This window comes from Nonomuraea sp. NPDC050394 (genome assembly GCF_044459065.1).
In the GTDB taxonomy this organism is placed as follows: Bacteria; Actinomycetota; Actinomycetes; order Streptosporangiales; family Streptosporangiaceae; genus Nonomuraea.
On sequence record NZ_JBITIO010000008.1, the window covers coordinates 42,708 to 95,474 of the forward strand.

General features: G+C 71.7%; 47 protein-coding genes and 1 riboswitch. Of the genes, 36 read left to right on the forward strand and 11 right to left on the reverse strand.

Annotated elements, in window-relative coordinates:
• On the reverse strand, window positions 1-273 hold a 273-nt coding region (locus ACIBKY_RS29175; RefSeq protein ID WP_397101410.1), incomplete at its 3' end, for a hypothetical protein.
• A 289-nt stretch (window positions 274-562) separates the two neighbouring features.
• Between ACIBKY_RS29175 and ACIBKY_RS29180 the strand changes: the two genes are divergently transcribed.
• Together ACIBKY_RS29180 and ACIBKY_RS29185 are read left to right on the forward strand one after the other, a co-directional pair.
• Window positions 563-1,009 carry an SAV_6107 family HEPN domain-containing protein gene (locus ACIBKY_RS29180; RefSeq protein ID WP_397101412.1) on the forward strand — a complete coding sequence of 149 codons (447 nt, stop codon included), beginning with the start codon at window positions 563-565 and terminating at the stop codon, window positions 1,007-1,009.
• Window positions 1,010-1,758: 749 nt separating this feature from the next.
• Entirely contained in the window at window positions 1,759-2,199 is a 441-nt protein-coding gene (locus tag ACIBKY_RS29185) for a protein-tyrosine phosphatase family protein (RefSeq protein ID WP_397101414.1), read from the forward strand.
• Window positions 2,200-2,783: 584 nt separating this feature from the next.
• Here the strand turns inward: ACIBKY_RS29185 and ACIBKY_RS29190 are convergent.
• The 9 genes from ACIBKY_RS29190 to ACIBKY_RS29230 all read right to left on the reverse strand — a co-directional run bounded on the left by ACIBKY_RS29190 (window position 2,784) and on the right by ACIBKY_RS29230 (window position 11,857).
• The gene (locus ACIBKY_RS29190) at window positions 2,784-3,278 is read right to left on the reverse strand and encodes a transcriptional regulator (RefSeq protein WP_026214021.1); all 495 of its coding nucleotides are present in this window, start codon (window positions 3,276-3,278) and stop codon (window positions 2,784-2,786) included.
• A 300-nt stretch (window positions 3,279-3,578) separates the two neighbouring features.
• Entirely contained in the window at window positions 3,579-4,445 is an 867-nt protein-coding gene (locus tag ACIBKY_RS29195; protein WP_397101416.1) for a universal stress protein, read from the reverse strand.
• Window positions 4,442-5,863, reverse strand: a complete 1,422-nt coding sequence (locus ACIBKY_RS29200) for an amino acid permease (protein WP_379621379.1) — start codon at window positions 5,861-5,863, stop codon at window positions 4,442-4,444. Before ACIBKY_RS29200 ends, ACIBKY_RS29195 begins: the two co-directional genes overlap by 4 nt.
• 40 nt (window positions 5,864-5,903) lie before the next feature.
• Complete coding sequence (arcC, locus tag ACIBKY_RS29205; protein ID WP_397101418.1) at window positions 5,904-6,839, reverse strand: carbamate kinase; 936 nt, start codon at window positions 6,837-6,839, stop codon at window positions 5,904-5,906.
• A 5-nt stretch (window positions 6,840-6,844) separates the two neighbouring features.
• On the reverse strand, window positions 6,845-7,849 hold the full coding sequence (argF, locus tag ACIBKY_RS29210) for an ornithine carbamoyltransferase (RefSeq protein ID WP_397101420.1): 1,005 nt from the start codon (window positions 7,847-7,849) through the stop codon (window positions 6,845-6,847).
• A 26-nt stretch (window positions 7,850-7,875) separates the two neighbouring features.
• Window positions 7,876-9,120, reverse strand: coding sequence for an arginine deiminase (locus ACIBKY_RS29215; protein WP_397101422.1), 1,245 nt, complete (start codon window positions 9,118-9,120; stop codon window positions 7,876-7,878).
• A gap of 15 nt (window positions 9,121-9,135) precedes the next feature.
• On the reverse strand, window positions 9,136-10,533 hold the full coding sequence (locus ACIBKY_RS29220) for an amino acid permease (RefSeq protein ID WP_397101424.1): 1,398 nt from the start codon (window positions 10,531-10,533) through the stop codon (window positions 9,136-9,138).
• A gap of 108 nt (window positions 10,534-10,641) precedes the next feature.
• The gene (locus ACIBKY_RS29225) at window positions 10,642-10,884 is read right to left on the reverse strand and encodes a DUF3040 domain-containing protein (RefSeq protein WP_397101426.1); all 243 of its coding nucleotides are present in this window, start codon (window positions 10,882-10,884) and stop codon (window positions 10,642-10,644) included.
• 67 nt (window positions 10,885-10,951) lie between these two features.
• A complete protein-coding gene (locus ACIBKY_RS29230) occupies window positions 10,952-11,857 on the reverse strand; it encodes a F0F1 ATP synthase subunit gamma (protein WP_397101428.1) in 906 nt (301 codons plus the stop codon).
• 149 nt (window positions 11,858-12,006) lie between these two features.
• Between ACIBKY_RS29230 and pyrR the strand changes: the two genes are divergently transcribed.
• The 8 genes from pyrR (at window position 12,007) to pyrF (ending at window position 21,767) form a co-directional block, all read left to right on the forward strand.
• Window positions 12,007-12,540, forward strand: a complete 534-nt coding sequence (gene pyrR / locus ACIBKY_RS29235) for a bifunctional pyr operon transcriptional regulator/uracil phosphoribosyltransferase PyrR (RefSeq protein ID WP_184960632.1) — start codon at window positions 12,007-12,009, stop codon at window positions 12,538-12,540.
• Window positions 12,537-13,454, forward strand: coding sequence for an aspartate carbamoyltransferase catalytic subunit (locus ACIBKY_RS29240; RefSeq protein WP_379616470.1), 918 nt, complete (start codon window positions 12,537-12,539; stop codon window positions 13,452-13,454). Before pyrR ends, ACIBKY_RS29240 begins: the two co-directional genes overlap by 4 nt.
• A complete protein-coding gene (locus ACIBKY_RS29245) occupies window positions 13,451-14,740 on the forward strand; it encodes a dihydroorotase (RefSeq protein WP_397101431.1) in 1,290 nt (429 codons plus the stop codon). Before ACIBKY_RS29240 ends, ACIBKY_RS29245 begins: the two co-directional genes overlap by 4 nt.
• 73 nt (window positions 14,741-14,813) lie before the next feature.
• Entirely contained in the window at window positions 14,814-15,911 is a 1,098-nt protein-coding gene (gene carA, locus ACIBKY_RS29250) for a glutamine-hydrolyzing carbamoyl-phosphate synthase small subunit (RefSeq protein ID WP_397101433.1), read from the forward strand.
• A complete protein-coding gene (gene carB, locus ACIBKY_RS29255; protein WP_397101435.1) occupies window positions 15,904-19,191 on the forward strand; it encodes a carbamoyl-phosphate synthase large subunit in 3,288 nt (1,095 codons plus the stop codon). The genes carA and carB overlap by 8 nt, the downstream gene beginning before the upstream one ends.
• A 23-nt stretch (window positions 19,192-19,214) precedes the next feature.
• On the forward strand, window positions 19,215-20,087 hold the full coding sequence (locus ACIBKY_RS29260; RefSeq protein WP_397102146.1) for a dihydroorotate dehydrogenase electron transfer subunit: 873 nt from the start codon (window positions 19,215-19,217) through the stop codon (window positions 20,085-20,087).
• Window positions 20,077-21,045 carry a dihydroorotate dehydrogenase gene (locus ACIBKY_RS29265; RefSeq protein WP_397101437.1) on the forward strand — a complete coding sequence of 323 codons (969 nt, stop codon included), beginning with the start codon at window positions 20,077-20,079 and terminating at the stop codon, window positions 21,043-21,045. Before ACIBKY_RS29260 ends, ACIBKY_RS29265 begins: the two co-directional genes overlap by 11 nt.
• A gap of 29 nt (window positions 21,046-21,074) precedes the next feature.
• Window positions 21,075-21,767 (forward strand): orotidine-5'-phosphate decarboxylase, encoded by a 693-nt coding sequence (pyrF, locus tag ACIBKY_RS29270; protein ID WP_397101439.1) that lies wholly within the window; start codon window positions 21,075-21,077, stop codon window positions 21,765-21,767.
• An 895-nt stretch (window positions 21,768-22,662) separates the two neighbouring features.
• Here pyrF and ACIBKY_RS29275 read toward each other — a convergent pair.
• Window positions 22,663-23,046 carry a VOC family protein gene (locus tag ACIBKY_RS29275; protein WP_397101441.1) on the reverse strand — a complete coding sequence of 128 codons (384 nt, stop codon included), beginning with the start codon at window positions 23,044-23,046 and terminating at the stop codon, window positions 22,663-22,665.
• Window positions 23,047-23,135: 89 nt separating this feature from the next.
• Between ACIBKY_RS29275 and ACIBKY_RS29280 the strand changes: the two genes are divergently transcribed.
• The 26 genes from ACIBKY_RS29280 to ribH all read left to right on the forward strand — a co-directional run bounded on the left by ACIBKY_RS29280 (window position 23,136) and on the right by ribH (window position 52,677).
• Complete coding sequence (locus ACIBKY_RS29280) at window positions 23,136-23,525, forward strand: PadR family transcriptional regulator (RefSeq protein ID WP_397101443.1); 390 nt, start codon at window positions 23,136-23,138, stop codon at window positions 23,523-23,525.
• A 71-nt stretch (window positions 23,526-23,596) separates the two neighbouring features.
• A complete protein-coding gene (locus ACIBKY_RS29285; protein WP_397101445.1) occupies window positions 23,597-24,448 on the forward strand; it encodes a hypothetical protein in 852 nt (283 codons plus the stop codon).
• A 559-nt stretch (window positions 24,449-25,007) separates the two neighbouring features.
• Window positions 25,008-25,331, forward strand: coding sequence for an integration host factor, actinobacterial type (gene mihF, locus ACIBKY_RS29290; RefSeq protein WP_157244637.1), 324 nt, complete (start codon window positions 25,008-25,010; stop codon window positions 25,329-25,331).
• Between the two features lie 52 nt (window positions 25,332-25,383).
• Window positions 25,384-26,019, forward strand: a complete 636-nt coding sequence (gmk, locus tag ACIBKY_RS29295) for a guanylate kinase (RefSeq protein ID WP_397101447.1) — start codon at window positions 25,384-25,386, stop codon at window positions 26,017-26,019.
• A gap of 5 nt (window positions 26,020-26,024) precedes the next feature.
• Window positions 26,025-26,294 carry a DNA-directed RNA polymerase subunit omega gene (rpoZ, locus tag ACIBKY_RS29300; RefSeq protein ID WP_184960643.1) on the forward strand — a complete coding sequence of 90 codons (270 nt, stop codon included), beginning with the start codon at window positions 26,025-26,027 and terminating at the stop codon, window positions 26,292-26,294.
• Between the two features lie 138 nt (window positions 26,295-26,432).
• Complete coding sequence (gene coaBC, locus ACIBKY_RS29305) at window positions 26,433-27,635, forward strand: bifunctional phosphopantothenoylcysteine decarboxylase/phosphopantothenate--cysteine ligase CoaBC (RefSeq protein ID WP_397101450.1); 1,203 nt, start codon at window positions 26,433-26,435, stop codon at window positions 27,633-27,635.
• 152 nt (window positions 27,636-27,787) lie between these two features.
• On the forward strand, window positions 27,788-29,749 hold the full coding sequence (locus ACIBKY_RS29310; protein WP_397101452.1) for a TPM domain-containing protein: 1,962 nt from the start codon (window positions 27,788-27,790) through the stop codon (window positions 29,747-29,749).
• A gap of 33 nt (window positions 29,750-29,782) precedes the next feature.
• A complete protein-coding gene (locus ACIBKY_RS29315; protein ID WP_397101454.1) occupies window positions 29,783-30,526 on the forward strand; it encodes a PspA/IM30 family protein in 744 nt (247 codons plus the stop codon).
• Window positions 30,527-30,934: 408 nt separating this feature from the next.
• Window positions 30,935-31,297, forward strand: coding sequence for a hypothetical protein (locus ACIBKY_RS29320; RefSeq protein WP_397101456.1), 363 nt, complete (start codon window positions 30,935-30,937; stop codon window positions 31,295-31,297).
• A 120-nt stretch (window positions 31,298-31,417) separates the two neighbouring features.
• The gene (gene metK / locus ACIBKY_RS29325) at window positions 31,418-32,605 is read left to right on the forward strand and encodes a methionine adenosyltransferase (protein WP_397101458.1); all 1,188 of its coding nucleotides are present in this window, start codon (window positions 31,418-31,420) and stop codon (window positions 32,603-32,605) included.
• 411 nt (window positions 32,606-33,016) lie between these two features.
• Complete coding sequence (locus ACIBKY_RS29330) at window positions 33,017-35,290, forward strand: ATP-binding protein (protein WP_397101460.1); 2,274 nt, start codon at window positions 33,017-33,019, stop codon at window positions 35,288-35,290.
• A 153-nt stretch (window positions 35,291-35,443) separates the two neighbouring features.
• A complete protein-coding gene (locus ACIBKY_RS29335; RefSeq protein ID WP_397101462.1) occupies window positions 35,444-36,706 on the forward strand; it encodes a LuxR C-terminal-related transcriptional regulator in 1,263 nt (420 codons plus the stop codon).
• A gap of 319 nt (window positions 36,707-37,025) precedes the next feature.
• Complete coding sequence (locus tag ACIBKY_RS29340; protein ID WP_397101464.1) at window positions 37,026-39,104, forward strand: primosomal protein N'; 2,079 nt, start codon at window positions 37,026-37,028, stop codon at window positions 39,102-39,104.
• 49 nt (window positions 39,105-39,153) lie between these two features.
• The gene (locus tag ACIBKY_RS29345) at window positions 39,154-40,743 is read left to right on the forward strand and encodes a hypothetical protein (protein WP_397101466.1); all 1,590 of its coding nucleotides are present in this window, start codon (window positions 39,154-39,156) and stop codon (window positions 40,741-40,743) included.
• A 38-nt stretch (window positions 40,744-40,781) separates the two neighbouring features.
• Complete coding sequence (locus tag ACIBKY_RS29350) at window positions 40,782-42,113, forward strand: hypothetical protein (RefSeq protein WP_397101468.1); 1,332 nt, start codon at window positions 40,782-40,784, stop codon at window positions 42,111-42,113.
• Window positions 42,114-42,147: 34 nt separating this feature from the next.
• The gene (gene def / locus ACIBKY_RS29355) at window positions 42,148-42,696 is read left to right on the forward strand and encodes a peptide deformylase (RefSeq protein WP_184960653.1); all 549 of its coding nucleotides are present in this window, start codon (window positions 42,148-42,150) and stop codon (window positions 42,694-42,696) included.
• A gap of 2 nt (window positions 42,697-42,698) precedes the next feature.
• Entirely contained in the window at window positions 42,699-43,628 is a 930-nt protein-coding gene (gene fmt / locus ACIBKY_RS29360; protein WP_397101470.1) for a methionyl-tRNA formyltransferase, read from the forward strand.
• Entirely contained in the window at window positions 43,625-45,058 is a 1,434-nt protein-coding gene (locus tag ACIBKY_RS29365) for an RsmB/NOP family class I SAM-dependent RNA methyltransferase (RefSeq protein WP_397101472.1), read from the forward strand. Before fmt ends, ACIBKY_RS29365 begins: the two co-directional genes overlap by 4 nt.
• 73 nt (window positions 45,059-45,131) lie before the next feature.
• Window positions 45,132-46,103, forward strand: coding sequence for a phosphatase PAP2 family protein (locus ACIBKY_RS29370; RefSeq protein WP_397101474.1), 972 nt, complete (start codon window positions 45,132-45,134; stop codon window positions 46,101-46,103).
• Window positions 46,104-46,247: 144 nt separating this feature from the next.
• On the forward strand, window positions 46,248-46,919 hold the full coding sequence (gene rpe, locus ACIBKY_RS29375; RefSeq protein WP_397101476.1) for a ribulose-phosphate 3-epimerase: 672 nt from the start codon (window positions 46,248-46,250) through the stop codon (window positions 46,917-46,919).
• 318 nt (window positions 46,920-47,237) lie between these two features.
• Window positions 47,238-48,047: an oxygenase MpaB family protein gene (locus tag ACIBKY_RS29380; RefSeq protein ID WP_397101478.1), complete on the forward strand. Its 810-nt coding sequence runs from the start codon at window positions 47,238-47,240 to the stop codon at window positions 48,045-48,047.
• An 82-nt stretch (window positions 48,048-48,129) separates the two neighbouring features.
• Window positions 48,130-48,260, forward strand: a riboswitch (FMN riboswitch).
• A 101-nt stretch (window positions 48,261-48,361) separates the two neighbouring features.
• Window positions 48,362-49,729, forward strand: a complete 1,368-nt coding sequence (gene ribD / locus ACIBKY_RS29385) for a bifunctional diaminohydroxyphosphoribosylaminopyrimidine deaminase/5-amino-6-(5-phosphoribosylamino)uracil reductase RibD (protein WP_397101480.1) — start codon at window positions 48,362-48,364, stop codon at window positions 49,727-49,729.
• Window positions 49,729-50,319: a riboflavin synthase gene (locus tag ACIBKY_RS29390; protein WP_397101482.1), complete on the forward strand. Its 591-nt coding sequence runs from the start codon at window positions 49,729-49,731 to the stop codon at window positions 50,317-50,319. Before ribD ends, ACIBKY_RS29390 begins: the two co-directional genes overlap by 1 nt.
• Window positions 50,316-51,002, forward strand: coding sequence for a nicotinamide riboside transporter PnuC (locus tag ACIBKY_RS29395; protein WP_397101484.1), 687 nt, complete (start codon window positions 50,316-50,318; stop codon window positions 51,000-51,002). The genes ACIBKY_RS29390 and ACIBKY_RS29395 overlap by 4 nt, the downstream gene beginning before the upstream one ends.
• Window positions 50,999-52,210, forward strand: a complete 1,212-nt coding sequence (locus ACIBKY_RS29400; protein ID WP_397101486.1) for a bifunctional 3,4-dihydroxy-2-butanone-4-phosphate synthase/GTP cyclohydrolase II — start codon at window positions 50,999-51,001, stop codon at window positions 52,208-52,210. Before ACIBKY_RS29395 ends, ACIBKY_RS29400 begins: the two co-directional genes overlap by 4 nt.
• Entirely contained in the window at window positions 52,207-52,677 is a 471-nt protein-coding gene (gene ribH / locus ACIBKY_RS29405; protein WP_397101488.1) for a 6,7-dimethyl-8-ribityllumazine synthase, read from the forward strand. The genes ACIBKY_RS29400 and ribH overlap by 4 nt, the downstream gene beginning before the upstream one ends.
• The last annotated feature ends 90 nt before the right edge of the window (window positions 52,678-52,767 follow it).

Consider the following 52,767-nt stretch of genomic DNA (forward strand, 5'->3'; position numbering starts at 1 on the left):
TTCGCCTTCGCCTTCGCCTTCGCCTTCGCCTTCGCCTTCGCCTTCGCCTTCGCCTTCGCCTTCGCCTTCGCCTTCGCCTTCGCCTTCGCCTTCGCCTTCGCCTTGAGCGCTCTGGTGCCGGGGGCGGGGAGCGGCTTCGCGGGGTTTGTGGGTGGGGCGACGGAGTGCCGCCTGGGGGTCGGGGGTGTATCGGGCGGCGTTGGTGGGGTTCGGTGTGCCGGAGCTGGGAACCGTGTCGCTGATCGAACCCGTGTTCGCAGAATCGGTTGACATCCAACGTGATCGAAATTATGTTCGATGCTGGACGCGGGGCTCGCGGCTCGCGTCTGCAGGTCCTGGTCGCGGGCGAACCGCCTCCCCCATGGCGGGGTCCGCGATCAGGGTCCACGGGCGAAGGGCGTGTCCTCGTCGTCGGCGGAGACGAGTGGGCGCGTCCCGGCCGGACGGGGTGAGGGGAAGCTCCTCGTCCGGCCGCCCGGCGGAAATGTCGGTGGGCTCTGAAATTGTTAGCACCACCGGTGGAAGCGCCGGCAGCCCCCATAACCCCAAGGAGGCGCGCAAGATGTCCCGACGGCAGACAGACAACACCGGCCCCCGGCTGTCGCCCGCGGTGCGGGCACACCTGGCGGATTCACGTGCCTGCCTGGCCGAGGCGATGACGGCCCGCACCCCGGCGACACGATATGTGGCGGCCCACATGGCGGCGCTGAGAGCGTCCGCCGCGATCCTGGCCGCCCACCCGAGGCCGATGGAGGGCCGCAGACGCCGCCTGCGCAGCGCCTGGGAGCTCCTGCCAGAAGCCGAACCCGACCTTGCCCCGTGGGCCGCCTACTTCGCGCAGAGCGCCGCCAAGCGCGCCGCTGCCGAGGCGGGCGTGGTCCGCGGCATCACCTCGGCCGACGCCGACGAACTCCTGGCCGAGGCCGAGACGTTCGTCACGACGGCCGAGTCCCTCCTGGGCGTCCCCGCCCAGCCCCAGCTCCCCATGGACATCCCCCTCGCCGGCTAGCACGAGCACCACGGCATGGCCTTCCCCCATGCCTGCTCCCGCTACCGGCGAGGGGGCACCCCAACACCACCCCAGCGCGCCCCGGTCCGCCCCGGGCTCCCGCACATAGCCCAGGCAGCAAGGGCGGCCCGGCAAACCGGATCGCCTGACGACGACCCACCCACCGCCCACCGAAGCCACCCAGGACAACAGCGCCCCACCCAAGACAACAGGGCCCACCCGGGGCAGGCAGCCGCACGCCCCGGGGCACCAGCGACCAACCCCCGCCAACCGCAGCACCGCCCAGCGCCCATCCGGCACCCGCGAGCCTGCCGGCGACGGTTCCCCATCAGAGACGAGCCGCCCGCCGGCGGCAGCACGCTATCCGGCACCTGGCGCCGACAGTTCGCCATCAGGCACGCACCCCCTGCCCAGCGGCAGCACACCATCCGGCACCTGGCGGCGGCGGCACGCCATCAGGCATCCGCGGGCTCGGCGCCGACAGTTCGCCGGCAGGGACGCGTCGCCTGCCCGGGGACAGCGCGCCGTCGGGTGGGAGCCCCCATGCCCAGGCAGCATGTGTGTTGACAGTTGGCGGATGTGGCCGAAGCCCGGTGTGCCGGGCAGGGCTCGGTGGTTTCGCTAAGGGCCGATCTGGCCCGGGGCGGGCGCCTTCATGCCTGGTCGGTGCGGTCACCGATGGCGTTGACCGCGCCGGCCGTAGCGTCCGGGCCGGGCCGAAGGGGGGCGGGCGGGTCTATCGTCGCCGGATGAACGATCGACTCACCGGCGCGATCCAGTTGCCGGACGGCGGCTGGGTGCGCGGGCGCGGGCTGCGCAACCCCGTACCGGAGGGGCCGGACCCCGACTACGGCCTGTACCTCGGCACCTCCAAGCTACGACGCAAGCACGAACACACCTGGCCACACGACTGGATCGACTGGCCGGACTTCCTGCTGCCACGCGACACGGGCGAAGCGGTCCGCCTGATCCGGGCCCTGCACGAACGGCTCCAGACGGGCGAACGCGCCGAGGTCGCCTGCGGAGGCGGAGTGGGTCGCACGGGCACGGTCGTGTCGTGCCTCGCCGTGCTGTCCGGCCTCGCCCCCGCCGACGCGATCGCCTGGACCCGCGCCCACCACCACCCCCGCGCCGTCGAAACCCCCTGGCAGCGCCGGTGGATCTCCAGGTTTCCCTCCCTTGTGACCTAGCTGCGCCTGGCCGCGGACGTGGCTTCGAGGTGTCCCATCCGTTACGGCACCGCCGCCCCCACGCCACCCGCCGACGTGAGCGGGCGCCGATCGTGGGGATCGCTTCTCACGCCGGACGTGGTGCCCGCCGCGACGGCGCCCCATTGACCGGCCAAGCCCACAACCAGCCCCACCACCTGGCACCCTCACGCCCCAAGGGCTCCCGCGGATGCCGGCAAGCCCGTAGACCGACGTCGTCCTCAAGCCCCGTGGGCGAGGCCGAGCGGCACGTCGCCGAGCCTGTGCCCTTCGCCCGAGGCCTGGCCTCAAGGGGCTTTGCGCCCCGAGGCCTGGCCTCAAGGGGGCTCCATGTGCCCCCGAGGCCTGGGCCCAGGGGCTCCATGTGCCCCCGAGCTCAAGTGGTGGCGGGCTGGCTGGCGCGTGTGCCGGGAGCACGCAGGGGGTGCGGCGACCCAAGGTCCGGCGGGTCTCCAAGCCCCTGAGAGCCCGCATGACCACACCCCGGCCCACGGCCGCCACAAAGGGCCCGGGGAAGCGCGAAGGGCGCGCCTGAGAGGTTCAGGCGCGCCCTTTCACGAACCAGGTCAGAACGACTCGACCGCCCGCCGGGCCTCGGCGTCGAGTACGCCCCAGCTGATCAGTTCCTCGGTCAGCTCACTCGGCGACTTGTCATAGATCACGGCAAGGGAGCGCAGGTCCTCCTGCCGGATCGAGAGCACCTTGCCGTTGTAGTCACCGCGCTGCGACTGGATCGTCGCCGCGTACCGGGCGAGTGCCCCGGCCTTCTCCTTCGGCAGCGTGGCCAGACGCTCGAGGTCGATCACAAGCTTGGGTGTCGGGCCGAGCGGGCTGGGGGCGGCGCCGCCCGGCAGCAGCTCGGACACCGGTACCCCGTAGAAGTCGGCAAGCTCGGCAAGCTTCTGCACCGTGACGGCCCGGTCGCCGCGCTCATAGGAGCCCACGACCACGGCTTTCCAGCGTCCGCGCGACTTCTCCTCGACCCCGTGCAGGGAAAGCCCCTGCTGGGTGCGGATCGCGCGGAGTCGTGCACCCAGCGACTTTGCGTACTCAGACGGCATCGTTGTGGCCCCCCGGCTCGTGTTATGTACTGCTCTCAGTAGATTGTGCGCCTTTGCGACGATTGCCGCGGCCACCGGGGGGTCTGGTGCCAAGCTCGGCACCATCGGTAGCCATGGCCCCGGGTTTACCCCAGAACGCCGCGCAAAGTGGTTACGCACAGTGACGGTAAAGGGGGTTAAGCCGAAGGTCAAGCTGATTGGAAAAAAGATGCCGAATCCGGTCCGGTATGGATCGCCTCAAACGCCCCTCTTGTCCCGTTGATAACAGTACTTCGTCATAGTTTGACGAGGGATATCCAGCTATGGCTCTCGAGTCAGGATCATCACGGGGCATGTTGCCGCCTTGACGATTTTGATGGAGGTGTCGCCCAGAAAGACCCGGCGCAGCGGCCCGGAACTACTCGACGCGCAGATGATCAGCTCGCCGTCCAGCCACGTGGCCGCGCCCAGGGCCTGGGCCACGTTCCTGCCCTCCAGGATCTCCACGTCCACCTGCAGCTTGCGGCGCTGCCCGCGCGCGGCCGCCTTCAGGTCCGCCGCCGCCTGCTCGCGCAGCCGTTCGGACATCTCCTGCTCGATCTTCGCCTTCTTGGCACTGCTCACGACCAGCGTGACCAGCCGCAGCGGGACGTCCAGGCTCACCGCCGCCCGCGCCGCCTCGGCGACCGCGTGGTCGCAGCCGGGGCCGCGCCGGTAGGCGACGGTGAGGCGCTGGAACTCGGCCGGCGGGTCCTCCGACCAGCCCTTGGGCGCCAGCAGTACCGGAACCGACGAGGAGTGCAGCAGCTGGTCGGCGGTGCTGCCCAGCGAGATGCGGCCCTTGGCGCCCGAGGGCGCGGAGCCGATCACGACGACGTCCGCCTCGCGCTTGCGGGCCAGCTCCACCAGGCCGCGCCCGCTGCCCTTGTTGGTGTGGACGACGTAGTCCGCGTCGTCGCCGGCCAGCTCGCGCGCCTGCTCCAGCGTCGCGTCCGACTGCTCGCGCAGGTAGGCGCGCCAGGCGCTCTCGTCGGCCTTGGCGGGTCCGGGCGTGTTCCAGGCGGGCGGCTGCACGGTCGCGACCGTCAGCTTCGCCCTCGCCTGCCTGGCCAGGAGTACGGCGAGCGCCAGCCCGTCACGTCCACGGGGTTCGGCGATGAAGCCGGTCAGCACGTTCTCGATCTTCATCGGGGCACCTCCGTGCGGAGCCTGGAGTGGCGGTAGCCGTACAGGAAATAGCAGATGAAACCGACGGCCATCCACAGCGCGAACGCCAGCCACGTGACGCCCTGCAGGCCCGCCATCACGACCACGCACATGATCACGCCGAGGATCGGCGTGATCGGGAACAGCGGCGTCTTGAAGTTGCGCGGCAGGTCGGGCCGGGTACGGCGGAGCACGATCACGCCGACGTTGACGATGGCGAAGGCGAACAGGGTGCCGATGCTGGTGGCCTCGGCCAGTTGCCCGAGCGGGATGAGCCCGGCCAGGACGCTGATGAACAACGTGACGATCAGCGTGTTGGCGACCGGGACCTGGCGGCGCGGGTTGACCTTCTGGAACACCTTCGGGATCAGCCCGTCGCGCGACATCGCGAACAGGATGCGGGTCTGGCCGTACATGACGGTGAGCACGACGCTGGCGATGGCGATGACCGCGCCGAAGGAGACGACCAGGCCGGGCCAGGTGGCGCCGGTGGCCATGTCGACGATGACGGCGAGGCTGGCCTCGGTGTTCTCGGGGTCGAAGTCGGTCCACGGCATGGCGCCGATGGCGGCGACCGCCACCAGGACGTAGATCGCCGTCACGATCACCAGGGAGAAGATGATCGCCAGCGGCAGGTCGCGCTTGGGGTTCTTGGCCTCCTCACCGGCGGTGGAGGCGGCGTCGAAGCCGATATAGGAGAAGAAGACCTGTGAGGCGGCGGCGGTGATGCCCAGGACGCCCAGCGGGGCGAACGGGGTGAAGTTCTTCGACTGGAAGGCGGTGAACGCCACCACGCAGAAGAACGCCAGCACCGCGACCTTGATGAGCACGAAGACCACGTTGGCGGTGGCCGACTCGGAGGAGCCGCCGAGCAGCAGCCAGGTGGCCAGCAGCACGATGAGGATGGCGGTCACGTTGACGACGCCGCCCTTGTCGCCGGGGGAGTGGGTGATCGCGGCGGGCAGCTGCCAGCCGAACAGCCCCTGCAGGAACGTGTTGAGGTACTCGCCCCAGCCGACGGCCACGGCCGCGACCGACACGGCGTACTCCAGCATGAGACACCAGCCGCAGACCCAGGCCACGATCTCGCCGAGCGTGGCGTAGGCGTAGGAGTAGGACGAGCCGGACACCGGGATGGTCCCGGCCAGCTCGGCGTAGCTCAGCGCGGAGAACAGGGCCGTGATGGCGGCCAGCACGAACGCCAGCACCACCGCCGGGCCCGCCTTCGGCACGGCCTGGCCGAGGATGACGAAGATGCCCGTGCCGAGCGTGGCGCCGACGCTGAAGAGGGTCAGCTGCCACAGGCCCATCGTGCGCCGTAGCTCGCCGCCCTCGCCCCTGCCGGCCTCCGAGACGATCTCGTCCGTCGGCTTGATGCGGAACAACTGTGTCAGTGCCACCGGCACCTCCCCAAAGAAGGGGCCAGCGGCCCCGATGCGACTAAAGCGTGCTCGTCAACGGCCAGGTGGCGCTCGGCGTGATGATCGTGCCCGCCTTCCCCTTGAGGATCTCGACGGCCTGGTCGAGTTTGCCGATCGCGGCCATGTCACCCGTGGTCTCCACGAACCTGCACACGGCTTCCACCTTCGGCCCCATCGAGCCGGCGGGGAAGTCGATGGAGCGCAGTTCGTACGGAGTGGTGTGCCCGATCTCGCTCTGCTGTGGCGTGCCGAAGTCCTTCATGACCCTCGGCACGTCGGTGAGGATCAGGAACGCATCGCAGTCCAGCGCCTCGGCCAGCATCGACGCGGTCAGGTCCTTGTCGATGACGGCCTCGACCCCGGACAGCCGGCCCTGGGCGTCGCGGACGACCGGGATGCCGCCGCCGCCCGCGCAGACCACCACGACGCCGTCGCGTACGGCCTTGCGGATCAGCCGGGTCTCCACCACGCGCTGCGGCGCGGGAGAAGGCACCACGCGGCGCCAGTACGGGCCGTCCTGCCTGACCACCCAGCCGTTCTCCCTGGCCAGCTTCTCGGCCTCGGCCTGCTCGTAGACCTGGCCGACGAACTTGGTCGGGTTGTCGAAGGCCGGGTCGACCGCCGAGACGAGCGTCTGGGTGACCAGCGCCATGACCTGCCGGCCCGGCAGGGCGTTCTGCAGGGCCTGCAGCATCCAGTAGCCGATCATGCCCTGGGTCTCGGCGCCGAGCGTGTCGAAGGAGTAGGCCCGGGTCAGATTGGTGTCGGCGGCGCTCTCCAGCGCCAGCATCCCGACCTGGGGGCCGTTGCCGTGGGTGATGATCAGCTCATGCTCTTCCGCCAGCTTGGCCAGCGTCTTCACCGCGATGTTGACGTTGGCGATCTGGGTGTCGGCGTCCGGCCGGTCCCCGCGCTTGAGCAGCGCGTTGCCCCCGAGGGCGACGATGACGCGCATCGCGGTCAGTCCCCGAGGGTGGCCACCATGATGGCCTTGATCGTGTGCAGGCGGTTCTCCGCCTCGTCGAAGACGATCGAGCGCGGCGACTCGAAGACGCTCTCGGTCACCTCCAGGGCGTCCAGGCCGGTCTTCTCGTAGATGTCCTCGCCGACCTTCGTCTCCCGGTTGTGGAAGGCCGGCAGGCAGTGCATGAACTTCACCTTGGAGTTGCCGGTGGCCTTCACCACCTTGTCGTTGATCTGGTACGGCTTCAGCAGCTTGATCCGCTCGTCCCAGACCTCCTTGGGCTCGCCCATCGACACCCACACGTCGGTGTAGAGGTAGTCGACGCCCTTGACGCCCTTGGCCACGTCGTCGGTGATGGTGACCGTGGCCCCGGTCTGCTTGGCGAGGTCCTTGGCCGGCTTGACGACCATCTGCCTGTCGGGCTGCAGCGCCTTGGGGGCGACCAGCCGTACGTCCATGCCGAACATCGCACCGGTGACCAGCAGCGAGTTGCCCATGTTGTTGCGGGCGTCGCCGAGGTAGGCGAAGGAGATGTCGTGCAGCGGCTTGTCGCTGTGCTCCTTCATGGTGAGCATGTCGGCGAGCATCTGCGTGGGATGCCACTCGTCGGTGAGCCCGTTCCACACCGGTACGCCCGAGTACAGGGCGAGCTCTTCCACGTTGGACTGGGCGCTGCCCCGGTACTCGATGCCGTCGAACATCCGGCCGAGCACCCGGGCGGTGTCCTTGACCGACTCCTTGTGGCCCATCTGTGAGCCGGACGGGTCCAGGTAGGTGACGTGCGCGCCCTGGTCGTGGGCGGCCACCTCGAACGCGCACCGGGTGCGGGTCGAGGACTTCTCGAAGATCAGGGCGATGTTCTTGCCCTTGAGCCGCTGCTGTTCGACGCCGGCGTACTTGGCCGCCTTCAGGTCGGCCGCCAGGCGCAGCAGGAACCCGAACTCCTCTGGCGTGAAGTCCAGTTCCTTGAGAAAGCTGCGCCCGCGCAGGTTGAATGCCATGAAGTTCCCCCCGAGAACCTGAAAGGTCAGATGCCGTCGCGTTCCAGCGGGCAGCTCATGCAGCGCGGGCCGCCGCGCCCCCTGCCGAGCTCGCTGCCCCTGATGGTGATCACTTCGATGCCCTCCGAGCGGAGGAAGTTGTTGGTGGTGGTGTTGCGCTCGTAGGCGACGACCACGCCGGGCTCGATGGCCAGCACGTTGCAGCCGTCGTCCCACTGCTCCCGCTCGGCGGCGTAGACGTCCTGGTGGGCGGTCAGGACCTTGATGTCGTCCAGATCCAGGGCGCGCGCGATCGCCTTGTGCATGTCCTCGGGGCGGTGGTCGGTGACCTTGAGTTCCTTGTCGTTGTCGCCGGGCTCGATCGTGTAGGAGGGCAGCATGCCGAGGCCGGCGTACTTGGTGAACACGCCGACGTCCACGTTGGTCATCACCGTGTCGAGGTGCATGAAGGCGCGGGCCTTCGGCATGTTGAGCGCCACGATCTTCTTGGCGCCGTTGTGCTTGAAGAGGTTGCGCGCGAGCATCTCCACCGCCTGCGGCTGGGTGCGCTCGCTCATGCCGATGAGTACGGCCCCGCGCCCGATGACCAGCACGTCCCCGCCCTCCATCGTGGCCGGGGCGACCGCCGTGCCGGGCATCCACACGTTGAAGCCGCCCGCCTCGGGACGGCGGAACCCGGCGGCGAAGACCGGGTGGTAGCGGTAGACGGCCTCCAGGTTGATCGTCTCGGCCTGGCGGGCCTTCTTCTTCATGGCGTTGATCGAGACGCCGTTGTAGATCCAGCAGGAGGTGTCGCGGGTGAACAGGTGGTTGGGCAGCGGCGGCAGGACGAAGTCGGACACCTCCAGCACGTGGTAGGCGACGCTCTTGGGGTCGACCCCGCGCTCCATCAGCTCGCCCTTGGTGATGCCGCCGGTCAGGTACTGCTGGAGTTCGGCCGACGGCATGGCGTCCAGGACGTTGCGCACGGCGTCCACGGCCAGCGGGCCGATCCAGCGCTCGTCGACCACGTGCTCCAGCACGTGCTTGCGCGCCTCCGGGATGTCGAGGGTCTCGCGCAGGAGGTCGGCCAGCATGTAGACCTTGATGCCGCGGTCGCGCAGGACCTGCTGCCACTCCTCGTGCTCCTCAAGCGCCCGTTGCACCCACAGGACGTCGTCGAAGAGGAACTCGTCCTTGTTGGTGGGTGTGAGGCGCTTCAGGGCCAGCTCGGGCTTGTGCAGCATCACCTGGTGGAGCTTGCCCACCTCGGAATCGACGTGAAAGGTCATTTCTTCTCTATCCCCTCAGGAAACGCGGGCGTCACGCGGGCCGTACTCGCCCCTCTTGGACTTGACCCAGATGTAGACCGGAACACCCACGAGGAGCATGAGCGTCCCGCCGAGTACCGCCTCGGCGCCGGAGCCGAAGGCCATCCAGAACGCGAACAGCAGCGCGACCACCGCGATGACCATGTCCCTGGCCAGGCGGCGCCTGTCGACCAGGCGTCCGCCGGTGGCCAGCCAGAAGATCTGGGCGGCGGCGGAGAAGAAGTACGGGATGACCGTGGTGAAGGAGGCCAGCAGCACGATGGTGTTGAAGGCGTTCTCCGAGGCGTAGCCGACCAGCAGCATCACCGAGGTCAGGATGGTGCCGGCCAGGATGCCCGCTGCCGGTACGCCCCGGCGCGAGACCCTGCCGAAGACCGGCGGGAACATGCCGTCCTTGGCCGCGGCCAGCGGCATCTCGGCCACCAGCATGGTCCAGCCGTTCAGCGCGCCGATGCCGGAGACGATCGCGCAGGCGGCCATGAGGATGCCGCCGGCCGAGCCGCCGAACATGTTGTTGAGCGCGTCGGCGAACGGCGCCGTGGAGTTGACCAGGCGATCGTGCGGCACGGTGCCCATGACGGCGACGGTGCTCAGGATGTACAGCACGGCGCAGGCGAGCACGCCGATGACGCTGGCCCTGCCGATGTTGCGCTCGGGGTTCCTGATCTTCTCGGCGGCGATGGACACGCTCTCGACGCCGGAGTAGATGAACAGGGCGACCGCGCCCGCCATCGAGATGGCGCCGACCCAGTTGCCGTCGGTGGCGTTGAACGCGCCGAAGTTGGCGCCCTGGATGAAGAAGAGCCCGATGATGCCGACGAACAGCAGCGGGGCGAACTTCAGGATCGTGGTGACGAGCTGGAAGGCGGCCATGTTCCTGGCGCCCATCAGGTTGACGACCGCCGGGATCCACAGGCCGACCAGCCCGATGACGATGGCGGCGGGCACGCTGTTCCAGTCGAGGCCGAAGACCTGCCCGGCGAAGTACTGGACGTAGCCGACCCAGGCGACGGCGATCGCGGCGTTGCCGATCCACGCCGTCAGCCAGAACGACCAGGCGTTCCAGAACCCGGCGAACTCGCCGAAGGCGCTGCGCGCGTAGGCGTAGGGGCCGCCGCCGGCGGGGATGCGCTCGCCGAGCTTGCCGAAGACCATGGCCATGGCGATGGCGCCGATCGTGACCACGACCATGGCGACGAGGCTGACGGTGCCGAAGGCGGCCAGGGAGGCCGGCAGCAGGAAGATTCCGGTGCCGACGACGTTGCCGATGATGAGCGCGATGGCCGAGCCGAGCCCGAGCCCGCCGGAGCCGGGAGCGGTCTCGGTGGGAACCGCGGTCGTGACACCGCCCTCGGGCGGTCGTGGTTCCCCCATGCGGTGCCCCCGTGCACGTCGTCCCGCGGAAAGCCGCAGGCGGAACGCGTGCGACTCACGGTGACGTGCCCGGCACTCAGAGTGCTGACACGGGGCCTTGTCCGGAAATTACCTGATCACGGGATGCGGCAGATCGGACGGTGAACCGCTCAGCAGCAGCACGACCGTGAAGACCGCGAGGCACAGCGCGATCAGCGCCACGGGCCAGGCGTCCCAGGTCTGGGGGATGCGCTCGGCGGTCACGACCCCGCTGCCGTGCTCGGAGAGGTCCTTGACCAGCGCCGGGTCCTCCACCGCGATCTGGCGGGCGATCGCGTCCAGGACCGTTTGCTCGCGCGCGGACAGCGCCATGATGAAACCTCCCCCAAAAGACTTTGAAGGAGGTTTTATAATGTTTTGTCCGATTATGCCAAATCCGTCAGGAGTGCTTGAGCGCCTCCGCGCCGCCGACGATCTCGGTGATCTCCGTCGTGATCTCCGCCTGCCGCGCCTCGTTGGCCTCGCGCGTGAGCTTCTCGACGAGCTCGTGCGCGTTCTCGGTCGCCGCCATCATCGCGGTACGGCGGGCCGCGTGCTCGGCCGCCGCCGACGACAGCAGCATGTACCAGATCCGCGAGCGCACGTACTTCTGCAGCATCTCGTCCAGCACCGCCTCCGGCGAGGGATCGAACTCGTAGGGCGCCTTGGGCGGCCCCGAGTCCGTACCCGCCTCACCCTCGACCTCCTCCACCTGCAGCGGCAGGATCCTGGTGACGCGCGGCGCCTGCGTCAGCATCGAGACGAACTCCGTGTAGACCACGTGCACCTCGCCCACGCCGCCGTCCCTGGTCGGCAGGTCGAAGGCCGAGATGAGCGTCTTGCCGATCTCGGCGGCGGTGTCGTAGCCCGGCCGGCCGCTCATCCCCGCCCAGTGCCCGGCCATCTCCCGGCCGCGGAAGCGGAACCAGTCGACCCCCTTGCGGCCCACCACGTAGAAGAGCGGCTCCTTGCCCTGCGCCTCGAACATGGCGTGCAGGGCCTGGCCGTTCTTGATGACGTTGTGGTTGTAGCCGCCGGCGAACCCCCGGTCGCTGGTCAGCACCAGCACCGCCACGCGCGAGGTGTCCGGCCGCTCGTTGAGCAGCGCGTGGTTCATCTTCATGTGGTGGCTGACGAGCGCCGAGACCGCCGCGGAGATCTCCCGCGCGTACGGCTGCGCCGCGTCGGCGCGGTCGCGGGCCTTGCCCACCCGCGACGAGGCGATCAGCTCCTGAGCTCGTGTGATCTTCGCTGTCGACTTCACGGACTTGATCCGCTGCCTGATCAGGCGTAGCTGAGCACCCAATGTGACCCCCCGACTACATGGTGTGCGTGATCAGGCTAACGCGCCGAGGGGGCGCCGCATCGTGGCTGGTGGCGCCTGGTACTGTGTGTCCCGACCGACACCCTTTTAAGTCCCGTCCCGTGAGGCGGGGAAGGTGGTGATGATTTCCCATGTCCGAATCAAGGGCCGTTCTCGAAGGCCCGGACATCCACCGGGCGCTGACCCGGATCGCGCACGAGATCCTCGAGCGCACCAAGGGCGCCGACGGCGTCGTCCTCCTCGGCATCCCGACCCGCGGCGTGACCCTGGCCCGCCGCCTCGGTGAGCGGATCGAGCAGTTCGAAGGCGTGAAGATCCCCGTCGGCTCGATCGACATCACGATGTACCGCGACGATCTGCGGCTCAAGCCCGCCCGCCCCCTCGGCCACACGGAGCTTCCGCCGGACGGCGTCGACGGCAGGACCGTCGTGCTCGTCGACGACGTGCTCTACTCCGGCCGCACCGTCCGCGCCGCGCTCGACGCGCTCAACGACCTGGGCCGCCCGACGGCCGTGCAGCTCGCCACGCTGGTCGACAGGGGACACCGCGAGCTCCCCATCCGCGCCGACTACGTCGGGAAGAACCTGCCGACCGCCAAGAGCGAGAAGGTCAAGGTCTTCCTCGACGAAATCGACGGGCGCGACGCAGTGGAGTTGATCAAGTGAACAAGCACCTCATTTCCGCCGCGGACCTGTCCAAGGACGACGCGCTGCTCATCCTCGACACCGCCGAGGAACTGGCGGCCGTCTCGGAACGGTCCATCAAGAAGCTGCCGACGCTGCGCGGCCGTACGGTGGTCAACCTGTTCTTCGAGGACTCCACCCGCACCCGCATCAGCTTCGAGGCCGCGGCCAAGCGCCTGTCGGCCGACGTCATCAACTTCTCCGCCAAGGGCTCCAGCGTCTCCAAGGGCGAGTCGCTCAAGGACACCGCGCTGACCCTGGAGGCCATGGGCGCCGACGCGGTCGTCATCCGCCACGGCGCCTCCGGCGCGCCGCACCGCCTGGCCAACTGGGTGCGCGGCAGCGTCGTCAACGCCGGCGACGGCACCCACGAGCACCCCACGCAGGCCCTGCTCGACGCCTTCTCCATGCGCCGCCGCCTCGGCTCGCTGGAAGGCCGCAAGATCACCATCGTGGGTGACGTGCTCCACTCGCGCGTGGCCCGCTCGAACGTGCTGCTTCTGGCCACGCTCGGCGCCGACGTGACGCTGGTCGCCCCGCCCACGCTGCTGCCGGTCTCGGTCGGCACCTGGCCCTGCGAGGTCTCCTACGACCTCGACGCGGTGCTGCCCAAGTCGGACGTGGTCATGATGCTCCGCGTGCAGAAGGAGCGCATGAACGCCGCCTACTTCCCCAGCGAGCGCGAGTACTCCAGGCGCTACGGCCTTGACCGCGACCGCTTCGCCAAGATGCCGGACGACGCCATCGTGATGCACCCCGGCCCGATGAACCGGGGCATGGAGATCGCCGCCGACGTGGCCGACTCCCCGCGCTCGACCATCGTCGAGCAGGTCGCCAACGGCGTGACCACCCGCATGGCCGTCCTGTACCTGCTCCTCGGGGGAGAGTCCGCATGATCATTCGCAACGTCCGCGTCCTCGGCGGCGAGCCCGCCGACATCCGCGTCTCCGGCGGAACCATCACCGAGGTCGGCACGGGGCTCCAGGGCACCGAGGAGATCGTCGACGGCCGCGGCGCGATCGCGCTGCCCGGCCTGGTCGACCTGCACACCCACCTGCGCGAGCCCGGCCGCGAGGACGCCGAGACCGTCCTGACCGGCACCCAGTCGGCCGCCCGCGGCGGCTACACCGCCGTGCACGCCATGGCCAACACCTCGCCCGTCGCCGACACCGCCGGCGTCGTCGAGCAGGTCTACCGGCTCGGCCAGGAGGGCGGCTACTGCGACGTGCAGCCCGTCGGCGCCGTCACCGTCGGCCTGGAGGGCAGGCAGCTGGCCGAGCTCGGCGCCATGGCCGACTCCGCCGCCCGCGTGCGCGTCTTCTCCGACGACGGCCACTGCGTCGACGACGCCGTGCTCATGCGCCGCGCGCTGGAGTATGTCAAGGCCTTCGACGGCGTCGTCGCCCAGCACGCCCAGGAGCCCCGCCTCACCTCCGGCGCCCAGATGAACGAGGGCGTCATCTCCGGCCGGCTCGGCCTGGCCGGATGGCCCGCCGTGGCCGAGGAGGCGATCATCGCCCGTGACTGCCTGCTGGCCGCGCACGTCGGCTCCCGCCTGCACATCTGCCACGTCTCCACCGCGGGCTCGGTGGAGATCCTGCGCTGGGCCAAGTCCAAGGGCTGGAACGTCACCGCCGAGGTCACTCCGCACCACCTGCTGCTGACCGACGAACTGGTCGAGGAGTCGCCCAACGGCTCCTACAACCCGATCTACAAGGTCAACCCGCCGCTGCGTACCCGCGCCGACGTCGAGGCGCTGCGCGCGGCCCTGGCCGACGGGACCATCGACGTGGTCGCCACCGACCACGCGCCGCACCCGGTCGAGGACAAGGAGACCGAGTGGGCGGCGGCCGCCATGGGCATGATCGGCCTGGAGACCGCGCTCAGCGTCGTCCAGGAGGCCATGGTCGACACCGGCCTGCTCGACTGGGCGGGCGTGGCCGAGCGCATGTCGCTCAAGCCCGCCGAGATCGGCCGCCTGTCCGGCCACGGCAACCCGATCGAGGCCGGCGCCCCGGCCAACATCACCCTGTACGACCCGGGCGCCCGCACCGAGGTCGACCCGCGCGCCTTCGCCTCCAAGAGCCGCAACACCCCGTACGAAGGGATGACCCTCCCGGGCCGGGTCGTCGCCACCTTCCTCCGGGGCAGGCCCACCGTTCTGGAAGGGAAGCTGGTGTGACACAGGACGTGGGCGCGGGGAACCGCGGCGAAGCGAGGACGTTTCCGCCTGTGCGCGACCAGAGGGAGCAAATGTGAACGCGGTGCTTGTCCTGGAAGACGGTCGTGTCTTCCATGGAACCCCCTACGGCGCCGAGGGTGAGACGTTCGGCGAGATGGTCTTCAACACCGGCATGACCGGCTACCAGGAGACCCTCACCGACCCCTCCTACCACCGCCAGATCGTCGCGATGACCGCCCCGCACGTCGGCAACACCGGCGTCAACGACGAGGACCCCGAGTCGTCGAAGGTCTGGGTCGCCGGATATGTCGTGCGCGAGCCGTCCCGCGTGGTCTCCAACTGGCGCGCCGACCGCTCCCTCGACACCTACCTCAAGGAGCAGGGCGTGGTCGGCATCGCCCTGCGCGGCACCCGCGCCCTCACCCGCCACCTGCGCGAGCGCGGCGCGATGCGGGCGGGCGTCTTCAGCGCGCCCACCGTCCCGGTCGAGGAACTCGTCCAGCGGGTACGGCAGGCCCCGCAGATGACCGGAGCCTCCCTGGCCGAGCAGGTCTCCACCGGCAAGACCTACGTGATCCCCGCCCAGGGCGAGAAGCGGTTCACCGTGGCCGCCGTCGACCTGGGCATCAAGGGCATGACGCCGCACCGCATGGCGGAGCGCGGCTGCGAGGTCCACGTGCTGCCCGCGGCCGCCACCTTCGAGCAGATCATGGCCGTGGAGCCGGACGGCGTCTTCTTCTCCAACGGGCCGGGCGACCCGGCCACCGCCGACGTCGGCGCGCTGAAGCGGGTGCTGGAGGCGAGGGTGCCGTTCTTCGGCATCTGCTTCGGCAACCAGCTGTTCGGCCGCGCGCTCGGGCTCGGCACCTACAAGCTCGCCTACGGTCACCGCGGGGTGAACCAGCCGGTCCAGGACGTGCGTACCGGGAAGGTGGAGATCTCCGCGCACAACCACGGCTTCGCGGTGGAGGCGCCGCTCGACGGCTCCTTCGACACCCCGTACGGCCCGGCCGAGGTCAGTCACATCAATCTCAACGACCGTTGCGTGGAAGGACTGCGCCTGCTCGACGGGCGCGCCTTCAGCGTGCAGTACCACCCGGAAGCCGCGGCGGGCCCGCATGACGCCGCGTACCTCTTCGACGAGTTCTGCGAGGTCATGCAGCGTGCCTAAGAGAACAGACATCCAATCGGTCCTGGTCATCGGCTCGGGGCCGATCGTGATCGGGCAGGCGTGCGAGTTCGACTACTCCGGCACCCAGGCCTGCCGCGTGCTGCGGGCCGAGGGGTTCCGGGTGATCCTGGTCAACTCCAACCCCGCGACGATCATGACGGACCCGGAGTTCGCCGACGCCACCTACGTCGAGCCGATCACCCCCGAGTTCGTCGAGAAGATCATCGCCAAGGAGCGGCCCGACGCGCTGCTGCCGACGCTCGGCGGGCAGACCGCGCTCAACACCGCGGTCGCCCTGCACGAGGCGGGCGTGCTGGAGCGCTACGAGGTCGAGCTGATCGGCGCCGACTTCGACGCGATCCAGGCGGGGGAGAACCGCGAGCGGTTCAAGGAGATCGTCGCCAAGGTCGCCCGGGAGCAGGGGCTCAACGCCTCCAGCGCCGAGTCGGTGATCTGCCACACCATGGACGAGTGCCTGGCCGCCGCCGGGACGCTCGGCTACCCGCTGGTCGTGCGGCCCTCCTTCACCATGGGCGGCGTCGGCTCCGGCTTCGCCTACGACGAGACCGACCTGCGCCGCATCGCCGGAGCCGGGCTCGACGCCTCGCCGACCACCGAGGTGCTCCTGGAGGAGTCCATCATCGGCTGGAAGGAGTACGAGCTCGAAGTCATGCGCGACAAGCACGACAACGTGGTCATCGTCTGCTCCATCGAGAACATCGACCCGATGGGCGTCCACACCGGCGACAGCGTCACCGTCGCGCCCGCGCTGACCCTCACCGACCGCGAGTACCAGAACATGCGCGACGTGGCCATCGCGGTCATCCGCGAGGTCGGCGTCGACACCGGCGGCTGCAACATCCAGTTCGCCGTCGACCCGGCCACCGGCCGCATGATCGTCATCGAGATGAACCCGCGCGTGTCCCGGTCGAGCGCCCTGGCCTCCAAGGCCACCGGCTTCCCGATCGCGAAGATCGCCGCGAAGCTGGCCATCGGCTACACGCTCGACGAGATCCCCAACGACATCACCCGGGTCACCCCGGCCTCCTTCGAGCCGACGCTCGACTACATCGTGGTCAAGGTGCCGCGCTTCGCCTTCGAGAAGTTCCGCGGGGCCGACCAGACGCTCACCACGCACATGAAGTCCGTGGGCGAGGCCATGGCCATCGGCCGCTCCTTCACCGAGGCACTGCAGAAGGCGCTGCGATCGCTGGAGAAGAAGGGCTCGTCGTTCTCCTGGGCCGGGGAGTTCACCGGCAAGGCGGACCTGCTGGACGCGTGCCGTACCCCCCATGACGGACGGCTGCGCACGATGCAGCAGGCCATCAGGGCGGGCGCCACGGCGGAGGAGCTGTTCGAGGCCACCCGCGTCGACCCGTGGTTCGTCGACCAGCTCTTCCTCCTGCACGAGGAGGCGATGGCGCTGGCCGCCGCGCCCGAGCTCACCCGCGAGACGCTGGAGCGGGCCAAGGGGCACGGCTTCTCCGACGTCCAGATCGGCGAGATCCGCGGCCTCGACGAGACCCGCGTGCGCGACCTGCGCCACGCGCTCGGCCTGCGCCCGGTCTACAACACCGTCGACACCTGCGCGGCCGAGTTCGCCGCGACCACGCCCTACCTCTACTCGACCTACGACGAGGAGAACGAGGTCCCCTACGGCGAGCGGTCCAAGGTCCTCATCCTCGGCTCCGGGCCCAACCGCATCGGCCAGGGCATCGAGTTCGACTACGCCTGCGTGCACGCCAGCTTCGAGCTGTCCAGGGCCGGGTTCGAGACCGTCATGGTCAACTGCAACCCGGAGACCGTCTCGACCGACTACGACACCTCCGACCGGCTCTACTTCGAGCCGCTGACGCTGGAGGACGTCCTGGAGGTCGTCCACGCCGAGCAGCAGACCGGCCCGGTCGCCGGCGTCATCGTGCAGCTCGGCGGGCAGACGCCGCTGGGCCTCGCGCAGGCGCTCAAGGACGCGGGCGTGCCCGTCGTCGGCACCTCTCCCGAGTCGATCCACCTGGCGGAGGAACGCGGCGCGTTCGGGCGCGTGCTGGCCGAGGCGAACCTGCCCGCGCCCAAGCACGGCACCGCCACCACCGTGGCGGAGGCGCTGGCGGTGGCCGAGGAGATCGGTTACCCGGTGCTGGTGCGGCCCTCGTACGTGCTGGGCGGGGCCGGCATGGCGATCGTCTACGACGACGAGACCCTCACCACCTACATGTCGGCCCAGGAGGGCGGGCACCCGGTGCTGGTCGACAAGTTCCTGGACGAGGCCATCGAGATCGACGTGGACGCGCTCTTCGACGGCCACGAGCTCTACCTCGGCGGCGTCATGGAGCACATCGAGGAGGCCGGCATCCATTCCGGCGACTCGGCGTGCGCGCTGCCGCCGATCACGCTCGGCGGCGCCGACATCAAGCGCATCCGCGCCGCCACCGAGGGCATCGCCCGCGGCGTCGGGGTGCGCGGGCTGCTCAACGTCCAGTACGCGATGTCGGCCGGGGTGCTCTATGTCCTGGAGGCCAACCCGCGGGCCAGCCGTACCGTGCCGTTCGTCTCCAAGGCGACGGCGGTGCCGCTGGCGAAGGCGGCGGCCCGCGTCATGCTCGGCGCCACGCTGAAGGAACTGCGCGACGAGGGCATGCTGCCGGCCGAGGGCGACGGGGGCACGCTGCCGCTGGACGCCTCGATCGCGGTCAAGGAGGCGGTGCTGCCGTTCAACCGGTTCAGGGGCGTCGACACGGTGCTCGGCCCGGAGATGCGCTCGACCGGCGAGGTCATGGGCATCGACGAGTTCTTCGGCATCGCCTTCGCCAAGTCGCAGGCCGCCGCATACGGCGAGCTGCCCGTCAAGGGCCGCGCGTTCGTCTCGGTGGCCAACCGCGACAAGCGGGCGATGATCTTCCCGGTGCGGGCGCTGGCCGACCTCGGATTCGAGATCCTCGCCACGGAGGGCACCGCCGAGGTGCTGCGCCGTAACGGTGTCCATGCCAAGATCGTGCGCAAGCAGAGCGACGGCACGGGACCCGGAGGTGAGCCCACGATCGTCCAGCGCATCCTGGACGGTGAGGTCGACCTGATCGTCAACACCCCGTTCGGCAGCCCCGGCCAGTCCGGGCCGCGCCTGGACGGCTACGACATCCGCACCGCCGCGGTGCTGCGCGGCATCCCGTGCATCACCACGGTCCAGGGACTCGCCGCGGCCGCCGCGGGCATCCAGGCCAAGGTGCGGGGCGATGTTGGCGTACGGTCCCTCCAGGAGCACGCACGAGCGCTTCGGGGGTGAGCCCCCGCGGGAGGTGAGCGACACTGGCCGGCACTCCGGTGCAGGTGACGGGCACGGTGCTGACGACGCGCCGGGTCGACGCCTACCATGCGCTGACCGTGGTGGCGCCCGGCATCGCCGAGCGCTTCCGCCCCGGCCACTTCGTGTCCGTGTCGATCGGCGGCGCCGGCACCGCGATGGTGACGCGCCGCGCCTTCTACGTGCACGACGTCAAGCCGGAGTACGGCGGCACCGTCGAACTGGTCTTCAGCGCCGGCGGGCCGGGCACCGCGTGGCTCGCCGAGCGGCGCGCCCGCGACACGATCGACCTCGTGGGGCCGCTCGGGCGGCCGTTCCCGCTGCCGCGCGACCCCGTCCACTGCGTGCTCGTCGGTTCCGAGTACGGCTCCGCCGTGCTGTTCCCGCTGGCCGACGCGCTGGCCGAGCGGGGCTGCCGGGTCGACTTCGTGCTCGGGGCGGCCTCGGCCGACCGGGTGTTCGGCGCGATGCGGGCCAGGCGGATGGCCGAGCGGGCCACGGTCACGCTCACCACCGAGGACGGCTCGCTGGGCGTGCGCGGCACGGTCAGCGACGCGCTGCCGGCGGTCGTGGCCGGCACCCGCGCCGACGTCGTCTACGCCTGCGGCCCGATGCGGACGCTGCGCGCGGTCACCGCCGTCGCCATGGAGGCCGACATCCCGGTGCAGGTGGCGGTGGAGGAGTCGATGGCCTGCGGGATCGGCATCTGCATGACCTGCGTGCTGCCGGTCATCGGCGACGACGGGGTGACGAGGATGACGCGGGCGTGCGCGGAGGGGCCGGTGTTCAGGGGGGAGCGCGTGCGCTTCGAGGACGTGGGAACGATCCCGTTCGACGCGTTGGGCGCGCCCGGAGGTGGAGCCCGACATGTCAGTTGATATGCGGACTTTTCTTGGACATGTCGAGCTAGCGAACCCCATCACCACCGCGGCCGGCTGCGCCGCCTCCGGCCGCGAACTCGCCCAGTTCTTCGACCTCCACCGGCTCGGCGCGCTCGTCACCCGCTCCATCACCATGGCGCCGCGCGCCGGCCGCCCCACGCCACGCATGGCCGAGACGCCCGCCGGCCTGCTCAACGCCGTCGGCCTCCAGGGCCCCGGCGTCGACGCCTTCCTGGAGCGCGAACTGCCCTGGCTGGCCCAGCGCGGCATCAAGACCATCGTCTCCATCGGCGGCGGCACCGTCGCCGAGTACGCCGCCCTGGCCCGCAGGCTCGCCGACGCGCCCGGCGTCACCGCCGTCGAGGTCAACCTGTCCTGCCCCAACATCGAGGACCGCGGCCGCGTCTTCGCCCGCGAAGGCGGCGCGGCGGCCGAGGTCATCGGCTCCGTGCGCTCGGTGATGCGCTACGACGTGCCCGTCATCGCCAAGCTGGCGCCCGACGTGGCCGACATCGCCGCCGTCGCCCGCGCCTGCGTGGACGCCGGGGCCGACGCGCTGTCCATGATCAACAACCCGCTCGGGATGAGCATCGACACCGTCACGCTCAAGCCCGCCCTCGCCGCCGTGACCGGCGGCTTGTCGGGACCGGCCATCCTGCCGCTGGCCGTACGGTGCGTGTGGCAGGTCCACTCCGCCCTGCCCGGCACGCCCATCATCGGCGTCGGCGGCGTCATGACCGGCGCCGACGCCTTCCAGCTCATCCTCGCCGGAGCCTGCGCCGTCGGCGTGGGCACCGCGCTGTTCCACGACCCGTACGCGTGCCTGCGCATCGAGCGCGAACTCGAGGACCTGCTGCGCGCACGCGGCTTCCAGCGGCTGGCCGACGCCGTCGGCCTCGCCCACCGCCCCCCGGGCAGCGCCGCCCGGCACCTGCACGAAGAGAGTTCCCTTTGACGTTCGCACCCGCACGAGGAGAGACCACCGTGACGCCCGCCCCGATCGCCGTCGCCCTGGACGCGCCGGACCTCGAGACCGCGGCCCGCTGGGCCGCGATGGTCACCCCTCACGTCAGCACGGTGAAGGTCGGGCTCGAACTCTACCTCCGCTACGGGCCCGACGTGATCGACTCCGTCCGCGGTGGCAGCGGGGTGCGGGTCTTCCTGGACCTCAAACTGCACGACATCCCCAATACCGTCGCGGGGGCCGCAAAGGCCGTTTCCCGGCTTCGGCCCGCCATCCTGACCGTGCATGCCGCCGGAGGGCCGGCGATGATCCAGGCGGCCGTACAGGCCGCTCCACACACCAAGATCGCCGCGGTGACCGTGCTGACGTCGCTGTCGGAGGCCGACCTGGACCGGATCGGGCTGTCGGGCCCGGCCGACGACGCCGTGCGCAGGCTGGCCGTACTGTCGGTGGGGGCGGGCGCGACCGCGCTGGTCTGCTCGCCGCACGAGGTGGCCGCCGTCCGCTCCGAAGTCGGCCCCGCGATCACACTGATCACTCCGGGTGTACGGCCGGCGGGCGCGGAAACCCAGGACCAGGCCCGCGTGGCCACCCCGGAACAGGCGATGGCCGACGGCGCGGACCTCCTGGTGATCGGCCGCCCGATCACGGGCTCGGCGGACCCGGGAGCCACGGCCGCGGCTTTGGCCGCCTCCCTGCGCCGCACCACCTGAAGGCTCGGGCCTCCGCTCCTCGACGGGGGCGGCTCCGGGCCGCGTCTGAGTGGGGGCAGGGCCCGCCAAAAGCTCGGGCCTCCGCTTGTCGAGCGGGGGCGCTTCGCGCCGGGGCGGCTCCGGGCCGCGTCTGAGTGGGGGCAGGGCCCCCACGCCCCACTGCCAAAAGCTCGGGCCTTCGGGCTGTTTCGCTTGGGGCTTGGCCCCAAACCCCGGCGAGAGGCCTCCGGCCCCTCGCGCTCCCCGGGCGTTGGCCGGTTGAGAGCCACGTCTCGGCGATGAACGAAGTACCTGCTGGTGGGGTTCGCCCACCATGCGAGCGGCTTCCTTCGGCTGGGTCGCCCTAACGAGGCCGGCTGACTGCCAGGCCAGGGTGCTGGGAGGTCGGCGCCCTCCGGGCAGGCATTGGCTTCTCATGGCGACGCCGCTTCGGTCGTGGCCTTCTCGCCTGGCTGTCGTCCGTGGGCGGCATGGGCGGCGGTGTGCTGATGCTGCCGGGTGTTCACCGCGCTGTTCGGCTTCGGGTGGCCGTGCCCGCCCTGACCCTGGCGCAACCGGCCGGCAACGGGGCCGCTTCAACCGGCGCGATGTCCGGTGGCGGATCATCGGCTGGCACGCCGTCGGCGCCGTTCCTTCTCGCCAAGCCAAGGGCCTGATCGCCGGCACCGGAGCCGCCGCGTCGCTGCCCAAGGGGGCTGGCAGCCTGCGGTCGGTCAAGGTGCTCCAGTTCGGGCCGGTCCTCATCCAGGCCATCGTCGCCGGAGCGTGGCTGGGCGAGAACCGTCATGCGGATGAGCGCCCGGGTCTTCGTCGTCGGAGCCGGGATGCTCGTCGCGGCGATCCTGTTCCTCTTCGGGGTAGGAGCCTCGTGCGGCGAGCCGGGCGCGCTTCGAGGTCAGGAAGGCGTCGCGGCGCGGTCGGAGTCGCCGCGCAGGACGCAGAACTCATTGCCTTCCGGGTCGGCGAGGATGACCCAGCCCGAGCCGTCGGGGTTGCGGTGGTCGGCGACCCGGGTGGCGCCGAGGCCCAGCAGCCGCTCCACCTCCTCCTCGCGTGAGGTCTCCGGACGCAGGCACAGGTGGATCCTGTTCTTGATCGTCTTTTTCTCCGGCACCTGGTTGAAGTGCAGCACCGGGCCCTCCGGCAGCAGAACCTGAGTCTCGTGGTCACCCGGCCGGTCCTCCGGATGCCGGGGCCCGCCGGTCACCTCGCTCCAGAATCCGGCCAGCTCAAAGGCATCCGCACAATCGATCGCCACGTTCTGCACCACCGAGACCATGAGCGGGAGCCTGCCTCAGTGCCCCCTCGCGCGCCACCGAATTCCGGAAGTCGCTCACGGAGGTCAATTAATCGGTATATACAGATCGTATGAGTCGAAGATCCATGCAGGAACCCACCTTCCTGATCCTTACGGCGCTCGCGGCCGGGCCCCAGCACGGCTACGGCATCATCACCGATGTTCTGCAGATCTCGGGTGACCGGGTACGGCTGCAGGCGGGCACCCTGTACGCCGCGCTCGACCGGCTGCAGGGGGAGGGGCTGGTCGAGGCCGATCGCGAGGAAGTCGTCGACGGCCGGGCGCGGCGGTACTACCGGCTCACCTCCGGCGGCGAGGCCCGGCTGGCGGTCGAAGCGGAGCGGCTGCGCCGCAACGCCGACACCGCCGCCTCCCGCCTGCGCGGCGGCGGGCTGCGCCCGGCGTTCAGCATGAAAGCGGCGCTGTCTCGCCGGGCCACGTCCTTCGGGGGCGCCACGTGAGCTTGGAGGATCGTTACCGGCGGTTGCTGGCGTGGTATCCGCGAGATCACCGCGCGTCGCACGAGGAGGAAATGGTCGCGGTTCTCCTCGCGGCAGCCGCGGCCGGCCGCGAGCGGCCAAGCGCTCGCGAGACGTTCGACCTGCTGCGAGGAGCCTTCACGATCCGGTTGCGCCGCGCCGTGGGAGCCGCTTCCCGCCGGCACTGGAACGCCGCCTTCCGCCTCGCGGCGCTGCTCGCACCGATCTGGCTGTTCCTCCTCGAAGCCGGCCGGGCCGCCGCCTACGCCGGGGACGCGCTGCGATCCCCGGGAATGGGCCCGGAGACGGCGCTGAAATCCCTCGCCATCGCCCTGCCGTACGGAGTCATCGCCTTTCTGGCCTGGCGGAACTCGCGAAGGGCCGCGGCCTCGGTGGCATGGGGATGGGCCGCGCTGTACGCCTGGCTCGTCGCCGGCCCGACGGATCTGGGCCTTTCGCCCCTGTACGTGGTGCGGGACGGCGTACTTCTCATAGAAGGGACGGGATGGCGGTTCGTCCTGCCCGCCTGCCTGGTCGCCGTGATGCTGACGTTCGCCCCGTCATCCGGTCCCGCCTCCACGGGAGTGCGGCGGCCGGCGGGATGGGCCGCCATCACGCTCGCCGGTCTCGTGGTGAGCACACACATCCCGTCGCCGGCGGCCGAACTCCTGCCCATGGCCGTGCTCGCGGTGGCGGCGGTGGCCGCGCTGCGGTCGCCTGTGGGGCGGCGGGCCGTGCTCGTCGCGTCGCCGCTCGTGAGCGTCACTGCCGGCCATTCTCCATGGCTGGCCGATCCGGGGAACCTTCCGGTGGTGGCCGCGTGCTCGGTGGCGGTGCTGGCCGTCACGGCGTGGCCGGCGAGAACCGCCGCCACCGCCTCCAGGGAGGCCGAGCTCCGCTCGTAGCTCCTGGAACAGCCCGGCAAGGAGTCGTACGGCGGGCCGTGCCGCTCACCGGGCTTCTCGGAAGTACCGCACGACCACGAAGCCGTGCGGTACTTCCCCCTCGCCTGCCCTCGCCGATCCCCACGTCGATCGCGAGTGAGACTCGCGTGCCGCCAAGCTAACCCCGGGTCAGTGCCTGATCACTCCGCCGGGCTCCTGCGGGAGGAAGAACCTTCTACCGGATATAAGAATTCTCCACCCACGGGTGTGATCGTGGGGGCGGCGGAGCCGTTCCGGCGCATGGAAGGTCTCGGTTTGATAACGGGTTTTCGGGTCGCGCTAAGAGGGGTTTCGGGTGACGGTCAGTAGTCATGATCGTTATCGTCCCTGGCGGGTGACGATCTTCGAGAACCGGGAAGTGAGCGCGATTTGATCAGCTCATTGTAGTTTTACAAACACGGAGAGTTAAGAACTGGATTTTGTGGTGAGAGAAACCGCTCTTGGCGTTGCTTAGGTGGCGATGACCAGCTAGTTTCCCCTCTCGTCCGAGTACATCGACAGAAATTCGAGGTGACCCGGCGTGGCTCTTCCTCCGTTGACCCCCGAGCAGCGCGCCGCAGCCCTGGAGAAGGCTGCCAAGGCCCGTAAAGAGCGTGCCGAGGTCAAGAACCGGCTCAAGCATGGCGCGGTTTCTCTGGCTGAGGTGCTCAAGGATGGGCAGACCGACGACGTCATCGGCAAGATGAAGGTGTCGGCGCTTTTGGAGTCGCTCCCAGGCGTGGGCAAGGTCCGCGCCAAGCAGCTTATGGAGCGGCTCACCATCGCCGAGTCGCGCCGCGTGCGCGGCCTCGGCGCGAACCAGAGGGCCGCCCTTGAGCGCGAGTTCGGTGGCGGCGAGAGCTAATCTCGTCTTCACACGAAAGCGCAGCTTCAGCGGGGGGTAGGAAGTGACCGACATGTCTTGGTCCGACAGTTCGAGGGCCCACGACACACAGGTCGACCTCCTTCCCTCCAGGCGCCTGACGGTCCTGTCCGGGCCGTCGGGCGTGGGGAAGTCCACGGTCGTCGCCGAGATCCGGCGGTCCCACCCCGAGGTGTGGCTGTCGGTCTCGGTGACCACCAGAAAGCCCCGCCCCGGCGAGTCGCACGGCGTGCAGTACTTCTTCGCCGACGACGACGAGTTCGACCGGCTCATCGAGTCGGACGACCTGCTCGAATGGGCCGAGTTCGCCGGCAACCGCTACGGTACGCCGCGCCGGCCCGTGCTCGACCGGCTCGCCAACGGCGTGCCCACCCTCCTGGAGATCGACCTCCAGGGCGCCAGGCAGGTGCGCAAGACGATGCCGGAGGCGCTCCTGGTCTTCCTGGCCCCGCCCACGTGGGAGGAGCTGGAACGCCGGCTGCGCGGCCGCGGCACCGAGCCGGAGGACGTGATCGAACGCCGCCTGGCCGCGGGACGCGTCGAATGCGCCGCCGAACCCGAGTTCGACATCACACTTGTGAACACGAGTGTCCAGGATGTATGTCATCGGCTGATAGCCTTGATGACGGACCCTCAGGGGGTCACGACATCCACCAACCGAGAGGTCTGACAATCGTGGCAGGCATTGCCCCGGTCGCTGAGGGAATCACCAACCCGTCGATCGACTCTCTGCTCGACATCGTCGACAGCAAGTACTCTTTGGTGATCATGGGCGCCAAGCGCGCCAGGCAGATCAACGCCTACTACTCGCAGCTCGGCGAGGGCCTGCTCGAGTACGTCGGCCCGCTGGTCGAGACCCACGCCCAGGAGAAGCCGCTGTCCATCGCGCTGCGCGAGGTCTCCGAGGGGCTGCTCAACGCCGAGCCCATCGAAGGCGCGGTCTGACCGTTCGACTCCAGCTCTCGACGCCGCCCAGGGCGGAGCCGGGAGCTGCGCCATGTCCGGACCCCGGGCGGAGCCGTACCGGCGCGGAGCTCTAGGGTTGGGGCGATTCGTGCGGAGGAGAGGGGTGGCGGCGCGCCGATGAAGGTCGTACTGGGCGTCAGCGGCGGCATCGCCGCCTACAAGGCGTGCGAGCTGCTCCGCCTGTTCACCGAGTCCGGGCACGAGGTGCGCGTGGTGCCCACCCGCGACGCGCTCCGGTTCGTGGGCGAACCGACCTGGGCGGCGCTGTCCGGCAACCCGGTGACCACCGAGGTGTGGGAGAACGTCCACGAGGTGCCGCACGTGCGGATCGGGCAGAACGCCGACCTCGTGATCGTCGCCCCCGCCACCGCGGACGTCCTCGCCAAGGCCGCCCAGGGACTGACCGGCGACCTGCTCACCACCACGCTGCTGACGGCGCGCTGCCCGGTGGTGTTCGCGCCCGCGATGCACACCGAGATGTGGGACCACCCCGCCACCCGCGCCAACGTCGCCACCCTGCGCGAGCGCGGCGCCCTCGTCATCGACCCCGCATCGGGCCGCCTGACCGGCGCCGACACCGGCCCCGGACGGCTGCCCGACCCCGAGGAGATCTTCGAGGTCTGCCGCCGCGTGCTGCGCGGGGCGCCGCGCGACCTGGCCGGCCGCCGGGTGGTCATCTCCGCGGGCGGCACCCGCGAGGCGATCGATCCGGTCCGCTTCATCGGCAACCGCTCCTCCGGCCTTCAGGGGTACGCGCTGGCGCGCACGGCCGTGGCACGCGGCGCCGAGGTGACCCTGATCGCGGCAAACGTCACACTGCCCGATCCGGCCGGGGTCGCGCTCGTGCGGGTGGAGTCGACGGAGCAGCTGCGCGAGGCGGTGCTGTCGGCCTCGGAGGACGCCGACGCGGTGGTGATGGCCGCCGCCGTGGCCGACTTCCGGCCGGTGACGCGGGCCACGTCCAAGATCAAGAAGACCTCCGACGATCCCGAGGCCATCCGGCTGACGAAGAATCCCGACATCCTGGCTGAGCTGGGCGTGCGGCGTACCCGGGCAGGGAACGGTGCCACCCCCGCGGTGATCGTGGGGTTCGCGGCCGAGACCGAGGACGTGCTGGCCAACGGCCAGGCCAAGCTGGCCCGCAAGGGGTGCGACCTCCTGGTGGTCAACCAGGTCGGCGAGCGCCTCGCCTTCGGCACCCCCGACAACGCGGCCACGATCCTGGTCGCCGGGGGAGAGCCGGTCGAGGTCCCGAGGGGCCCGAAGGAAGATCTGGCCGACGCCCTCTGGTCGCTGGTCGCCCCACGCCTGGCCGGCTAGCGCCCTGGTGACCTGCGTTTCTCGCTGTGTCTTTCTCACTGAGTCTTCCTCGCTGCGTCTCCCTCACTAATGGGACAAATGTGTACACGCTCCGTAATGTGGGGATGAGACGCCTCAGGGGTCAGTGAAGCTACGACTGGGGGCGGTCGGGGTTGTCAGCATTCAGGCACGTTATACGCGTACTGCTCGTCACCGGCGCCCTCCTGGCCATCCCCGCGGCGGCGTCCGCCGAGGCGCCCGAGGCCGTCACCCAGACCGTCACCGACCACGCCGGTGCCCTCGGCGACCGGGCGGGTGAGGTTCAGGCCGCCACCAGCCAGCTCGAAGCCGAGCACGGCATCCGCCTCTACGTCGTCTACGTCACCGGCTTCTCCGGCTGGAACGCCACCACCTGGGCCGACCAGACCGCCGGCCTGAGCCGCCTGGGCCGTGACGACCTGCTGATGGCCGTGGCCACGCAGGAGCGCCGCTACGCCGTGTCCGCCGACACGAACTTCCCCCTGTCCACCGAGCAGATGAACGCGGTCGCGCAGGACACCATCGTCCCCGCGCTGCGGAAGGACGACTGGGCGGGCGCGGCCGTCGGCGCCGCCAAGGGGTACGGCACGGCCATGGCGAACCCGGCCAACCCCGAAGGCCGCAGCGCCTGGTGGCTGGCGGGGGCGGGGGTGCTGGCCGCGACCGGCGGGGGCGTCTACCTGTATTCGCGCCGCCGCAAGACCTCGCGCCACACCGCCGCCGCCAAGGACCTGGAGACGCGGGCGGGCCAGGCGCTCGTCCACACCGACGACGCGGTCAAGACCTCCGAGCAGGAGGTGGGCTTCGCGACGGCGCAGTTCGGCGAGGAAGCCGCCCAGCCGTTCGCCGAAGCGCTCGAGTACGCCAAAGGCGAGCTCGACCAGGCCTTCCGCCTCCGCCAGCAGCTCGACGACGAAGTCCCGGAGGACGACGTGACCCGCCAGGCGATGCTGGAGGAGATCGTCAGGCGCTGCGCGGACGCCAACGCCCGGCTCGACGCCGAGTCGGAGGCCTTCGACCGGCTGCGCGACATGGAGAAGCAGGCCCCGCGCGTCCTGGCCGAGGTCCGGCAGGCGCACGCCGAGCTCACACCCAAGCTCGCCGAGGTACGGCGGGCCATGGCCGCCACCGCCGAGCGCTTCGCCCAGAGCGCCCTGACCCCCGTCGAGGACAACCCGGACGACGCCGCCAACCGCCTGGAGTTCGCCGGCCAGACACTCGCCGCCGCGCAGGCGTCACTGGACGCGGGGGAGTCGGGCAAGGCTGTCGCCCAGGTGCTGGCCGCGCAGTCTGCCGTGGACCAGGCCAGGCAGCTCATGGAGGCGGTGACCAGGCGGGCCGACGACATCCACCAGGCGGCGGCCGGTCTCAAGCCCGCCCTGGAGACCGTCGCGGCCAACCTGTCGGCGGCGAAGGCGCTGGCCGCCGACCAGGCGTACGCGGCGGACCTGACGCCCCAGATCGCGTACGCGGAGAGCACCGCGACCCAGGTGGCCGAGGACGTCGTCGCGACCCGCGTGGACCCGATCGCGCTGCTGCGCCGCGTGGAGGAGGCGCAGGCGACGCTGGACGAGGCGCTGAAGGGCGTACGCGACAAGAAGGCCCGTCAGGAGCAGGCGCGCAGCATGCTCGACCAGGCGATGCTCACGGCCCGCAGCGAGATCGCGGCCACCAAGGACTTCATCACCACCAACCGCGGCGCGGTCGGCAGCACCGCGCGCACCCGGATCGCCGAGGCGGAACGCCTGCTGGCCGAGGCGCGCGCGCGGGCCGGGGAGGACCCGTCCGCGGCGCTCGCCGCCGCCCAGCGCGCCGACCAGCTCGCCCAGGAGGCCGGGCAGGCGGCGCGGCGCGAGGTGTCGGCGTTCGGCTACGGAAGGACCGGCAACGGCAGGGGCGGCGCCGACGCGATGATGGGCGCGGTCCTGGGCGGCATCCTCATCGACGGGATGATGGGCGGCATGATGTCCGGGCGCGGCGCGGGCCGCGGCGGCGGCCGCCAGACCGCGGGGACGGGCAGGCGCGGCGGCCAGGCGCCGGGCAGCTTCGGCGGCTCGGGTACACGAGGGCGGAGGGGCTCAGGGGGAGCCTTCTGACCCGGAAACGATCACCTATCGGGGGAACGAGCAATGTCCAAACAGTCCATCTTCGGCCGTGTCGCCCAGCTGGCCAGGGCCAACATCAACGCGCTGCTGGACTCGGCCGAGGATCCGCAGCTGATGCTCGACCAGATGGTGCGCGACTACACCGACAACATCGCCGAGGCGGAGAAGGCCATCGCGCAGACCATCGGGTCACTGCGGATGGTCGAGGCCGACTACCGCGAGGACGTCCAGGCGGCCGGGGAGTGGGGCAAGAAGGCCATGGCCGCCAGCCAGCGCGCCGACCAGCTGCGCGCGTCGGGGCAGCGCGCGGAGGGCGACAAGTTCGACGAGCTCGCCAAGGTCGCCCTGGGCCGCCAGATGTCGGCCGAACAGGAGGCGAAGGCCGCGGAGCCGGGCATCGCGGCGCAGCGGGAGGTCGTCGACAAGCTCAAGGCGGGCCTCCAGCAGATGAGGAACAAGCTCGGCGAGCTCCGGAGCAAGCGTGACGAACTCGTCTCCCGCGCCAAGACCGCCCAGGCCCAGTCGCGGGTCCAGGACGCGATCAAGAGCATCGACATCCTCGACCCGACCAGCGAGGTCAGCCGCTTCGAAGAGAAGATCAAGCGGGAGGAGGCGAAGGTCATCGGGCAGCAGGAACTGGCCGCCTCGTCGCTCGACGCGCAGTTCGAGAGCCTGGAGGACATCGGCGCCCAGGCCGAGATCGAGGCCCGCCTGGCCGCCCTGAAGATGGGCAAGCCCCTGCCGATCCAATCCCCCAGCCCCAACTGACCCCGTCCCGGCCGCGCCCGCTGTCATCGGCGCGGCCGGGGCTGTTCTCCGCGGCTTCCGGCTCCCCTTCCGGCTCATCTTCCGGCTCCTCTTCCGGCTCCTCTTCCGGCACGCGTCCGTCACGCCCGCCGTCCGTGAGACGCCCGCCATCCGTTACGGCTCACGCCGGCCTGCCCGCCCCGCCGTCGCGGGCGGGCGCCCGTCGGGCGCCGGTCGTGAAGGCCAACGGCTTCCCGCCGCGACGACTCCGCCCCGGCCCCCTGCCGTGGTTCGCCGGAGCCCCCACCGTCCGTCGCCTGTCCTGGGCGCGCTTGCGTTTCTCCTGGGTTTGTGGTCGGGGGATCGGGATTTGGATGTTGCCGCGCTGCCGTACCCCTGCGGATACTTACACAAAGGGGGAGAACACAGATGCCGGTAGGAACCGCGGTGAGGGACCGCTGCAGGACGCTGCTCGGGCCCGACGAACAGATCAGGTACGTGTTTCCCGCACTGTCGGTGGGGCCACCGGGGATGGCCAACTTCCTCATCGTGGTCACCGACGGGGCGATCTCGGTGCTCGCCACCAGGATGCTCAGGAGCGACCGGCCGGTGTCGGTTTACGCCACGTTCCCGAGGGCGACACGCCTGGGCCCCATCATGACTGGATCGATCATCGAGCTCGGCTCGATGGCCTTCGAGTTCGATGAGGAGTACGCCGCCGTGGTGAGAGCGGCGGACGCGGAGATCTTCGCGCCCGAGACGCTCCCACCCGACCCCCTGCCGGATCTCTGAATCGGCCCGCGGTTTCGCTACCTGGCCTCCCGTGGGGCTAGACTTCGGCGAGGCCCAGGCTGGTGTCCACCCGTCCGAGCCGCACATACGTCAGCAGCCGCTGCATGAGGAGCCACTGAGTTGTCACGTCGCCTGTTCACCTCCGAGTCGGTCACCGAGGGCCACCCGGACAAGATCGCCGACCAGATCAGTGACGCGATTCTCGACGCCATGCTCAAGGACGACCACAAGAGCAGGGTCGCCGTCGAGACGATGATCACTACCGGCCAGGTCCACGTCGCGGGCGAGGTGACGACCGAGACCTATGTCGACATCCCCGGCGTCATCCGCGAGAAGATCCTTGAGATCGGCTACGACGCCTCGCACAAGGGCTTCGACGGCGCGTCCTGCGGCGTCTCCGTCTCGATCGGCGCGCAGTCGCCCGACATCGCCCAGGGCGTCGACGACGCCTACGAGCACCGCGAGGAGGGCGTCGGCGACGAGCTCGACCGCCAGGGCGCCGGTGACCAGGGCCTGATGTTCGGCTACGCCTGCCGCGAGACCCCCGAGCTGATGCCGCTGCCGATCATGCTCGCGCACCGGCTCGCCCAGCGCCTGTCGGAGGTCCGCAAGTCGGGCACCGTGCCGTACCTGCGCCCCGACGGCAAGACCCAGGTCACCATCGAGTACGACGGCGACACGCCCGTCCGCCTCGACACCGTGGTCGTCTCCACGCAGCACGCGGCCGAGATCGACCTCAAGGAGATGCTCGCCCCCGACATCAAGGAGCACGTGGTCGACCCCGTGCTCGCCGGGCTCGAGATCGACATCGAGGGCTACCGCCTGCTGGTCAACCCGACCGGCCGCTTCGAGATCGGCGGCCCCATGGGCGACGCCGGCCTCACCGGCCGCAAGATCATCATTGACACGTACGGCGGCATGGCCCGCCACGGCGGCGGCGCCTTCTCCGGCAAGGACCCGTCCAAGGTCGACCGCTCGGCCGCCTACGCCATGCGCTGGGTCGCCAAGAACGTCGTCGCGGCCGGCCTGGCCGACCGCTGCGAGGTCCAGGTCGCCTACGCCATCGGCAAGGCCCAGCCGGTCGGCCTGTTCGTGGAGTGCTTCGGCACCGAGAAGGTCGAGGTCGAGAAGATCCAGGCCGCCGTGTTGCAGGTCTTCGACCTCCGTCCCGCGGCCATCATCCGCGACCTCGACCTGCTGCGCCCGATCTACTCCGAGACCGCCGCCTACGGCCACTTCGGCCGCGAGGGCTTCTCCTGGGAGTCGACCGACCGCGCCGAGTCCCTCCGCACCGCCGCCGGCCTCTGACCGGCACCCGTTCCACCGCCTGAGCCCTGAGTTCCGCCACCCGGCGGCCTCAGGGCTCACGCATGCCCGGACCAGAGCACCCGTCCCGAGGCGCGGCGCCCCACCCCGGGACGATAGGCCCAGAGGCCCAGAGGCCCAGAGGCCCAGAGGCCCAGAGGCCCGGAGGCGGACTCTCGTGTGGCCAGGGGTGTTGTGGGTGGCCTTGGAGGAGGTCCGCTCCCGGCCGGAGGGAACTCGTGTGCGCGTGCCACCCGCCCGGACCGTCAGGGTGCGACGCGACCTCGGGGCCGGGTGTTCGGCGGGCCGGGGCTGTGTGTCCGGTCCAAGATCCATATAACGTGTTCCCAGGGATCTTCCAGGACCGGGCCCGCCACGGGGGCCGCGGGCGCGGCTTGACGGGGGTGCGGGACCATGCTGTCGCGAGCAGCCCTCCCCACCGCCGTCACCAGCTTCGTGGGACGCCGTCAGGAGGTCGCCGGGGTCCGCAGGATGCTCCAGCGCAGCCGCCTGGTCACGGTCACCGGGATAGCGGGCGTGGGCAAGACGCGCGTGGCCGTACGCGCCGCGCAGCTCATGCGGCGGGCCTTCACCGACGGCGTCACCTACGTCGAGTTGTCCGGCGCCACCACGGCCGAAGCGGTGGAGGAGGCGATCGCCCAGGCCCTGGGCGTCGGCGCGCCCGCCGAGTCGGCGGCCCACGTGGCCGATCGGCGCATGCTCCTGGTCCTCGACACCTGCGAGCACGTCGCAGAAGCCTGTTCCAGGCTGGCCCAGGCCCTGCTGCCCGCCGCACCCGGCCTGCACATCCTGGTCACCAGCCGCCAGGCCTTACGCGCCCCCGGTGAGCACATCGTGATCGTCCGGCCGCTGGCCGTACCGGGGCCGGAGACCGAGCCGGCGGCGGTCGCGCACGTCGAGTCCGTCGCGTTGTTCCTGGACCGGGTGGCCGCCGTGGACCCGGCGTTCGAGTTGCGGCCCGACAACGCCCCCGTCGTGGCCGAGCTGTGCCGGCGCATCCAGGGCATCCCGCTGGCCATCGAGCTGACCGCGGTACGCGCCCGGCTGCTGCCCGTCGCCCGGCTCCTGCAGCTCATGGACGCCTACGGCTCACTGGGCCCCGCGGGTTCGCGCGCCCGCGGCGGACGCCATTCGACGATGCAGGCGGCCATCGCCTGGAGCCACGACCTGTGCGCCAAGGAGGAGCGGCTGCTGTGGGAGCGGCTGACCGTCTTCTCCGGCTCCTTCGACCTGGACGCCGCCGAGCGCGTCTGCTCCGGCGCCGACCTGCCCGGCGCCCTCGTCTACCCGGCGCTGGCCGCGCTGGTCGAGAAGTCGATCGTGGTCCGCGAGCACGACGGGCGGCGCACCGTGTACCGGATGCTGGACGGCCTGCGCGAGTACGCCATGGGACGCATGCCGCCGCCCGAGGCCGAACGGCTGCGGGTGCGCCACCGCGAGCATTACTTCGCCGTCGCCCGCCGCTTCGGCGTGGAGCGCGCCGGGCGCGACCGCGTGGAGGAGGTGCTGCGCGCACGTTCCGACTGGCCGAACCTGCGCGCCGCCCTGGAGTCCTACGCCGCCGACCCCGCCGGGCGCGCCGCCGGTCTGGAGATGGGCCTGCGCCTCGGCTACCTGTGGGTGTTCGGCGGCATGGCCAGGTACGGCCGGCAGTACCTCGACCGCCTGCTCCCCGGCACCGAGGCCCCCGACTGGATCCGTCTGGGCGCCCACCTGGACCTCGCCCACATCGCCATCGGCCAGGGCGACCTGCCCGCCGCCCGGCGCGCGCTGGCCGGGGCAGGGGAGCCGGCGGCCCGGCTGGGCACGCTCGGCGGCCTGCGCCTCACGAAGATGCGCGGCACGCTGCGGTTCTGCGAGGGCGATCTGGAGGCGGCCGAGCGGCTGCTGCGCGAGAGCGTGGACGGCCTGGCGGGGCACGGCGGCATCCACCTGCTCAACGGCCTGATCGAGCTGGGGTTCACGTTGCTGACGGCGGGCCGTACCGAAGAGGCGGAACGGGTGCTGACACGGGCGGCGCGGCTGTGCGGGCAGGCGGGCGACGGGTGCGGCGCGGCGTGGGCGGACCTGGCGCTGGCGCTGCTGCTGCGGCGGTGCGGACGGATCGGCGAGGCCGAGGGGCACGCGCGCGCGGCGCTGCGCACGCACGCGCGGGTGGAGACGACGTTCGGGCGGGCGTTCTGCGTGGAGGTGCTGGCGTGGCTGGCGGCCGACCGCGGCGCGCACGCGCGGGCGGCGCGGCTGCTGAGCGCCGCGCACCGGCTCTGGGGCGCCGAGGTGCGGCCGCTGCTGGGCTCGCCGCACATGGCGGCCGAGCGCAAGCGCCACCAGGACGAGCTGGCCGAGGCCCTGGGATCGCAGCTGGAACGCGTCAAAGCCGCCGGACGGGCGCTGTCGGCGGAGGAGGCGATCGCCGAGGCGCTGTCCGGCGAGCCGGAGGAGAGTGAGCCGCGGGCGGCCCCGGCGTGGACGCCGCTGACGCCGCGCGAGGCCGATGTCGCCGACCTGGTCGCCGACGGGCTCACCAACCGGCTGATCGCCCACCGGCTCGTCGTGGCCCGGCGCACGGTCGACACCCACGTCGAGAACATCCTCGCCAAACTTGGCTTTTCCGGACGCAGCCAGATCGCCGCATGGGTGATCAGGCGCCGGCAGAGGGAGGGATAGGCATAATCCCCGATGTCGCCTTGGGTGATGAGATGAATACTCATCGTGTCCATGGCCCGGGGACGCGGGGGCGGGTTCGCGCGCTGACGCGAACCCACGAGGTCCGCGGCACGGACGGCCCGCCGGGCCTGCCGCCGCAGGGAGGGAGGGTCCATGGCCGAGCGAGGCAGGGGGAATCTCCCCGCCGAGTTCACCAGCATGATCGGCCACGCGGCCGAGGTGGCCGAGGGCCTGCGGTCGCTGGCGCGCACGCGCCTGCTCGCGGTCACGGGGCCCGGCGGGGTGGGCAAGAGCCGCGTGGCGGTCAGGGTCGCCCGCCACGCCCGGCGGCGGTTCCCCGGCGGGACCTGGTACGCCGAGCTGTCGGCGGTGACCGGGGAACCGGCGCTGACCGCCCGCGTGGCGGCCGCGATCGGCCGGCCGCAGGCGCGTACCCCCGAGGGGATCGCCGCGGCGCTGCGCGAGCGCAGGGCGCTGGTCGTGCTCGACACCTGCGAGCACCTGACCGGCCCCGTCGCGCGCCTGGCCGAGGTACTGCTGCGCCGGGCGCCCCACGCCAAGATCGTGGTGACCGGACGGCAGCCGCCCGACCTGGCGGGGCAGCACGTGCTGTACGTGCGGCCGCTGGCGGAGGCCGACGCCGTCACGCTATTCGCCGAGCGGGCCGCCGCCGTCGACCCCGACTTCTCCCTTTCCGGTGGTGGCACGCGCGCCGCGGTCGCCGAGATCTGCCGCAACCTGGACGGCCTGCCGCTGGCCATCGAACTGGCCGCGGCGTGCCTGCGCTCGCTGACCGCGCCCGAACTGCGTGACCGGCTGCGCGACCGCCGCCCGCTGCCGGCGGGGACCACCAGCGCGCTGCCGCGCCAGCGCGACCTGCGCGCCATGGTCGAGTGGAGCCACGCGCTGTGCGGGGCCGAGCAGCGCACGCTGTGGGCGGCGTTGTCGGTGGTGGACGGCGGCTTCGAACAGGAGACGGCCGAGGCGATCGGTATCGAGGCGGGCCTGCCCAGGGTGCGGGCGGCCGTGGTGCTGGGCGACCTGGTCGCCCGTTCGGTGGTACTGCGCGAGCCGGCGCCGGGCGGCGCCGGTTACCGGCTGCTGCGGCCGTACCGGCAGGTGGGGCTGGAGCTTCTCGAGGCGCGGGCGCGCAGGCGCCTGACGGCCCGCTACGGCGCCGCCACGGCCGCGCCCGTGCCCGCGCCCGGCAGCCGGCCCGAGGCCGGTGACGTGGTCCTGAGCCCCCGCGAGCTGCAGGTCGCCAAGCTCATCACCGAGGGCCTGACGAACCTGGAGATCGCCGGGCGGCTGGTGATCTCGAAGCGGACGGTCGACGCGCACGTCCGCAACATCCTCGCGAAGGGGCATCTCACCTCGCGCACCCATGTCGCCGCCTGGGTGGCTTCCAGCGATTAATCGGCACTTCTCCGGATGCGCAAGGCGGGGTCCGCGACGAACTGTTGTCATGCCGGCGGATGACCACCGGCGCCGTCCAGGGGAGGGGTCCCAGGGTCCGGCGCCCCGCGTCCATCCGCCGGCACCACAGCGAAGAGGGGAAGCCGATGCCGATCGACCCCGCCCTGGTGCGGGCCGGCCTCACCCGGGTGGAACCGCACGCCGAGCGCGCGGCCGCGTCCTTCTGCTGCGCGACGGCGTGCCCCGCGCCCGTATCCACCACGACCTGGCCAGTGACCGACCGGCCTTACCGGAGGCCACGGTCTGGTAGACGTAGTGCGTGACCGAGACCGACCACGCCCTGCTGCCGCTGGATGCGGTACGCCCGGCCGCGCAGAAGGCCAAGGGCTCGGTCGTTCCCGCACCCGAGGCGCCCGTGGCCAGGGTGGCGGTCGACAACCCGCTGCCGCACCTCGACCGGCCCTTCGACTACCTCGTGCCCGCCGCCCTGCACGACAGCGCGCGGCCGGGGGTGCGGGTCCGGGTGCGGTTCGCCGGCAAGCTCGTGGACGGGTTCCTGCTGGAGCGGACCGAGGAGAGCGAGCACCGGGGGAAGCTGGCCGCCATCGAGCGGGTGGTGTCGGCGGAGCCGGTCCTCACGGCCGAGGTGGCCGCGCTGGCCAGGGCCGTGGCCGACCGCTACGCCGGGACGCTGGCCGACGTGCTGCGGCTGGCCGTACCCCCGCGGCACGCCAAGGTCGAGGCGGAGCCCGGGCAGGCGGCCGCCACGGACGGCCCGCCGGAGCCCGGAGACGGTCAGGCCTGGGCCGGCTACCCGATGGGGCCGTCGTTCCTGGACGCGCTGGAGCACGGGCGGGCGCCCAGGGCCGTGTGGTCGGCCCTGCCCGGGGCCGGAGGGTGGGCCGAGGCGATCGGCGAGGCGGTGCGCGCCACGCTGGCGGGCGGCCGGGGCGCGCTGGTCGTCGTGCCGGACGGCAAGGACGTGGCGCTCGCCGACGAGGTGTTCGAGCGGCTGCTCGGCGACGGCGCGCACGTCGCGCTCACCGCGGGCCTGGGACCGGCCGAGCGGTACCGGCGCTGGCTCAGGGTGCTGCGCGGGCAGGCGCGCGCGGTGGTCGGCACCCGTGCGGCCATGTTCGCGCCCGTCGCCGACCTGGGGTTCGTCGCCCTCTGGGACGACGGCGACGACCTCCACGCCGAACGGCTGGCGCCCTACCCGCACGCCCGCGAGGTACTCGCCCTGCGCGCCCACCGCGGCGGCGCCGCCATGCTCATCGGCGGCTATGCCCGCACCGCCGAGGCCACCCAGCTCATCGCCACCGGCTGGGCCAGGCCGATCGTGGCCGCGCGCGAGAGCGTGCGCGCCATGGCCCCCAGGGTGCGCCCGGCGGGCGAGGACGCCGAACTGGCCAAGGACCAGGCCGCCCGCGCCGCCCGCCTGCCCAGCGTCGCCTGGCGGGCGCTGCGCGAGGGGCTGGAGTCCGGCCCGGTGCTGGTCCAGGTCCCGAGGCGCGGCTACCTTCCCTCGATCGCCTGCCGCCAGTGCCGCCGCCCGGCCCGCTGCGCCCTGCCGCCCACCCGCACCGCCCCCGACCGGGGCAACAGGATCGACGACGCCGTGCCGGGGAAGGCCGCCTGCCATGGGCCGCTGGCGCTGCGCAGCGGGCACAGCGCGCCCTACTGCCGCTGGTGCGGCCGGGTGGACGCCGCCTGGCGCTGCGAGCACTGCGGCGGCGCTCACGTGCGCGCGGTCGTTGTCGGCGCCCGCCGCACCGCCGAGGAACTGGGACGGGCCTTTCCCTCCGTGCCGGTCAAGACGTCCGGCAGGGACGGGGTCCTGGCGCGCGTCGGTCCCGGCAAGGCGCTGGTGGTGGCCACGCCGGGCGCGGAGCCGGTGTCCGACGGCGGGTACGCGGCGGCCGTGCTCCTGGACGGCTGGGCCCTGCTGGGCCGCGCGGACCTGCGGGCGGCGGAGGAGGGCGTACGCCGCTGGATGAACGCCGCCGCCCTGCTGCGGCCCGGCGCGGAGCTGGTGGTGCTGGCGGACATGGCGCTGCCGGCCGTACAGGCGCTACTGCGGTGGGATCCCGTCACCCACGCGGAGCGCGAGCTCGCCGACCGCGCCGAGCTCGGCTTCCCGCCGGCGGTACGGATGGCCACGCTCACGGGTACGGCCACCGCCGTACGCCAGATGCTCGACGAGGTCCGCCTGCCGGACGAGGCCCAGGTCCTCGGCCCGGTACAGGTCGACGACGAGCGGGAACGCGCCATGATCCGGGTCCCGAGAGCCTCCGGCGGCGTGCTGGCCGCCGCGCTCAAAGGGGCCACCGGGGTACGTGCGGCGCGTAAGGCGCCTGATGTCGTCCGGGTGAGTGTCGACCCTCTCGACCTGATTTAGCCGCTTTCCCCGATTCGCTCATCTGTTGGCCAGCCGTTAGCGTCTCCCTGTGTCGATCGAATGGGTGAACCGGGCCATCGACGACCTGCGCGCATGGGGGCGGGCGCGGGGCGTCGAGGTGGACGCCGACGAGGTGCGGCTGCTCTGCGACTACGCCAGCGACTATCTGGGCGTGAACGAGCTGGCCGACTTCGCCCCGTCGACCTTCGACGACCTGCTGCTGTCCATCTACCCGCGCAAGGTGATCGCGCCGCCCGAGAGCGCCCCCGAGTCGATCGCCGCGGCCGGCACGCTCGTCGACTACCTCGAGTCCTCCGGCGCCGCCGGCGCCGACCGGGCACGGGCCATGCGCGCGCGGCTGAGCGAGATCGCCGAGGAGATGCCCGCCGCCCTGGCCGACCCGGCCAACTTCGGCATGGCCAAGAGCCTGTTCAGCTCGATCGGGCCCGAATCGCTTGAACAGGACATCGCGATCCCCTCCGCCGACGCGCCCGGGAGTGAGCTTCCCGAGATCGAGGAGGCGCCCTGCGACTGCCCGGCGTGCACGCCGCTGCCCGCCGTACGGCTGGCCTCCGCGCGGGAGCTGGAGGCCGCGCTCGGCGGGGTGGCCCTGCTGGCCGACCGCGACCGGCTGCTGGCCTGGCTGGGCGACCGGGGCAGCACCCCCACGGCCAAGGGCGCGCTGCGCGCCAAGGACGCCGCCGCGGCGCCGGTGCCCGAGCCGAGGCTGCTGTGGGCGCTGGCCGGGCACGAGGGTCTCAGCGGCTGGGCGAGCACCGTCGCCCACCTGGTCGAGCACGACACCGGGGGCGCGGTCACCGGCCTGCCCGAGCTCGACGACGCCCTCTACGACCTGCTCGACCGCCTCTACCGCCTGCAGGCGCGGGTGCCGGACGAGGTGGTCGCCGACCACGTGTTCGAGCTGGCCGACGCGGACGTGGACGTCGAGGCGGTGCTCGACCGGCTGGCCTGGTGCGGGCTGGTCGAGCGCCGTCACGACGGCGCCGGGCTGAGCCCGCTGGCCGTCTGGGGGCTGCGCGAGCTCTACCTCGCCCACGGCCGCGACGCCCCCGAGGCGCCCGACCTCGCCGCCGCCGACGCGGTCGGCCTCATCGAGGGACTGCTCGACGGCATGCCGACCGAGGCGGCCGAGCACGACATCGAACGCTGGCTGGCCGGGCGCACGCCCGATCAGGCCGCCGCCGAGCTGCTGGCCGCCGCCACCGGCGCCCCGGCCGTCGCCCGCGGCATCGCGGTCACCATCGTCGACCACCTCGGCCCCGCCGCGGAACCGGCGCTGCGCGCGGTGCTCGACGACGGGGAGCTGCGCCCGCACGCCATCCACTGGCTGACCTCCAGGGGCCTGCCCGCGCCGCCGCTCACCCAGGACGAGCTCCTGTGGGTCAGCGTGGACATGCTCGCGCTGGCGATGCCGGCGGCCCGGGAGGACCCCGAGATCTTCGCCGAGAACATGGCCGCCTCCGGCCCGCCCGCCCACCTCATCGAGGAGATGTGGCGGGTCGACCACCCCGACGTGGTCGACGTGCTCGAACTGCTCGGGCGGTCCCTGCCGGGCAGCGGAGAGGCCAAGGCGGCGCGCAAGGCGGCGTTCAAAGCGCGCTCACGAGCCATCCGATGAAGTACATCCCTGTGACTCGTGTGCAGTAAGTTTCGTGGGTGGCAAACAACGTCTTCGACCTCGCCGAGCTCCGCAAGCTGATCGAGGAGCCCGCTCCAGTGGAGACGCCCGCGCCCCAGGTCAGGGAGGCGTTGACGTTCCCGCCTGTCGCGCTGGCCGCCGACGCGGAGCTGGCCGCCGCGGTGCCCCGGGTGCCGCTCGTCGCCGACGCCATCAAGCTCACCTCCTGGACCGGCGAGCGCCCGGTCACCGACGAGGGACTGCTGCCCGAGACCGACGCCGCCGCCGCGGCCAAGGAGCTCGGCGTCTCCCGGGCCCGGCTGCGGCTGGCCTGGATCGTGGCGGTCAACACCCGTCTACTCCAGATCGTGCGCGGCACCGCCTCGCGCGGCGCGCTGCCCACGCGCCTGCCCGTCGAGGGCACGCTGGAGTTCTGGGACGGCGTCGTCATGGACGTACTCGACCAGGCCGAGACCTCCCGCCTGACCGGCTCGCGCGTCATCGACGGCCACCTGGCGGAGACCCTCGCCACCATCTACTCCGTGCGCTCCGGCGTCGCCATCGCCAACCTCGCCAAGGGCCTGCTGCAGTCGCACGAGGTGGCCTGCGAGCCGAGCCAGGCCGAGCTGCGCGAGCTCAGCGGCAGCCTGCCGGGCGAGTTGCTGGAGGCGCTGTCCCTGCTCACCTACTGCGGCCTGGTGCAGCAGACCGGCACCGGCCGGATCGCGCTGACCCCGCTCGGCGTCTGGGCCGTCCGCCACGACCTGCTGCGCGAGGGCCACGAGGCGCCCACGCTGGCCGAGGTCGAGGTCTTCGCCGGGCTCGACGCGGAGGCGCTGGTGGATTGCCTGGTCAGCGGCGCGGTCACGCAGAGCGCCGTGACGACCTGGCTGGAGCGCCGCCCGCCCGAGCAGGCCGCCCGCGACCTCCTGGCCGTGGCCACGGCCGGCGGCGCCGGCCACCGCGGCGCCGTGGGCGCCATACTCGAAGAGCTCGGCCCCGAGGCACAGTCGCCGGTGCGCGACTCGCTGGCCGACCCCACCATGTGGCGCTACGCCGCCTCCTGGCTGCACATCCGCGACCTCGACGCGCCGCCGCTCAGCTCCGACGACCACACCTGGATCGCCGTCGACTCCGTCGCCGCCCTGCTCCACATCTCCGGCAGTCCCGAGTCCGTCGGCGAGTTCGGCGCGCTGGAGTCCGGCGAGGACCTGGTCAGGAGCGTGGGGGAGATGGCCGGCTCCAGCCATCCCGACACCGTGGCCGTCCTCGAACTCCTGGCCTCCACCCACGGCGACGCGGCCGTCGCCAAGGCGGCGCGCAAAGCCGCGATGAAGGCAAGGTCGCTCCAGACCACTAAACTGGGCTGATCCCACCCTGCCTTCGCGGAACGGAGTTGGCCTCTTGGCGATCCAGTCGATCCGGCTGTTCGGAGACCCGGTGCTGCGCACCCCGGCGGCCCCGGTCGTCGACTTCGACAAGGAGCTGCGCAAACTGGTCAAAGACCTGACCGACACGATGATGGACGCGCCGGGCGCCGGCCTGGCCGCCCCGCAGATCGGCGTCGGCCTGCGGGTCTTCACCTACTACGTCGACGACCAGCTCGGCCATCTGATCAACCCCGACCTCGACCTGTCGGCCGACCTCGACGAGGAGGGCGAGGAAGGCTGCCTGTCCTTCCCCGGCCTGTCCTTCCCGACGCCGCGCGCCATCCGCGCCGTCGCCAAGGGACTCGACATGCACGGCGAGCCGGTCACCCTCGAAGGCACCGACCTGATGGCCCGCTGCTTCCAGCACGAGACCGACCACCTCGACGGCATCCTGTTCATCGACCGGATGGACTCCGCGCAGCGCAAGCTCGCGATGAAGGCCATCCGCGAGGCCGAGTGGAGCGGTCTGACCCCACCGGCGGTCAAGTTCTCCCCGCACGCCACCGGCGGGAAGGCTCTCTGACCATGCGCCTGGTCTTCGCCGGCACGCCCGAGACGGCCCTGCCCTCGCTGCGCGCCCTCATCGACTCGCCACGCCACGACGTCGTGGCCGTGGTCACCCGCCCCGACGCCCAGACCGGCCGCGGCCGCAAGGTGCACCCGTCGCCGGTCGCCGAGCTGGCCGAGGAGGCCGGCATCGAGGTGCTGCGCCCGGCCAAGGCCGGCGACCCCGGGTTCCTCGACCGGCTGCGCGCGCTGGAGCCCGACTGCTGCCCGGTCGTCGCCTACGGGGCGCTGCTGCCGCAGTCCGCGCTCGACGTGCCCCGCCGGGGCTGGGTCAACCTGCACTTCTCGCTGCTGCCCGCCTGGCGCGGCGCCGCCCCCGTGCAGCACTCGGTGCTCCACGGCGACGAGATCACCGGCGCGGCCACCTTCCAGATCGTCAAGGAGCTCGACGCCGGGCCCGTCTACGGCGTCGTCACCGAGGAGATCCGCGCCGGCGACACCAGCGGCGCGCTGCTGGAGCGCCTGTCGATCTCCGGCGCCGGGCTGCTGGCCGCCACCCTCGACGGAATCGAGGACGGCACCCTGGAGCCCCGGCCCCAGCCCGCCGACGGCATCAGCTACGCACCGAAGATCAACGTGGACGACGCCAGGGCCGACTGGCAGGCGCCCGCCATGCGCGTCGACCGGCTCGTGCGCGCCTGCACACCCAACCCCGGCGCGTGGAGCGAGTTCCGCGGCCAGCGGGTCAAGCTCGGCCCGGTCCGGCCGCGGCCCGACGCCGCCCGGCTGGAGCCCGGAGTGATCGCGGCCACCAAGCATGAGGTACTGGTCGGCACCGCCACCCATCCGGTCGAGCTGACCGAGGTGCAGGCGCAGGGCAAACGGGCGATGAGCGCGGCCGAGTGGGCCCGCGGCTCGCGCCTGGGCGAAGGGGACAAGTTCGCGTGACGGCTTCACGGGGGAACGGCGGCGCACGGGGCCGCGGTCGTGGTGACGGCGGCTACGGCCGGGGCGGCGGGAGCCGTACCGGGAAGGGGCCGGTGCGGGACGAGCCGCGCAACGCGGCCTTCGACGTGCTGCGGGCCGTCGACGAGCGGGACGCCTACGCCAACCTGCTGATGCCGCGCCTGCTGCGCGAGCGGCGGCTGGGCGGGCGCGACGCGGCGCTCGCCACCGAACTGGCCTACGGGACGTTGCGCGGGCTCGGCACCTACGACGCGATCATCGAGTACTGCACCGACCGCGCGCCCGACCCCGACGTGCGCGACGCGCTGCGGCTCGGCGCCCACCAGCTGCTCAAGATGCGCGTCCCGCCGCACGCCGCGGTGGGCACGACCGTCGATCTGGTACGGCTGCGCGTCGGCGTCGGCGCCTCCAAGTTCGCCAACGCCGTCCTGCGCAAGGTGGCCGCCAGGCCCCTCGACGACTGGATCCCGATCGTGGCTCCCGAGGACCCGGTCGGCCACATGTCGATCGCCCACAGCCACCCGCGCTGGATCGTGTCCGCCTTCCGCGACGCGCTCGGCGGCGACGACGCGGAGACGGCCGATCTGCTGGCGGCCGACAACATACGCCCGCTGGTCACGCTCGTGGCCCGTCCCGGCCGCAGCTCGGTGGCCGAGCTGCAGGACTCCGGCGCCGAGGCCGGCCGCTACTCGCCCTATGCCGCCTACCTGCCCGAGGGCGACCCGGGCCAGGTGCCGGCGGTGGCCGAGTACCGCGCCGCCGTTCAGGACGAGGCCAGCCAGCTCGTCGCCCTCGCCCTGGCCAGGGTGCCGGTGGAGGGCCGCGACGAGTTCTGGCTCGACATGTGCGCGGGCCCCGGCGGCAAGGCGGGCCTGCTCGACGCCATCGCCGCCTACGGCGATCCCGACGAGGGCTTCCCCGGCGGCAAGCACCTGCTGGCCGCCGACGTCCAGTACCACCGTGCCCGCCTGGTCTGGCAGACCACCCGCGAGGCCTCGGTGATCACCGCCGACGGCACCGAGCCCGCCTGGCGGCCCGGCGCCTTCGACCGGATCATGCTGGACGCGCCCTGCACCGGCCTGGGCGCGCTGCGCCGCCGTCCCGAGGCCAGGTGGCGGCGTGACCCCGCGGGCGTCCCCGGTCTCGGCGCGCTGCAGCGCGGCCTTCTGGGCACCGCCCTCGACGCGGTACGGCCCGGCGGCGTCGTCGCGTACGTCACCTGCTCGCCCCACCTGGCCGAGACCGGGATCGTGGTCTCCGACGTCCTGCGGGGCCGCGAGGACGTCGAGCAACTGGACGCGCGCTCGTACGTGACCGAGGTGCCCGATCTCGGCGACGGCCCGCACGCGCAGTTCTGGCCGCACCGGCACGGCATGGACGCCATGTTCCTGGCCCTGCTCCGCAAGCGATAACAAGCAAGCGTTAGGTCACGATTCGCCTTCTAAGCCTGTCCTTGCCCCGGGCCGGTGTGGTCCCATCGGCCACGTGGACATCCTCGACGGCCTGCGCGGGGCCGAACTCGGGCCGATCATCGCGCTCCAGGGGCTGCCCGGCTGGCTCGAACCGGTGATGGAGGCGGTGTCGCTGTTCGGCAGCGAGCAGACCTTCCTGTTCCTGCTGCCCGTCCTGTACTGGTGCGTCAGTCCCCGCCTCGGCCTGCGGATGGGCGTGGTCGTGCTGGGAGCGGCGGCCGGCAACGCGGTGCTCAAACTGCTGTTCCACGCGCCGCGTCCCTACTGGGTGGACGCCCGGGTCAGGCCGCTGTCGCTGGAGGGCACGTTCGGGCTGCCGTCCGGGCACGCGCAGATCGCCACGGCCACGTGGGGCGCCCTGGCCGCGGCCGTGCGCCGGCCGTGGGCGTGGTGGGGCGCGGTGGCGGCGGTCGCGCTCATCGGGCTGTCCCGGGTCTACCTGGGAGTGCACTTCATCTCCGACGTGGTGGCGGGGGTGCTGCTGGGCGCGGCCGTGCTGGTTCTGGTGGTGAAGCTGGAGGAGCCCGCCGTACGGTGGTGGCGCGGGCTGTCGCTCGCCCGGCAGCTGGCCGCCTCGGCCCTGGTCTCGGTCCTGCCGCTGGGGGCGGCCGCGCTGGCCAGCCTGCCCCATGCCGGGTGGTCACCGCCCACGGCGTGGCGGGCGGCCGGGGACGTCGACCCCGCCGCGCTCGACACGCTGGTGGCGATGTGCGGGTCGGTGCTGGGGATGCTGGCGGGGGCGTCGGTGATGTACCGGCTCGGGTGGTTCTCGGTGCGCGGGACGCCGGGGCGGAAGGCGGCGCGGTGGGCGCTCGGGTCGGTGGTGGTGGGGGCGGTGTGGTTCGGGCTACGGGAACTGCTGCCGGACCATGACGTGCTGCGCTATCTCCGGTATGCGCTGCTGACGTTGTGGGTGCAGCTGGGGGCGCCGCTGACGTTCATCCGGCTGGGCCTGATGGACGGGGCCGGGCGCAAGGTGTCCTAGAAGGCGTTCATCTGGCTGGGCCTGATGAGCCGAGCGCAAGGTGGCCTAGAAGGCGCGGGCATTCCGGACTTCCCGGGCCCTGCGAGGTTTCCCGGGGGATGGCCGGTGCCCGGTGCGGGTCTGCGCTTTCCCTAGAATCGGAGCGTGCAGATCTCGCCCAGCATCCTGTCCGCCGACTTCGCCCGGCTCGCCGACGAGGCCGCCGCGGTGCCCAACGCCGACTGGCTCCACGTGGACGTCATGGACAACCACTTCGTGCCCAACCTCACCCTCGGGCTGCCCGTCGTCGAAGCGCTGCTCAAGGCCACGTCCACGCCGATCGACTGCCACCTCATGATCGAGGACCCGGACCGCTGGGCGCCCGCCTACGCCGAGGCCGGGGCGGGCAGCGTGACCATCCACGCGGAGGCGGCCAAGGCGCCGGTGCGGACGCTGCGCCAGATCAGGGCGCTGGGGGCGCGGGCCGGGTTCGCCCTCAACCCCGCCACCGACGTCACCCAGTACGAGGACCTGCTGGGCGAGATCGACATGTTGTTGCTGATGACGGTCGAACCCGGCTTCGGCGGACAGCGCTTCCTCGACGTGGTGCTCCCCAAGATCCGCCGCGCCCGTGAGCTGGTGTCCCGCCACGGGGGCCAGATCTGGATCCAGGTGGACGGAGGGGTCGCCGCCGACACGATCGAACGGTGCGCCGAGGCGGGCGCGGACGTGTTCGTGGCGGGCAGCGCCGTCTACGGCGCCACCGACCCGCGCGCCGCCATCGACCACCTGCGCGCCCTGGCCGAGAGCGTCCCCCGCCCGGGCGGCGCGATCTAGCTGTTCTAGCCCTCGGCGGTACGCCCCCATTCCGGACCGGCACCCGGACCCCGCACCTCCGGTGCCGGCCACATGGACCCGGGCGGGCTGTCCGGGAACCCTGAAAGCCGTTCTTCACACCGGGCGCGCCCCGGGCTTCCTCGCGCCCGGAACCTCCGGCCATCCCGCACGGAAACCTCCGGCCATCCCGCACGGGCTGGGCCGGCTGTCAGGTTGCCGTTGTTCGCGCCGGGGCCAGAGGCCGTGTGGCGCGGGGTCTGAGGCCGAGGGTGTTCTGGAACGTTTGTCTGGTCGGGGGTTATGGGTAACTGTTTACTTATGACGGACCATGGACTGTTCGGGCCGGAATCGGTGACGTGGCGGGTGATGGGGGAGCCCATCCTTCTGGTGGGTGGGTTCCGTGCGCTGCTGATGCAGGGGTTGCACCCGAGGGCGATGCGCGGTGTCCTGCAGAACTCCGCGCTCATGCACCCCGACGAGGCCTGGTCGCGGTTCATGCGGACCACCGAGTTCGTCCGGGTCCGGACCTACGGCACGCTGCCCGAGGTCGAGCGGGCCGGCAGACGGGTCCGGAAGATCCACTCCATGCTCCGCGCCGACGACCCCGACACCGGTGAGCGCTTCCGGCTGGACGAGCCCGGTGCGCTGATGTGGGTGCACGTCGGCGAGGTGGACTCCTACCTGTCGGTGGCGCGGCGGGCGGGTGTGCGGCTGTCGGCCGGGGATGCCGATCGGTTCGTCCTGGAATGGCGGCGGGCCGCGGAGGTCGTCGGACTGAATCCCGCTGACGCCCCGGGCAGCGTCGCCGAGCTGCGCGCCTACGTCGAGGCCGAGCGGCCGGGCCTGCGCCTGGTGCCCGAGGCGGGGCACCCGCTGCTGCAGTCGCTGACCGCGCCGCTGCCACTGCGGCTGGCGCCGCTCAAGCCCGTGCTTCCCGCCCTGACGCTGCTGGCGTTCGCGACCCTGCCCCGCTGGGCGCGCCGCCTGTACGGCCTGCCCGCCACCCCCGTCGGCGACCTGTGGGCCACCGCGACCCTGCGGACGTTGCACGCGGGCCTCGGCCTGGTGCCCGCCCAGATGCGCTACGCCCCCGACGCCCGCCGGGCGCGCAAGCTCATGGCCGCTTGACCAAGCGAGCGCTTGGTTGAGAACATGGGGGCGGTCGCAGATGCCGATTCGGGCATGGCAGACTGATAGGCGAAAGAAGAGCTAGCGTGCTCCGGGGTCGGTGAAATTCCGAACCGGCGGTTACAGTCCGCGACCCGGCCGATGCCATCGGCCGGTTGACTCGGTGAAATTCCGGGACCGACGGTTAAAGTCCGGATGGGAGGAAGCGCGCAGGCGTCCGGCCGTGGCCGGGCGCCGTTGTGGTGGCGTACGCGCACCACGCACCCCCGGGGTTCGCCGTGGCTTGGAGCTACTGGCGAGTAGGAGGTCCGGGGGTGGACGAACCCTTCCGGGATGACCCCCTTTCCGATGAACGGCGCACCGCCGACGAGCGGCCCGCCGCAGGCGAACGGCCCGCCGCCGACGAGCGGCACGCGGCCGGACAAGAGCACGTCGCCGGTCAACGGCATGGCCCCGGGCAAGAGCACAGCGCCGGTCAACGGCACGGCCCCGGACAAGAGCACGGCGCGGGCGGGCGGGATGCCGGGCACATGGCGCGGGCCGTCGAACTGGCCGCGTTCGGTCTCGGCACGACCAGCCCCAACCCCGTCGTAGGCTGCGTCATCCTCGACGCCCACGGCGAAGTCGCCGGCGAGGGCTTCCACGCCTACGCCGGCGGCCCCCACGCCGAGGTCGTGGCCCTGCGCACGGCCGGTGAACGCGCCCGCGGCGGCACCGCCTACGTCACCCTCGAACCCTGCGACCACACCGGAAGCACCGGCCCGTGCACCGAGGCGCTCCTGGCCGCGGGCCTGGCCCGGGTCGTCTACGCCGTCCCCGACCCCAACCCGCTCGCGGCCGGCGGCGGCGAACGGCTGCGCGCCCACGGCGTCGAGGTCGCGCACGGCCTGCTGGGCGAGGAGGCCGAGCGGGTCAACGCCGCGTGGCTGACCTCGGTGCGGCTGGGCAGGCCGCATGTCACGTGGAAGTTCGCCGCCACCCTGGACGGCCGCTCGGCCGCCGCGGACGGCACCAGCAAGTGGATCACCTCGCCCCAGGCCAGGCAGGACGTTCACCGGCTGCGGGCCGCCTCCGACGCGATCGTCGCCGGCATCGGCACCGTCCTGGCCGACGACCCGCTCCTGACCGCCCGCCCGGCCAAGGCCGTACCGGACGACGGGCTGGCAGGCGGGCCGGAGAGCGGGCTGGCAGGCGGGCTGGACGGGGCGATGCGCGAGCAGCTCGCCGAGGCGAGGCGGCGGGCGCGGCCGCCGTTGCGGGTGGTGGTCGACTCGGGAGCCCGTACGCCCGCCGGGGCACGGGTGCTCGACGGGGCGGCGCCGACCCTCGTGGCCATCGCCGACACCACGCGCACCGGGCTGACGGCCGAGCTCGCGCGGCTGCCGTACCGGCCGGATGGGCTGGATCTGCACGCGCTGCTCACGGAGCTGCGCCGGCGCGGGGTGGTCAGCGTCTTTCTGGAGGGCGGTCCGACGCTCGCGGGCTCCTTCGTCAGGCAGGGCCTGGTCGACCGGGTCGTGGCCTACGTGGCGCCCGCGCTGCTCGGCTCGGGGCGGGCGGCGCTGGGGCAGGCGGGCGTGTCCACGATCGCCGGCATCCACTCCTTCGTCTTCGAAGAGGTTTCCATGATCGGCCCGGACCTGCGGCTCACCGCGCGGCCGGGCTCCCCTAAGGAGAAGTGATGTTCACCGGAATCATCGAGGAAATGGGCGAGGTCGTCGCCCTCGAGACACGCGGGGACTCGGCCGTGCTGTCGGTACGCGGCCCGATCGTCACCTCCGACGCCGGCCACGGCGACTCCATCGCCGTCAACGGCGTCTGCCTGACCGTCGTGGAGTCGGCGGACGGGGTGTTCACCGTCGACGTGATGAAGGAGTCGCTGGAACGCACCTCGCTCGGCGGGCTCAAGGAGGGTTCGGCGGTCAACCTGGAGCGCGCGGTCCGCGCCGACCAGCGGCTCGGCGGTCACATCGTGCAGGGCCACGTGGACGGCACCGCCGTACTGCTGTCGAGAGAGCCCGGCGAGGCGTGGGACAACCTGCGCTTCAGCCTGCCCGCCCAGCTCGCCCGGTATGTGGCGGAGAAGGGTTCGATCGCGATCGACGGAATCAGTCTCACGGTCACGACGGTTGACGACGACAGCTTCGGGGTGAGCCTCATCCCGACCACGCTGCGCCTGACCAACCTGGGCCGGCGCGTGGCCGGGGAACTGGTGAACCTGGAGGTCGACGTGATCGCCAAGTATGTGGAAAGGCTGGTGGCACTGCGGTGAGCTGGGCAGATGCCTCTATCAATGTTTTCGGGTTGCCGGTCAAGTGGACCGATCTGCTCGGCAACGTGTTCGCGGTGGCGACCGTGCTGTTCGCCATGCGCAAGTCCATCTGGACGTGGCCGGTGCAGTTCATCGGGGCGGTGCTGCTGTTCGTCGCCTCGGTCAGCGCGCACGTCACCGGAAACGCCCTGAAGCAGGTCCTGTTCGGCGCGCTGGCGGTCTACGGCTGGTGGAAGTGGCGCCAGGGCACCCAGGGCGGGCAGGCCCTTGAGGTGCGCCCGGCCCGTTCCGGCGAGCGGCTCGCGCTCATCGCCGCCATGGTGCTCGGCACCGCCGCGGTCGCCGCGCTCTTCTACGGCGCGTGGGCGTGGTTCGAGCTGCCGCTGTCGTGGGGTGTGCACTCGCCCGCGCCGGAGAGCTACTTCCTCGTGGCCGCCGACGCCTACATCTTCGTCGGCGGGGCCGTCGCCACCTGGGCGCAGGGACGGGCGCTGGTCGACTTCTGGATCGTGTGGATGGCCGTCGACCTGGTCGGCGTGCCGCTGTTGTTCCGCTCCCAGCTCTACGTCTCCGGCGCCGTCTACGGCCTGTTCTTCATCCTCGTCCTCATCGGCTTCGTGAAGTGGCTGCGCGAGTACCGCACACGGACCGCCGAGCTCAAGCCCATGGCGGTGGCGACATGACCATGCTGGACCACGTCGAACGGGCCATCAACGACATCCGCGACGGCAGGCCCGTCATCGTCGTCGACGACGAGAACCGCGAGAACGAGGGCGACATCATCTTCGCCGCCGCGAAGGCCACCCCCGAGCTCCTGACCTTCACCATCCGCCACACCAGCGGCGTCATCTGCGTGCCCATGGAAGGCAAGGAGCTCGACCGGCTCGGCCTGCCGCTCATGGTGTTCCAGAACCGCGAGCGCATGCGGACCGCGTACACCATCAGCGTCGACGCGCGCGACGGCGTCACCACCGGCATCTCGGCCGCCGACCGCGCCAAGACCATCCGCGCGCTCGCCGACTCCGCCACAGAACCCAATGAGCTGGTACGGCCCGGCCACATCTTCCCGCTGCGTTACCACGACGGCGGTGTCCTGACGCGCAGGGGCCACACCGAGGCCGCCGTCGACCTGGCCCGCCTGGCCGGGCTGTCACCCGCGGGCGTCCTGGCCGAGATCGTCAACGACGACGGCACCATGGCCAGGCTGCCCGAACTGCGCGCCTTCGCCGACCGGTACGACCTCGCCCTCATCTCCATCGAGCAGCTCGTCGAGCACCGGCGGCGCACCGAGAGCATGGTCACCCGGGTCGCCGAGACCCGCCTGCCCAACCGCCACGGCACGTGGCGCGCCTACGGCTACTCCAGCTCGCTGGACGGCGGCGAGCACCTCGCGCTCGTACTCGGCGACCTCGGCGACGGCGAGAACGTGCTGGTCCGCGCCCACTCCGAATGCCTGACCGGCGACGTGTTCGGCTCGCTGCGCTGCGACTGCGGCGTACAGCTCGACCACGCCATGGCCGCCATCGCCGAGGAGGGCAGGGGCGTCGTCGTGTACCTGCGCGGGCACGAAGGACGCGGCATCGGCCTGCTGGCCAAGCTCAAGGCGTACAGCCTGCAGGACAACGGCAGCGACACCGTCGACGCCAACCTGGAGCTGGGGCTGCCGGTGGACGCCCGCGAGTTCTCCAACGCCGGCCAGATGCTGGCCGACCTGGGGGTCAAGTCGATCCGGCTGCTGACCAACAACCCCGCCAAACTCAAGGGCATGGACGGCTACGGCATCAAGGTGCTGGGCCGCGAGGCGATGCCGGTGGCCGTGAACCCCCACAACGAGCGGTACCTGACGGCCAAGCGGGAACGGCTCGGCCACTTCGTGGAGGAGACCTCATGAGCGGTGAAGGACGGCCCGGGGCGTCCGCGGTGGACGCCTCCGGCCTCAAGGTCGGGATCGTCGCGGCGAGCTGGCACGCGGGGATCACCGACCGGCTGGTGGCCAGGGCCGTACAGGCCTGCGACGACAGCGGCGCCCGCGCCACCGTGGTGCGGGTGACCGGTTCGCTGGAGATTCCCGTGGTGGCGCAGGCGCTGGCCAGGCGCTGCGACGCGGTGGTGGCGCTGGGAGCGGTGATCCGGGGTGAGACCGCCCACTTCGAGTACGTCTGCGACTCGGTGACCGCGGGACTGACCAGAATCTCGCTCGACGAGGAGACCCCGGTCGGCAACGGCGTCCTGACCTGCGAGAACCTCCAGCAGGCCGAGGACCGCTCTGGCGGGCCCGGCGCCAAGGAGGACAAGGGCTACGAGTCGGCCATGGCGGCGCTGGAGACGGCGTTGCTGCTCCGCGGGCTGACCGTCTGATCGCCGGGGGGGGGGCGGCCCCCCCCCCCCCCCCCCCCCCCCCCCCCCCCCCCCCCCCCCCCCGACGGGAGATTAAAAACCGGCCCCCCC

Coding starts and splice junctions, on each gene's coding strand:
- ACIBKY_RS29190 (WP_026214021.1), bottom strand. CDS start 3,278: ATGCCGTCTGAGTACGCAAAGTCGCTGGGTGCACGACTCCGCGCGATC.
- arcC (WP_397101418.1), bottom strand. CDS start 6,839: ATGCGCGTCATCGTCGCCCTCGGGGGCAACGCGCTGCTCAAGCGCGGG.
- ACIBKY_RS29265 (WP_397101437.1), top strand. CDS start 20,077: ATGTCAGTTGATATGCGGACTTTTCTTGGACATGTCGAGCTAGCGAAC.
- ACIBKY_RS29390 (WP_397101482.1), top strand. CDS start 49,729: ATGTTCACCGGAATCATCGAGGAAATGGGCGAGGTCGTCGCCCTCGAG.
- pyrR (WP_184960632.1), top strand. CDS start 12,007: ATGTCCGAATCAAGGGCCGTTCTCGAAGGCCCGGACATCCACCGGGCG.
- argF (WP_397101420.1), bottom strand. CDS start 7,849: ATGGCATTCAACCTGCGCGGGCGCAGCTTTCTCAAGGAACTGGACTTC.
- ACIBKY_RS29195 (WP_397101416.1), bottom strand. CDS start 4,445: ATGAAGATCGAGAACGTGCTGACCGGCTTCATCGCCGAACCCCGTGGA.
- ACIBKY_RS29225 (WP_397101426.1), bottom strand. CDS start 10,884: ATGGCGCTGTCCGCGCGCGAGCAAACGGTCCTGGACGCGATCGCCCGC.
- ACIBKY_RS29285 (WP_397101445.1), top strand. CDS start 23,597: ATGGTCGCGGTTCTCCTCGCGGCAGCCGCGGCCGGCCGCGAGCGGCCA.
- ACIBKY_RS29335 (WP_397101462.1), top strand. CDS start 35,444: ATGGCCGAGCGAGGCAGGGGGAATCTCCCCGCCGAGTTCACCAGCATG.
- ACIBKY_RS29315 (WP_397101454.1), top strand. CDS start 29,783: ATGTCCAAACAGTCCATCTTCGGCCGTGTCGCCCAGCTGGCCAGGGCC.
- ACIBKY_RS29320 (WP_397101456.1), top strand. CDS start 30,935: ATGCCGGTAGGAACCGCGGTGAGGGACCGCTGCAGGACGCTGCTCGGG.
- ACIBKY_RS29330 (WP_397101460.1), top strand. CDS start 33,017: ATGCTGTCGCGAGCAGCCCTCCCCACCGCCGTCACCAGCTTCGTGGGA.
- ACIBKY_RS29380 (WP_397101478.1), top strand. CDS start 47,238: ATGACGGACCATGGACTGTTCGGGCCGGAATCGGTGACGTGGCGGGTG.
- gmk (WP_397101447.1), top strand. CDS start 25,384: ATGTCTTGGTCCGACAGTTCGAGGGCCCACGACACACAGGTCGACCTC.
- ACIBKY_RS29245 (WP_397101431.1), top strand. CDS start 13,451: ATGATCATTCGCAACGTCCGCGTCCTCGGCGGCGAGCCCGCCGACATC.
- ACIBKY_RS29180 (WP_397101412.1), top strand. CDS start 563: ATGTCCCGACGGCAGACAGACAACACCGGCCCCCGGCTGTCGCCCGCG.
- fmt (WP_397101470.1), top strand. CDS start 42,699: ATGCGCCTGGTCTTCGCCGGCACGCCCGAGACGGCCCTGCCCTCGCTG.
- ACIBKY_RS29280 (WP_397101443.1), top strand. CDS start 23,136: ATGAGTCGAAGATCCATGCAGGAACCCACCTTCCTGATCCTTACGGCG.
- ACIBKY_RS29215 (WP_397101422.1), bottom strand. CDS start 9,120: ATGACCTTTCACGTCGATTCCGAGGTGGGCAAGCTCCACCAGGTGATG.
- ACIBKY_RS29400 (WP_397101486.1), top strand. CDS start 50,999: ATGACCATGCTGGACCACGTCGAACGGGCCATCAACGACATCCGCGAC.
- ACIBKY_RS29275 (WP_397101441.1), bottom strand. CDS start 23,046: ATGGTCTCGGTGGTGCAGAACGTGGCGATCGATTGTGCGGATGCCTTT.
- ACIBKY_RS29185 (WP_397101414.1), top strand. CDS start 1,759: ATGAACGATCGACTCACCGGCGCGATCCAGTTGCCGGACGGCGGCTGG.
- ribH (WP_397101488.1), top strand. CDS start 52,207: ATGAGCGGTGAAGGACGGCCCGGGGCGTCCGCGGTGGACGCCTCCGGC.
- coaBC (WP_397101450.1), top strand. CDS start 26,433: ATGAAGGTCGTACTGGGCGTCAGCGGCGGCATCGCCGCCTACAAGGCG.
- ACIBKY_RS29220 (WP_397101424.1), bottom strand. CDS start 10,533: ATGGGGGAACCACGACCGCCCGAGGGCGGTGTCACGACCGCGGTTCCC.